Genomic DNA, 57,671 nt, shown 5'->3' on the forward strand with positions numbered 1-57,671 from the left:
GCCCGAAGACTGGGAGCGAAGCCAAAATGGCAATCGTCATGCGTGGTCCCGCCAGCGCGGCCGACGTCTGTGAGCGATGTGCCTGACGAGCCTGCAGATCACCCCGCGCGCAGTCCAGTAACCCGGCCAAACTCAGACCATGTTGCTGCGCCACCGTCCACATACGCCCAATCCGACGCAGTTGTTCCGAAGACTCTTCGGTCTCCCACGGGTCGGCGAAGTTCGCGCGGTGCGCCGCGTGCGCAAGATGATCGGCCAACACAGTCATGTCCTCTGCCCTACGCAATTCCGCTGCTGCCGCGTTGAGCGCTCTTGAGGCCGCCGCACCTGCGCGCAACTGCGCGGTCAAGGTTTCCAGCGCTACCGCAGCGCTGTCCGCTTCCCGACGTTCACAGCGCCTCTCCCCCACAGCGCGCACTACGGCCCCTGCGGTGCGGCCCAGCAATAGCCCGGCTATGACACCTGGAATCCCGGCGAGCCATAGCAACACAAGTGCCGGACCTGCAACGATGAGAATCGATAGCCCTGCAGCTCTATTCGCACTGCCAGTGCTTGCGGCGCTCGACCCCGCGGAACCAGCCCCAAGTCCAACCATGCGCTGCAACCACTTCAGTCCACAGGACACCTCACGGGCACGGCCTGCCAGCGCTCGCGAGCGCACCGCCGCCGAGCTGTCCGGCCAGATAGCGACTGCCGCAGCCGCGCCCCCAATGAGTACGGTCACGCTAAATCCCTCCCCCATAGCTGTTAATCTCCCCGTCTAATCCCCTGACTTTTCCCCCGGGTTATTCCACCGGTTATTCCACCGACTGTTCCCTGCCGACCAGCAATTTCTGCAACGTTTCCCACCCCGGCCCCGGCCCGTCCCGAGCAGTCCAAACCTCCACCACCTCCGGTGGGTTACCGCGCAGCAGCCCGATCTGCGCCAGCCGGCGAACATCAGCGCGTTCGACTACCAACACCACCTGCACCGCAGAGACCAACTGCGCATGCAGCCCGGCGCGACTAAGGCCACCGATCAACCCCAAAGCCTCAAAGCGCGCGACGACATCCCCAATCCGGTTGGCGTGAATTGTCCCTGCCCCACCGCGATGCCCCGTGTTCAACGCAGCCAGCAGATCCACCACTTCGGCGCCACGAATCTCACCGACGACAATGCGGTCGGGACGCATGCGCAACGCCTGCTTCAGCAACTCCTGCTGCCCAATCGCACCGGCCCCCTCCAAGTTGGCGGCTCTGGTCACCAGCTTCACCACATGGGGATGCTGCGGTTGCAACTCCGGAGTGTCCTCGATGCACACAATGCGCTGGTCAGGATTAACTTCTGAGAGCATCGCCGCCAATAGCGTCGTCTTTCCCGCACCCGTGCCTCCGGCGACAATAAACGACAGCTGTCCCGCCACGATTCCCCGCAACACCGGCAGAATCTCCGGTGGAAACAGCCCGATATCGCACAACTCCGCAAGCCCGCGACGAGCCGGACGAAGCACTCGCAGGCTAATCTGAGTGCCGGTCGCTGACGGTGGGGAAAGCACCGCATGAACTCGCACACCACAGCCGCCGACACCACCAGGAATATGGCCGTCGGCCCAAGGTTGCGCGTCGTCAAGCCTTCGTCCGCACCGCGACGCGAGCCGCACCGCATACGCGCGCACCTCGCCCTCGTCCGCGAAGGAAATCTCGGCCCGCTCCAGTCCGTTGCCGGCGTCGACCCAGACCTCGCCGGGCGCGGTGACCAGCACATCGCTGACACCCGGGCGGCGCAACAGCGCATCCAACACGCCCGCGCCCACTGTTTCCTCACGAATCGTGCGCAGAATCTCCAACACCTTCACATCGGAGACAACTCCCGCGGTCTCCGCGCGAATGATGTCGGCGACCTCGCTATGCGATGCCACCCCAGGCCGCTCCGCAAGCGCCGCCCGCACCGCCGCCAACAGCCTGACATCATCCATCGCCACCACCGCCGACAAGAGCAAACATCGCTTCCAATCCCCGCGTCAGCTTGCCGACGGCCCCAGCGAGCCCGCCCACATCTATCTCGTGAGCTACTTTCTTGCAGTACTCAATCTCACCAGCAATGGGCAGATTGAGCGCGTACTCAACCTCTTCGACACTGATATCGCGGTGCTGCTGGTGCCGAACCGCAAGACTTGGCGTGAATCCTGCCTGTGCACAGACGCTGGCCAGGTGTCCACCGGCTGCGATAGCTCGGACAGAGGTGGGCAGGATGATGACGGTGTCATCGGCAAGCGCGCCGATAGTGGTGACGTACTCCACTTGATTCGGGCAGTCCACGATGACCGTAATTCCGGCATGAATAAGGCAACTAATGGTGCTGGCAATGTGTCGAAGATCGTCGGGTCTGTCGGTTCTGCCGAGTCTGTCGGCACTGTCGAATTTGGTGGCCGCCGAGGCGTGGTTGTAAGCCGTCTCGGGCGTGCGACTGCGAGTCCACGTCAACACTTTCAGCGCGGGTGATCGCGGGCAGGATGGCAGTGCTTCGTAGAGTGCCGCCCCGTCGAGACGGCCATCAGCAGCCGAGAAGTCTTGCCACCTCAGTCCCGGTTCCGTTTCCATCCCGAGCACCAGATCAATACCTCCCGCCAGCGCATCTGCGTCCACCAAGCAGATGGGCCTTTCGCGGGAAAGAACCAATGCACTCGCTGCCGCCGTAATGGAAGCACCAGCACCGCCGACCGCAGGAACCAACATCAGGCACGTTGCCGTGGAATCGGTTGTAGTTGCTGGCACGTTCGGTGCGGGTTCTGTACCTGGTGCTGTAATCACGTCTGCGCTCGCAGGTGACGCTGGGGTGTGTTGGTGGTTCAGGAGGCTCGAGCTGTGTTGGAAATCGGAGAGCCTCGGACCATCCGGACGTACCTCGGCTCGGCCGAGCAGTTCGACAATATCGACGTTATCCGCGGGCAAACTAGCGCTGTAAACAGGAGCTAAAACCTTCGCCACCTGCGTATCTTCCGCCTCAGTATCACTGCGGACCAGAAAGATTGCTCCCTCACAATGAGGCCGCCCGGCTAATCTTCGGGCTGCCGACGCATCAACGAACACCGCTGGTGCCCGACGCCACAGGGCCGATGAAACTCCCGCTCCGGTCGATGCGGGCACTGACGCTGTGGCTGATACTGGTGGTGATGCTGGCGACGATGTCAATGCTTGTGCGGCCACTGGCGCTGCAGCCACAGGTGGCACGGTCTCTTGCACACAGTCACGACCGGTAGCAGCGACTATGAGTGCAACCTCTTCACGCAGCGCTTCATCATCGACAGCGTTGACTACTGGATTTGCTGGAGCCTCGGTTCGCTGAGCCATGGACAGTTTCTTGATTGCCATGGCCATAGCGTGCACTAAAAGGCGGATTCAATGATGCTCGCAAGGGGCCAAAACCTCGCTGTCTGTGGATAATTTTCAGACTGTGGATAACTGCCGAACGCTACGTTGCCCTGGTCTTATGACTGCTGCGCGGCCTGGCCAATGCAAGTTAGTGACTGCGTTGGGTTAAGTGACAAAAAATGTGTCTGACTTTCAGGATGTCTACTGATCACCACACATAAAACGGGCTTGAATAGGGTTCTAGATGTACGGACCGGAGACGTTGATCGATGGGACCGGCATCAGCCGACCATGTGCAGGGCGATTGATTCCTTGACCTGTTCGATGAACGCCCGAGACGCGGGGCTCGGATTGAAAGAGCCCCACGCGACGTACTCGGCTCGGCAGGGGCCATCGGCCACGGGAACTGCTCGCAGCGCTGGGTTAGCCGGCACACATTCGACGGGCAGCAGGCAGACGCCCAACCCACGTTCGACGAGGGCGAGCATGAACTCGGTCGACATCGCCTCGAAGCCCACGCGGCGCTGAAGGCCTGCGGCAGCGAATGCCCGATCGCCTTGGAGTCTGCCTGGTGACCCGGCCGGGAAGTCGATGAACGTCTCGTCGACCAAGTCAGCCAGGGCCAGGGTGCCCGTGTGCGCTAGCCGGTGTTGTGACGCCATGACGGCGACGAGACGCCCTCGGGCGATCTCGTGCGCGGTGAGTCCGGACGCTGGGGCGACGTCGGCGTCCACGCCGAGAAAGGCCACGTCGAGTCTCCCGCTGTCGAGGTCGCGCATGAACTCATTGCTTCCCCCGCCCCGCACGGTGAGGTCCACGTGGGGATGGCTGGCGTGGAAGGCCGCGATGATGTCGGGCACGCTGACGGCTGTGACCGTCGGGATGACACCTACCGATAGGCTTCCGCGGACCTGGCCCACGGCCTCGGCAGCGACCGCCACGGCACGGTCGGCGGCTGCGAGGCTGGCGCGTGCTTCCGTGAGGAAGGCTTCGCCGGCGGCGGTCAGCTCTACCCGACGGGATGAGCGCACGAACAGTGCCATGCCGAGTTCCTGTTCGAGGGCCTTGATCTGGTGGCTCAGTGCTGATTGCACGACGAAGCATTGTTCTGCTGCTCGCGTGAAGTTGCGCTCCTCGGCGATCGCCACGACGTACCTGAGCTGTTGGAGTTCCACTAAACCATGATTGTAGGTCATTGTTTGGATGAGAACAATGTGTTGGACTCACCGCTGGTGGGCGACTGACAATGGATTGGTGAATACTTCTTCCCATGGGGCCCGCAGTTCGTTGCTGTGGACCTGTCTGACGGCGCTGGCCCCCGCTACGTGGGGGACAACGTACATCGTGACCACCCACCTCCTCCCAGCCGGACACCCCTTGTTCGCCGCGTTCATGAGGACGCTGCCGGCAGGGATCATCGCGGTGGGCCTGTCGAGGCAGCTGCCGCGCGGCTCGTGGTGGTGGAAGAGCTTCGTGTTGGGTGGTCTGAACATGGCCGCGTTCTTCCCCCTGCTGTTCTTGTCGGCGCAGCGTCTTCCGGGCGGAGTCGCGGCCACGCTGGGTGCGGTGCAGCCCATCATCGTTGTCCTGCTGGCCGTGGCTGTCCTCCACGAGCAACTCTCCGGCTGGCGCCTGGGGTGGGGTGTCCTGGGTGTCGTGGGGGTGGCTCTCGTGGTCCTTGGGCCGAGCGCCGCCCTGGACCCGGTGGGTGTGGCTGCAGGACTCGGTGGCACAGGGGCCATGGCCACGGGCGTGGTCCTGACCAAGAAGTGGAAGCTCCCCCAAGGTGTCTCGCCCATCGCATTGGCCGGGTGGCAGCTGACGGCCGCCGGCCTTCTGCTGGCGATCCCGGCGTTGCTGGTGGAGGGGCCACCGGCAGTGATTTCCGGTCGTGGCTGGCTTGGGTACGCCTGGCTCGGCCTGGTCGGGGCACTGGTCTCTTACAGCCTCTGGTTCACCGGCATCCGACGCCTGCCCGTCACGTCCACAGCCCTCCTGGGACTTCTCTCGCCGTTGGTCGCCGCCCTGCTCGGCGTCCTGATCGCGCACGAACACCTCGGAGCCGAGCAGTACCTCGGCTTCGCGATCGCCCTGGCCGCCATGGTCTGTGGCCAGCTCCCCGCACCCACCCATCGTCGAAAGGACAATTCATGAACATCACGGTTCTCGGAGCCACCGGCATGGCCGGCGCAGCGATCGCGCAGGAGGCCACACGCCGCGGCCACCACGTCACTGCCGTATCGCGGAACCCACAGGAGACCAACGACCCGCATACCACCGTCACTCGTCTCGATCTGACAGACCTCGAGGCACCCCTGCAGCCCGTCCTGAACGACGCAGACGCCGTCGTGCTCGCCGTGCGCATGGCCCCCGGCGACGAAAGCCGTGTGGCTCCGCTGACCAGCCGTGTCCTCGACCACGCCGCCGTCGCGGGGGTCCGGGTCTTGGTCGTGGGAGGAGCAGCGCCCTTGCGCTCACCTCACGATCGAGAGATGCTCGTCCTGGACGACCCCGCCTTCGTGCCGACCCAGTGGCGTGACGTCGCGTCGGCCAGCCTCGACCAGTTCAACGCGTGTACCGAACATCCGAACCAGAACTGGATCTACCTGAGTCCGTCGGCAGTCTTCGAGCCCGGACAGGGAACCGGCGCCTATCGCCGTAGCGGTGACACGCTCCTCATCAACCACGATGGCACGTCGCGGATCACCCCTGCGGACCTGGCCCTAGCGGTGCTCGACGAGCTCGAGCAGCCCAGCGCCGTACATCACTTCACCGCCATCGAGCTGGCAAAGGGTCTGGCCTAGGGCCAGCGGTCCACAGAGGAATCCACGCTAACAACCGTGAGGGGGTCGAGCTATCGGCCCCCTCCGTCTATTCCAAGGGGACGCTCTTGCTCCACGCCAACGCAGCACTGACCCCGCGCCACCGCTTGATCGTCGGCCAGCTCGTGGTCGACCAGGGCTGGCCGATCAGCGAGGTCGCCGCCCGGTTCCAGGTTTCCTGGCCCACTGTGAAGCGCTGGGCCGACCGCTATCGCGCCGGCCAGTCGATGCAGGACCGCTCGTCACGGCCGCATCACTCGCCGAACAAGACCAACGCGAAGACGACGAAGCGCTGCATCCAGCTCCGTCTCCGTCTTCGAGAAGGACCCGTGCAGCTCGCTTGCCGGCTGGGGATCGCTCCGTCGACGGTTCACCGGATCCTCGTCGACGCGCACCTGAACCGGCTTTCGCATGTCGACCGGGCAACCGGAGAGCTGGTCCGCCGCTACGAGCACGACCACCCCGGGGCGATGCTGCACGTCGACGTGAAGAAGCTCGGCAACATCCCCGACGGCGGCGGCTGGCGCTACGTCGGCCGGCAGCAGGGCGAGAAGAACCGCGCCGCCACCCCGGGCAAGCCCAAGAACAAGTACAGCGACCCGTTGATGGGCAAGGCCTACGTCCACACCGTCATCGACGACCATTCCCGCGTCGCCTACGCCGAGATCCACGACGACGAAACCGCCCTCACCGCCACCGCGGTCCTCGTTCGGGCCGTCGAGTGGTTCAACGCACGCGGGGTGACCGTTGAGCGGGTCCTGTCCGACAACGGCGGCGCGTACCGCTCGCACCTGTGGCGAGACACCTGCCACGAGCTCGGCATCCGGCACAAGCGCACCAGGCCCTATCGGCCGCAGACCAACGGGAAGATCGAACGCTTCCACCGCACCCTGGCCGACGGCTGGGCCTACGCCCGCTGCTACACCTCCGAGGCCGAGCGCCGCGGTGAGCTCGACGGCTGGCTTCACTACTACAACCACCACCGCCCCCACACAGCCTGCGAGAACCAGCCACCCTTCTCACGATTGACCAACGTCCCCGGTCAGTACATCTAGACCTTATTCAAGCCCGTTTCTTGTTCAATCCACCGGAATGGCTCCTGCATGTGGTAGCAGGGTCTTGGTTGTCTTTCCGGGTGACTCATAACAGACCCCGATGCCCCGTATGCGCTGGGCAAATGAAGGAAAACGGCACCACAACCAAAAGGACAACCAGGTGGCGGTGTAAAACCCTGACTGCGGAACCTCCACCACACGCCACCGCCCCGATCAGACCCACACCCGGGATTTCAAAGCGTTTCACGCCTACGTCACCGGCACTGCTTCTTTAACCGACGTGGCCAACACCTTGAACGTCTCCCGGCGCACGCTCGACCGCCGGTTCACCTCGTTGTGGCTTATCGATGTGCCCAATACCCCAGACCCCAACCGCATCTACGACCAAATCTTCATCGACGGCACCTACACCGACGCCGGCAAAGCCATCTACGCCCTGGCTTTGAAACTGACTAAGATCACCACCTTGGACCAAGCACGCGACTGGACACTACGCCTGCACGACTTCGGAGTGGTCTACAAACGGTTCCTCAACGAAAAAACACCGCTGCCAAAACAACATCGCACACTCAATAAACAGTGGGAATGGCCCCACCTGCGAGTCCGTAAGGCATACCACTCACTGCTACACCTATCACGCAACAACTGGCTGTTTACCTACCTCCAACCCCCACCAGAAGCACTCGAACCAAAGCGCTGGACATCAACAACAAACAGTCTGGAAGGCGGCATCAACGCCGGGCTCAAACGCATCGCTGATGCCCACCGGGGCAGATCCGGGAAAGCCAACGCAGAATGCTCGAATGGTACCTGCACTCGAAAACGCAACTGCCTGACGCCCCATTAAAGATCGCCAGGCAGTGCAATTACGGACAAGATCAACTCGCCAAAATTCCAGACCTTGTCCCAGAAGACCACAACACAGCCGACCAAGAAACAGGACGACCAGCCTTCTACGACAACGCTATCCCAACCGAATACCAACACAACATAGGAATCCGGAAAGGACCGATGCAATAAAAAGGGCCCCAGCGACACGCCGAGCGGACACACTTTTTGCCTATTAACCCGGAAAACCCCACATGAGAGATTCATGCGGGGTTGAGAGGGGGGCTAGAAGAATAAACTACTTTCGAAAAACTCTGGTTACTGCTCCAATTACCAACAGGAGTAGCAAAACGACAGCAATAAAAGCGGCTACCGGAGGACCGAAAGCCAAGTCTAAGTTAATTCCAAAGACTTCACCATTAATCGAATAGGCAACTATAGCAATGGCGGCCAAAATCAAGGCTAAGACGTTAACAGCTACAGCGAATTTTGTGTACAACGTCCTTCCCCCTGACCGGTCGGAGAAGAACAAAAGCAGCCACACCACTTGAATAGCTAACGCTAAAGCGTAAGCGAGTATGATTCCGGTGCCCCGTTCTGGAGATGGAATTAGCGCAACGCAGGCAGCAGATCCGAGCAGTGCAAATGGGTAACCGACTTGGTATATGAGTTTTTTATTCGAATGCTCCATACTTAAGCCTTAGTTAAAGATTGGCGGCTTGGGGTCTCCGCTCTTTCCACCGTTTTGTTCAACGGCAAAGACGTATCCATCCGCAGTACGTCGACAATCGAGCGCGGAGTCAGGATCGGTAGCGTACTTCTCGTTGCAGTTGGCATACAAGTTGCTACGAAACTCCTCGTCACGGTTCATTTTGCCCTCACTTTTTACGGTAGGTACGGCATTTGGATTAGCGTCATAGCACATGTCGTGGCGGGCGCAGGGGCCTCTGAAATCCACACCAGGTTGGTCAGGAGATGAGGTACACCAGTCATGTCGCCCCTTGTACAGTTTTGCATCATCTCCAGGCTGCATATGATCCCCTTGGTGATCATAGACATATTCATCGGGCACAGTAGCAGGTCCGCCGCTAACTTCGCCTTCTTCAAGGCCGTTGAGCTGTACGGCGAATGCAGGTGATGCATTCACCGCCTGAACCTACCGGCCTGAAAGTGTCATAAACTCGCACAGTTTCACATTTGCAGCCCGCACTTTTACTACATGCCCCTCAACATTGGGCCAAAAAAGGGGCGACGCCCCGCGCCGGGGGGGGGATTGGCGCGAGGCGTCTTTAACCGGCTCGGGGGGGGGGATTGAGCCGGGGCGGCCTCGCAGTCTGTTTCTAAAAAGAACTAGAAGGGGCCAGCCACGTCCAAGTATTACATATCCCGAGGAATCTGCAAATACCTTTTAAAGGATTTAATACCCAATATGTTCGATGTCACGTCTCCCCGAGCCCGACATCCATGGGTAAGCTCAGAGTCTATGAACACCGGCGAGAACAAGGCTTCAACAACGCCGCAGCCGCACGTTTCTACGGACACACGCATCACGGAAGATGCCCCCGCCACCGCTAACTCTCGCGTCGCTGCGTTCTTTGACCTGGATAAAACCATTATTGCCAAGAGCTCGGCATATGCGTTCAACAAGCAATTCCTCGAGCGCGGCATCATTTCGCCGACGGACATGCTGCAAATGGCACTCAGTCACGCCCTGTACATGTCACAGGGACACGATGAGGCACAAATGGAGGCCACGCGCGAGCAGTTTTCCGCCCTTATCGCTGGTCACAGCGCCAGAGAACTGCGCCAGGTCGCGATCGAAACCCTAGAGCAGAACATCACGCCGTACATCTACGCCGAGGCCTTGGAGCTCATTCGTGAACACCGCGCACGGGGGCATCAGGTGTTCATTATCTCGGCATCGGCTCGGCAGATTGTTGAGCCCATTGCGCAGGCACTCGGTGTCTACAACGTGGTGGCCACCGAGCTGGAGGTCCGCGATGGGCTCTTCACGGGCGAAACGGAGTTCTTCTGCCGAGGCGAAAACAAGGCTGTGCAGATGCGTCGGATAGCGGAAAAGCGCCAGTTCAACCTGGCCGTATGCTTCGCATACTCGGATTCCATCACTGATGAGCCCATGCTGGCTGCAGTCGGCCATCCCGTTGTGGTCAATCCCGATCGCGCTCTGCGCAAGATTGCGGCGGAGCGTGAGTGGCCTGTGCGCCAATTCCGGAATCCCGTCCCGCTGTTTCGCGCGCCGTCGAAACGCAATGCTGCAATTCTTGCCGGCGTCACACTGGCGCTTGGCGCGGGTGCGACGCTGTTGGCACTGCGCAAAAATGATGACGCCCCAACGGCCGACTAACCCACCATCCAGCAGCCGGCCCGCCTACACCGCTTCGGCGATACCGCGCGCTTCCACGGCACCGGCCTTCAGTCCCTCCAGATGCAGGAGAATCCACGCACGCAGGCCATCGGCGCTTCCCGACGCGAATCCCTCTGCGGCCTCGAAATACTCCTGGCGGTGGCGGGTCCAGTAGACCTCGGGCACGGCCAAGCCACGCGGATCCAGGCCGGTTGCGACAGTCGTCAGCCGCGAGGCGGCGCGGGCGATGATGCCGTTGTGGTACTCAAAGGGGCGCAGAGTCAGCAGTTCACCGTGCACAATCGCCGAGAGCACACCAGCATGGATCTGGCTGCGGCCAGTGATGAAGTCACCGAGCACGTGCAGACGCTGCTCCTTCATCGCAGACGAGAGCTTGTCGTCACCGACTGGACGCCCGGCTTTCATCCGTGCCTCGGAACCGTCTTCAGTCTCACCTGCGGGCGATGCGTTCAACGCAAACTTGGCCAGCACCTGCTGCGGAGCGCGCTGCCACACGCGGGTGGTCTCACCAATTGACTCCGGGGAAATGGTGTCGGCAACCCGAAGGGCTGCTGCGAGTACGGGATCGGTGATGTTGCCGTCGTCGGGAAGCGATGGCTCGCCGCCTTCTAGCCACGCCGATGCCCGAGCGCCACGAAGGACCGACTCGGAGCCGGTGACGTTGTGCTTGCGCAGGTTGGCCTTGTGCCGGTGGACGGCCTGGATGGCCTTGGCCGAGACATCAGCGGCATGTGCAACGCCGTCGAGCTGCCACAGGGGCGCAAGGGGGTCCTTGGGGTCAAGCTGCGGGATAGCAGCGGCGGGAGCGCTGTCAGCTCCATCGGCACCCGACTCAGATGCCTTCGCCCGCGCTGCCTCACGCTCTGCGCGCTTCTTCGCCGACACGGAGGACACACCCAGGCTCATCCCAGCTAGGCCACCTTTTCCGACGCCCACACCATTGCCAGCACCGGCACCAATTCCATCGGCTCCACGCACGTTCTCAGGCTGATTGTTCATATCCCACACCCTAATTCTTCACCGCTAAGTAAGTGACAAACTTATATAGAAATGGTCAAAGATGAGAAAAACTTCAACGAGTTCTTGGCTTTTTCGCCCTTGTGGCGCGCTCTCCCCACAATGAGAGGTAGTATGGCAGTTTGTAACTGCAGTTTTAAAGTTTCAAACCATCTTTTCCAACCATCTGCGTAGGAGGAAGTACACGTGAGCAACGACGATACGAAGGGTCTCTTTACCGACGGCACCGAACCGCGTGTTACCGCTATCCCGCTGAGTGATGTGGATAGCAACGCTTCGGGCGATGCCAGCATCGGCCAGCTCGTGTCTAATGCTTCTACGCAGATTTCCGCTCTGGTTCGCTCTGAGATTGAGCTAGCCAAGGCTGAAATTGCTGGCGAGGCTAAGAAGGGTGCAGTTGGCGGTGGCTTCTTCGCGGTTGCCGGCGTCGTCGCGCTGTACTCCTCGTTCTTCTTTTTCTTCTTCCTCGGCTGGCTGCTGGACCTTTGGCTGCCGACCTGGGCTGCATTCCTCATCGTTTTCGTCCTGATGCTGGTCATCGCCGGTGTCGCGGCGCTGCTGGGGCTGAAGAAGGTCAAGTCGATCCGCAAGCCGGAGAAGACCATCGAGTCGATGCAGGAGCTGAAGGGGGTCGTGCCGTCGGGGTCGGCGAAGAAGTCTTCGCAGTCGAACGGTATGTACACCTAAAGGCTTAAAAAGAAATTGGGCGGGACTTGTTGGTCTCGCCCTTTTGTCTTATTCAGTCCCGGTTTAAGCCCTTCGGATAAGGTATTTCCTCTCATGACCTCCCTTAGCGATTCTCTCACTGGCCCCTGGCGTCATCGTCTCATTCACGTCCGCGGCCAGCGCCTACACATCGCCGAGTGCGGCCGCCCCTCCGATCCGCTCGTGTTGTTTATTCACGGCTCGACTGGCGGTTGGTTTGAATGGCGCGAGGTTTTGCCACTGCTTAACGACGACTCGGGCGCCCCCCTCCCCGTGCACGCTGTGGCTATTTCTATGCGTGGCTACGGTCAGTCCGACCGAACACCGCATGGCTACAATCCGTTTGAGGCGGCCCAGGACATCGCCTCGTCGATTCGCTCATTGGGGCACTCGACCGCGCTGCTGGTCTGTCAGGGGTTCGGCACGTGGGTGGCATGGACGCTGGCCTCGCGGCAGCCGAATCTTGTTGCCGAAGTTATTGGTTGTGGTGCTGCGCATCCGAAGGTGTGGCTCAACCAGTTGAAGAGCCCGTGGTCGGAGGACTTCCGCAATAGCCTTGCCCCACTGTTGCGCCGTTCGTGGTGGGACTCACGGCCACGGGTACCGCGGTTGCGCCGCAATAAGTTCAGCACACAGGCAGCTGAGGCTCGCCAGCAGCGGCTCATTGACCGCATCGTGCGCGAGTCCATGTCCACCGCCGGGGAGGGGTTCGCCGAGACCCCTGAGGGGAAACAGACCGCGGAACTCATGGCTGACAGCCTGGCCAGTGGCGCACTCCGCCCTGCACTGGCTCATATGAACTGGTGGACGCGACCGGCTCCGGTCGCTTTCCGCAAGTGGTTGGGTGCGATGGAGGGCTCGTCGAAAAGCGATGAGCACACGGTGCTGCTCGTCGGCGAGCAGGACACTCGTACCCCACCTGCGCTGGTGGAGCTCAGCTCCACCCACGTGCGCGTCATCCCGGGCTGTGGGCACTTCCTGCCGGTAGAAAAACCGCAGGCGGTGGTGCAGGCAATCAGAGATCACCTGCACTGGTTGCCGGAGGGATCTTAGGCTCCGGCACGGCTGAAGCTAGCCAGAACTCTCCTGCGGCTGGGGATGGGGGCTACCCTGCCCCACAGACACACAACTTGCCGCTTACCCCGCCACGCACTCTTGCGTGCTGATGGCCCCGTAGTGATTCATCGCCTCATCAATGTGTGGCTGGACCTCGGCGTGCGTCAGCGCGTAACCAGTCTGGTCATTGTTCACACCGGCACCGAAGACCAAACCCAGGATCTGACCCTGTGGCGTAATCAGTGGTCCGCCCGAGTTGCCGTGGCGCACATCTGCCTTCAGAACATAGGACTGGCGCTCGTGTCGAGTCGACGAATAAATATCCGGCCCTCGAATAATAATGTTCTCCGTCACGCGCGCAGGCGTGGCTTTAAAGGGGCCGGATTCGGGAAAGCCCAGCACTACCGCGTCATCGCCCGGACGAGCTTCCTGGTCCGCCCACTGCATGGGCTCCAGGGGTAGGTCGGTGGTCCGGAGCAAGGCGACGTCGTCAAGCGGATCGTAGTGCACGACGTTTGCGTCAGCCATGCCGACCACAGTTTCCAGCCGAACAGTGGTGGCGCCGGCGACCACGTGCGCGTTGGTGAGAATCAGATCCGGTGCGATGACAAAGCCCGTGCCCTGCAGCAAGCGTTCGCACTGCGGGGCCTCGCCCAAGACGCGGACGATGGACGGTCGAATACTGTCGACGACACCTTGTGAAATCACATTGGGGTCGGCGGGTTCATCGGGGACGTTCTGCTTGTAGCCGAATGGCGGAGCGATGGCGGGCATTCCATCATCGCGGAGCTGGCGGAGGATGCCACTGAAGCCGTCACTCCATTCGTCGGGCGCGACCTGGTCAATGAGGTTCATGCCCTTGGACTCACGCACCCAGTCGGCGAATTGTCCGGGCACGGCGGTGGCCAAGGGTACGGCGATCATCCATGTCACTACCAGCGCAGTCACCGACTGCACGATGGCGCCGAGACTCGAATCCAGGCCGACTGCCAACGGCGAGCGAATGGTATTCCGCAGCGACTGCCCCGCCACTGTTCCCACCGCGTGACCAATCAGGGCGAACAGGATCACCGTGCCGAGGCCCAGAAGAACCTTTCCCGACTGGTTCTCGACTTGTGCCATAGCTAGCGGCGCCAAGGGCACACCAATAACCAAGCCCAGGACAACGCCCAAAATGGCCATAATCGACGAGACGGCGCCCTGCTGCCAGCCGACGACAAGCGTAAAAATAAAAATCGCCAGCAGCGCAACGTCAAACACAGCGATTGCAGGCATCATCGTCGGCCTCCCTTCAGTACGGACAGTTTTTCACCATTAGCGGAACGCGCGAGCACCGGCAAAAGTTTCTGTACGTTGGTCTCGTCCCACGGTTCCGACCAGCCGGCCACATCCAGCAAGTAGGACAGCACGCCGCCGGTAAAGCCCCAAACGACGAAGTCACCAACCTTAAATGCCGGCCCTGTCCAGCCGTGATAGCCCAGCATCATGCGGTTGTCCGGATTCGTCAGGTGACTGATTGGCACATTGAGCACCGATTCCGTCTCTGCAGGGTCGACTACACGCAGCGGATGCGGTGCATGCCAATACGCCAACACCGGATTGACCGCGAAGCCAGTCCGCGAAATGTCAATCGAGTCCAGCACCCGCACCGGCGTCACCGTCTCTCGGTTCAGGCCGGTTTCTTCCTCGGCTTCACGCAGCGCGGTATCGATTTCATCCACGTCCTCGGGATCGACACGACCACCCGGAAAAGCCATCTGGCCTGCATGTTTACGCAGGGTTGTCGCCCTGTGCGTAAGTACCACGCTGGCATCCTCCGGCCGTTGGTGCGCCTCCGCATCACCGCTGATCAGCACCAACACCGCCGACCGCGCAGGATTCCGCAACGGTTCCTCCTGCGTCGAGGAGTCTCGCCGCAACTTCGCAAACGCGCGCTTCACGCTTGACGACGAAGCGGAGCGACCGGCCACCTGTTGCTCCGAGTGACCTGCCGCGTCTTGGCTGGTGCTGGTGTGGCCCGCCGCGTCATGATCAGCGCTGACTAGATGCGGCGGCAAACTATTGGTCAACCACTTCGGCAGATACAGCCCCGAGCTTGCGTCGCGATTCCACGACTGTCCCTTAGTCACTTCAACGCACCTCGCACGAGATCAGTAATCTGCTGCGCATCGATGAATTCACCGGGACGAATGGTCGCCACCGTGCCATCGGCCTTAAACACCACGGTAATGGGCACAACTCGCGGTAGATTCAACGCTGGTCCGACCACATCGACCGTGTCCGAGTAGGTCGGTAGATTCACTCCGATTTCCTGCAGGAGGGCCTGGCCACGCCCCGCCTCGCGAGCCGCATGCACCGTCACCACCTGCACATCTGGGTTGTCCTTGCCCCATTGCTCGATAAGCGGCAGCTCTTGGCGACACGGCGCACAGTTCCATGCCCAGACATTAAGCACGGTTGGCTTGCCCTCGACGACCTGGCCCATGTCTACCAGTTCCGCTTGGCCGACCTCGTTGCTCTGATCCGCTGAGTCTCCCGACTCTGCCAACAGCGGCAAGCGCACACCGGCCAGCGAGCCACTACCCGCTACCGCCGCGATCTCGTCCTTCGACATCGCTGGCGCCGCCGATGCGCTATCCACCTCATCATCACTGCCGGTGCCACCATTATCAGCACCATTCGCACCGGCACTCACACCAGCTCCAGTCCCACCACCGTCGGCCTCGTCATTGCCACCAGTGGTATTCACAATCGCGAAAACCACCAGCCCCACAATGCTAATCCCCGCGATGAGCAGCGTAATCAGCGATGCCGAACGGTTAACGTCCGCCTGCCAATCCCCAATGTGGCCACCATTGTGACTACGACCGCCCTGCTCATTCACGAAAAGTGCTCCTCGACTAGTCCTGTGCCGCTGTGGTGTTGTGCGCGCTATCCCCGTCGTCAAGCGCGGAAAGTTCCTCCCCACTGTAGCCGTCATTAAGACCGGCCAGGTAGAGAAGCCATTCCCTGTCGTCTGACTTAATCAACTTCTCCGCCGTCTCCGGCTCCGCCGGACCCGCGACGCCATACGACGGGCAATCCGCCGCCAAGAAGCACGCCCCGCACGCCGCCCGGCGCGAATGGCACACCCTCCGACCGTGGAAAATCAGCCGGTGCGAAAACCACGTCCACTCCGCGCGCGGCAGCACCTCCATCATCTCGTGCTCCACGCGCACCGGATCTTCCTGCTCCGTGAGGCCCATGCGCCGCACCAGACGCCCAAAATGCGTATCGACCGTCAACCCCGGCACTCCAAAAGCATTCCCCAGCACCACATTTGCTGTCTTTCGCCCTACGCCCGGCAGCTTCACCAGCTCCTCCAACGTGCCCGGGACCTCGCCGCCGTGCTGCTCCATCACGCCCTGGGCAAAGCCGATGATGTTCGCGGCCTTATTCCTATAAAAACCCGTCGGCCGAACGAGCTCCTCGACCTCCTCCTGATTCGCAACCGCCAAATCGGCCGGGCTGGGGAACTTAGCGAACAGCGCCGGCGTGGTCATATTCACCCGCGCATCCGTGCACTGCGCCGACAGAATCGTCGCCACCGCGAGCTCATACGGATTACGAAAGTCCAGCTCACAGTGCGCATTCGGGTACGCCACCGCCAGCGTGCGGTTAATCCGCCGCGCACGCCGCACCATGCCCAGACGCGTCTCTTTCCCCCGCGCCGCCGGATGCGCCCCCACCGCCCGACGCTTCTTCGACGTCAGGGATCCCTGCGGGTGTGTGGGTTGGAGTTTGCTCGTCGCCTGGTGCTTGCTTATCTGGTGCTTGCTTATCGACGATGCCCTGCCGGTCGTATCCATGGTCGTAGTGTATCGGCTACCCCGGATTGCAATTCGCGTGCGCACCTTTTCGTCATACCTTTCGCGGACGGGATCCTTAGGTTCACCAGAGATGCGGATGCAATCAGTTGAAGCTCGGGCGCAATCGGTCAGAAAAGTCGAAAAGGTCACGTCCAACCACAACTTAGAACACCGTTAGCTCATTGCTATTTAGAAATACACAGTTCAGCGGCTTTTCACCAGAATTCCCCACAGACGCAGTGGCTCTTTTGCTACAGTGGTGTTTATCACATCTTGGTGACGGCGTAGTTTTTGGGATGCATCTATAGAGGCGATTTTGTCGTGAAATTTGTCCAGGGATGAACCTGCCTTGAAAGCTGGCAGCGGCGTTACCGGGAAAGACCGAAAGTAGTGGGACGGGGCAGCTTCTCTTCCCGTTTGACCACTGCAATCTGTAGTCGAGTGTTAATTTGGTGGCCGCTGGCCTGTATTTACGGTGGTTAGTGGCCCAAGACAGGAGAATTTTACCGTGGATGACGTCAAGGAGATTCTCTCCCGGGCCGGTGTATTTCAGGGAGTCGACCAGGAGGCTGTGCAGGCCTTGCTCGGTGAGCTCGAGACGGTTCGCTTCCCGCGTGGAACCACCATCTTCAATGAGGGTGAGCCGGGCGATCGGCTCTACATCATTATTGATGGCAAGGTGAAGCTGGCTCGTCGCTCAGCTGACGGTCGTGAAAACCTGTTGACCATTATGGGCCCATCCGACATGTTCGGCGAGCTCTCCATCTTCGACCCGGGTCCACGCACCTCTTCGGCGGTCTGCGTCACCGAGGTTTCCGCCGCATCCATGAGCGCTGATCAGCTGCAGGAATGGGTCGGGTCACACCCGGATGTTCCGGCACAGCTGCTGCGCATGCTGGCCCGCCGCTTGCGTCGCACCAACAATTCGCTGGCTGATCTCATCTTCACCGACGTCCCAGGTCGCGTGGCTAAGTCCCTGCTTCAGCTGGCTAATCGCTTCGGTGTTCAGGAGGGTTCTGCTCTCCGTGTGAACCATGACCTGACCCAGGAGGAAATCGCACAGCTCGTCGGCGCCTCCCGAGAGACCGTTAACAAGGCTCTTGCAGAGTTCGCCCACCGCGGCTGGATTCGCCTTGAGGGCAAGTCCGTGCTCATCTCCGATACGGAGCGTTTGGCCCGACGCGCACGCTAACTTGTGGCGCTTGTGGCGTTTGCGGCGTTTGCGGAGCTGCCCAAACGACTCACATCCCGCAGCCTCTGCTTTTGGTTCCTCGGTTCCCGTAGGAGCACATAAAACGCATGAGGCTCGCGGGATTTTTGTTGTCTTCCCCGCTTGGCCTGGCATGCTGGCCTGGCATGCCAGCCCCACCCCACCGGCCGAATTATGGCCAATTTTGGCGCACTTATCGATGCTTCCCGTCGATGCTTCCCGCTTTTCTGCCACTCATCGACGCATTCCCGGCACCTATCGATGCACCATTCACCGATTTCTCCCCGCATCAATCACTTGTCGATGCGCTGTTCACTTATGCGTGCGCTATAGCTCATCGACAAGTGGATACCTCATCGATAAGTGATTGAGCTGACCCCCCCCCACAACGCACCCCAACCAGCACTAGCCCAAACAAAAAGCGCGCAACCTGCACAACTGCAGGTCACACGCCCTTTTTCAAGCGACAACCCAAGCCCAAGCTCTACCTAGGACCAACCCAAGCTCAACCTGGGACCACCCCAGCCCAGCAACCGGCCGAAGCCGAAGCCAAAGCCCAGCAACTACTCCCCGTGATCGCGCAGGTAGCGCAGGGTCACACGAGTCGACTGCTCAGCAGCATGACGCAGCACCGGATCGACATCGGTGTAAATCTCATCCACAATCTGGTCGACCGTAGCCTCGTCGCCCAGCTTGGCAACGGCGTCCTTCACCTGCTGCAGGCGCAGCTTACGACGCTCAATGTACTTCTGCGTCATTACAGTGATGTCCGGCAGGTCAGCACCATGACCGGGCAGCAGACGTACGCCCTTGCCGCGCGTATCCAGCATTTCCAGGGTTTCCATGTACTTACCCAGGTCGCCGTCGGTCTCAGAGATCATAGTCGTGTGGCGGCCAGCGATTGTGTCACCGGTAACGATACCTTCAACATCATCCTCGCCATCACCAGTGTGGATGAAGTAGCAGACAGAATCAGCGGTGTGACCAGGGGTTGCCACGACCTCAATCTGCGGAGTCACTCCGTCGAGGACGATACGTTCGCCGTCGACAAGCGGATCCTGACCTCCCGCACAGTACTGAGACTCCAGCTCTCGAATCGGCGCGCCGGTGAGCTGGCGGAAACGCGCGGCGCCATCAGCATGGTCGCCATGACGGTGCGTCAGCAGAATCAACGCGACGTCACCGGCATAACGCTGGAGGACGTTCAGGTGTCCCTCGTCCTCCGGACCCGGATCGATGACAATGCTGCGGCTATCCCCCTCAGCCTTAATAACGTAGGAGTTCGTACCTTCCAGCGAAGAGTAGCTGGGATTCGGGCACAGAACGACGCCCACAGACTGAGAAATCTGACGCAGTTGGCTATACGCAGGATGCTCCATGTCCTCTATCCTACGTGGTTGCGCAATCCGGGGAGCGCGCCACGTCCTCCAAATCGACTCATTTGGGTGTAAGCACGCTTCACGACGCCCCGGAGAACGCAACATCCTCGCTGCTTGCAGCAGCAAATACAGCAGCTACTGAGCTACTTCAACGATGATTTCTACTTCCACGGGAGCGTCCAGCGGAAGCTGATTTACACCCACTGCCGAGCGAGCGTGCTGGCCGCGCTCTCCGAAGACGTCGCCGAAGAGCTCCGAGGCTCCGTTGATAACGCCCGGCTGACCAGTGAATCCGGCGGCGGAATTGACGAAGCCGACGACCTTCACGATGCGGGTGACATTGTCGAGACCAACCTCGGCATCGACTGCGGCCAAAGCGTTAAGGGCGCAGGTGCGGGCGGCCTCCTTAGCCCCCTCAGCAGTGACCTCTGCGCCGACGTGGCCGACGTGGGTGAGCTCGCCGTTAACGAATGGGAGCTGACCGGAAGTGAAAACAAGGTTGCCCGTGCGCGTTGCGGGTACGTAGGCCGCAACTGGCGCGGCAACGGCAGGCAGGGTAAGCCCCAGGTCCCTGAGGGCCTGGGAAGGAGTGCGAGATTCAGAGTTACTCATTTAAGTTAAGCCTTTCCACGGCGACTAGGGCCGGACGAATAAAGTTAGTCAGCCTTTGGGCGCTTGAAGTAACCAACGTGGTTTTCGCCGGTCGGGCCGGGGAGAACGGTGACGAGTTCCCAGCCGTCCTCACCAAAGTTGTCCAGGATGGCCTTGGTGTTGTGAATGAGCAGCGGTGCGGTGAAGTATTCCCATTTAGTAGTCATGGGAGCTACTTTATCTGTCCCCCAGCCTCGCGCGCTGGGGGTTCAGTTTTACTTCGGTCTAAGTTGGGTTTTTACTTAGCCAGCTTTGCCTTGCGCTGAGCTGCGTACTGCTCAGCGTAGAAGTCGGCCCACGAAGTAATTTCCGGGTGCTCGCGCAGCATTGCGCGGCGCTGACGCTCGGTCAGACCACCCCAGACGCCGAACTCGACGCGGTTATCCAGAGCGTCGGCACGGCACTGCAGAACCACTGGGCAGTGGCGGCAGATAACGGCGGCTTCGCGCTGTGCGGCGCCGCGAACGAACAACTTATCCGGGTCAATATCGCGACACTTAGCGCGCGGGACCCACTCCTGGCGATCGCGGAAGCTCTCTACACCGAGCTCGTATTCTGGCGTAGTAGCAGTGCGGTTGCGATCTGGAATCGTGGCGGTCATTGTAGCCTCCTCGTGCCTGCGATTTTCGTTATTTCGAAATAGTTTCAACTAAATAGTGCTGAAATTTTGTTGTAAGTCTATTCACACCACCCAAATAATGTCGATTGGGTCACACTAGGAGGGTGGACGTGGCGCAGCTCTAAATATAACGATGCAGGTGGGGCAACTTTTTCCAACAAAAGCACGGGGGTGATTTGCGTCACTATGAAAATCTTTTTCCGGAAACTACTACACGACGAGTTGCGCGGTGTTGTAAAGGCATTCGTAGCGCCCCTCCCCGCTCGCCAGGCGTTTTACTGGACTCCCCGGGCATGTCACTAGGTGGATTTTCGAAAACCTACTTCGGCTCAATCCGCCCTACCTTGTAGTGTGATTGCTGTGAATAAAGGTTCGACGCTGTTCAAGCTCTCCGTTGCCACTGTGTTGGCAGCGTTGATTATGGCCAGCGCCCTCTTTCCTCTTGTGGGCGGCTCGGCCTACCTCGTTGCGCGCACGGCTGATGAATTCGCGTCGGCGTCGCGGTCGGTGATTTCTAAGGACGCACCAGGGGTCACCACTATTACGGATCGTAATGATCAGCCAATTGCGTGGCTCTATGATCAGAGGCGGGTTAATGTGCCGTCGGAACGCATCTCGCCAGCTATGAAGGACGCACTGGTCAGCGTGGAGGATAGGCGCTTTTATGAGCACTCTGGTGTGGACTGGAAGGGTACTGCTCGTGCGGCGGTAAAGAACTTCATGTCTCAGTCGGTGCAGGAAGGCGCCTCCACGATTGAGCAGCAGTTGATTAAGAACCACACGCTGCTCGTGGACGCGCAGTCGGAGTCGGAGCGCCGCGCTGCTACTGCCACGGATTATGGCCGCAAGATCCGCGAGATTCGCATCGCGTTGGATCTGGAAGATGAGCTGACGAAAGACGAGATTCTGACCAAGTATTTAAACTTGGTCCCCTTCGGCAATGGCGCTTTCGGCGTGGAAGCTGCAGCTCAGACCTACTTCGGCATTCCCGCGTCCGATCTGAATGTCCCGCAGGCCGCTCTGCTCGCGGGCATGGTTCAGCAGTCGTCCGGGCTCGATCCGTATACAAATCCGGAAGGTGCGCATGCACGGCGTAACGACGTGCTTGCGGCTATGGAATCCACGGGGGCAATTGGCCCGCAGGAGGCTCAGGACGCCAAGGCGGCTGATCTCGGTATTCTTCCGGAGCCTCAGCGCCTGCCGCAGGGTTGCATCGCGGCGGGCGATCGCGGTTTCTTCTGTGACTATGTGGTCTCCTACCTGGAGAACCACGGTATTGATGCCGAAAAGCTGAAGCGCGGTGGCTTCCATGTGAAGACCACACTGGACCCGCGTGTGCAGGACAGCGTGCAGGAGTCTCTGCGTCAGCAGGCGTCACCGACTGCGGATGGCGCAGCTGAGGTTATGAGTTTGCTTGAGCCTGGGGATGACTCCAGGAGGTTGCTCGCGATGGCGTCGTCACGCGTATACGGCCTCGATGCGGAGCAAATGCAGACCGTGCAGCCGCAGCCATTTACGCCGGTAGGCAATGGCGCGGGCTCGATTTTTAAGATTTTCGCGGCAACGTCGGCGGTGGAAAAGGGGCTGGGTATTGATACCCACTTCCCGGTGCCGCGTCGTTATGAGGCCTCCGGGCTGGGCACCGGTGGCGCAGAGGGCTGCCCGCCGGGCCTGTACTGCGTGGAGAACGTAGGCAGTTTCCCGCCGTCGATGTCACTGCGTGAGACGCTCGCGCGATCACCGAATACTCCTTTTATTCAGATTTCGGAGCTGGTCGGCGTTGATGGCGTGATGGACATGGCAGTACGCCTGGGCATGCGCTCATACACGGAGCCGGGCAGTTTTGATGGTGAGTCCTCGGTGGCGGACTATGTCTCGGAGCACAAGCTCGGCTCGTTCGTGCTGGGTCCAACGTCGGTGAATAACCTTGAGCTGTCCAATGTCGCTGCCACCCTGGCCAGCAATGGCCGCTGGTGCGAGCCCTCTCCAATTGAGTCCATCACGGACTCCAAGGGCAATGCGGTCAAGCTGAATGTGCCACCGTGCGAGCAGGCGGTGGAGCCGGGGGTTGCGCACGCAATCGCTAATGCGCTCAGCAATGATGCCACCGATGGCACTGCGAAGGATGCCGCGAAAGAGCTGAATTGGGACGGCCCAGTCGCGGCTAAGACCGGTACCACCGAGTCGAACCAGTCCGCGGCATTCCTGGGCTTCACCGGCGGTCTGGCCGGATCGGTGTACGCCTACAACGACACCCCGACTGTCACGGAGCTGTGCACGTCACCGCTGCGGCAGTGCCCAAGCGGCAACCTCTTTGGTGGTCGTGAGCCCGCGCGGACATGGTTTGGTGCAGTCGGCCCGGTTATCGAGGACTATGGCGGAAAGAACCTTCCCCCATTGGATTCGGACTACGGCCTGGGCACCTCTATCACCCAAATGCCGAATGTGGTGGGCATGCAGAAGGCCGAGGCTCGGGAGACCCTTAAGAAGGCTGGCTACAAGGTAGAGGAACGCACGGTGTCCCGCACGGGTGAGTCGCGCGGAATCGTGGTCGGGCTGGATCAGCCGCCACTACTTCTTAAGGGTGGCACCGTCACAATCCGCGTGGCCGATGGCACCCGTCGTCCGACCCCGCCACCAGCGCCGTCGCCGCGACCGGAGTCGACGACGCCCCGGCCGGATCCACTACCGCAGTTCCCTCGCCCGAACACTCCACCGGCGCCGAGCTTGCGGGATTTGATTCCGCTGCTGCCGTTCTAAAAGCTGCCGTTATCGAAGCTACGGTTCTAGAAGCTGCCGGTTTAAAAAAAATGGCCGCGGCAACTTGCTAAAAGTCACCGCGGCACTGAAACACTGAAGGAACCCCGAGAGGTCGCGCTAGCCCTGCAGGGCAGCCTTAACGGCCTCGGAGAGCCGCTTGCCATCGACCTGGCCAGCGGCCTTTTCCTTTGCCACCTTCATAACCTGCCCCATAATCTTCATGCTCGGCGCGTCATCGCCAGCAACCTCGGCCACGGATTCTGCGACGAGGTTCTTCACAGCGTCGTCGTCAAGCTGTTCCGGCTGGTAGCGGGCGAAAACCTCTGCTTCGGCGAGCTCGGCGTCGGCAAGTTCCTGGCGGCCGTTCTCGGCGTACATCTCAGCGGACTCGCGACGCTTCTTGACCTCCCGCTCAATCACACGCAGCACTTCTTCATCGGTGAGCTCGTGCTTGGAGCCGGAGACCTCCTCGGTCTGGATGGCGGCCTTCAGCATGCGCAGCGCCGCAACGGTTTCCTTGTCGCGGGCCTTCATTGCGGCGGTCATATCGGAGACAATTGTGTTCTTCAGTTCACTCATACGCCCTAGATTACCGCTGTAGTTGATAGTGTCTCTGTCATGACATCGCGCGCTTTTTCCAACCGAATTCTGCGGTCTGCCGCAGCTATCGCCACGCTCGGCTTGACGACGTTCATCTACGCGAACCAAATCGAATTGCGCGCATTTAAACTCCACCGCGTTCAAGTTCCCGTGCTGGCACCCGGCACGCTCGCCCGGGCGGGAAAGCGCGAGGGCGAGTCTTTCCGGATTCTGCATGTCTCCGACTTCCACATGCTCCCCGACCAGAAGTTGAAGCAGAAGTGGGTTGCCAGCCTCGATGCTCTGAACCCTGACCTGGTGATTAATACCGGCGACAACCTGGGCAGCGACAAGGCCGTTCCCAGTGTCCTCGCAGCGCTCGGCCCCCTACTGAACCGTCCGGGCGCCTTCGTGTTTGGCACCAATGACTACTTCGCGCCGCGGCCCGTAAATCCGCTGAAGTACCTGACGGGCAAGAAGCGCAAGCCCTCACGTGTCGAACTACCGTGGCGCGGTATGCGCGCTGCGTTTATCGAGCATGGCTGGCAGGATGCCACCCATGCCCGGCTGGAGTTTGTCGCGGGCGGAGTGAAGGTGGCACTGTCCGGTGTGGATGACCCTCATCACGAGTTGGAGGATTATTCGCAGATCGCCGGTGCCCCGAATGCGGATGCCGACATCGCTATCGGCCTGTCGCACTCGCCGGAGCCCCACGTGTTGGATGCTTTTGCGGACGATGGCTACGACCTGGTGCTTTCTGGTCATACCCACGGTGGCCAGGTGTGCCTGCCCGGAGGGAAGGCCATTGTGACCAACTGCGGTATCGACCGCTCGCGGGCCTCGGGATTGTCGCGCTGGACCGAGAAGACGTGGCTGCACGTCTCCAATGGCCTTGGCACTTCCCCCTACGCCCCGGTGCGCCTGTTCTGCCGCCCATCCGCGACCTTGATTGAGATTGTGGAGCGGGATTCGTAGTTTCCAGTTCGTAGTTCGTAGTTCGTACGGGTCCGGTTCGTAGTTCGTAGTCCGTAGTCCGTAGTTCGTCGGGTGCGACAGAGACCGCGACTTGGCCCCGCAGCCTGTTAAGCAGGCGTTTTGCATTCTGGCTCAGCGTCGGGCTAAAGTAAGTCCTCGCAAGCACAGCACTGAGACATATGTTCCCAGTTCGTGTCTGTGGCCTCGGGGTATGGCGCAGCTTGGTAGCGCGCTTCGTTCGGGACGAAGAGGCCGTGGGTTCAAATCCCGCTACCCCGACCAAGTAAAAACCCTCTCTCACCTGGAATTATCCAAGTGAGGGAGGGTTTTGTTATTGGCCACTTTTCGCTGCCATTCAGGGACGCTAGACAAAAAGCGTGCCTGGTTCTCAAGGTAGTGACTGGTCAGCCCCCACTGCGGCAACACCACAGCCCGGGATTACGTGGGAAAACTGACAGCCCGAAAACTCCGAGGCTGCAAATGTGAAACTGTGTGAGTTTATGACACTTTCAGGCCATTTTTCGGGCCATTTTTGACATAAACGCAATCAGTAACTCGGATCGACTCAACGCCACCTGACATAAACGCAGTCAGTAACTCGGATTGGGCGTAAGTAGCGAAGATGCCCACCCGCCGACGCACCGTTCATCAATCGTTCCACTATTTTTTCGCTACCGGGTCCACAGAGCCTTACCCCACTCCCCCAAATGCCCCTTTCACCCCGCGTAGAGCAATTTCGTGGCTGTTAGTCTGTAGAAGTACGAACTTTTTTTAACAGCAATGTGAAAGTAGCCCCCAAGTGACGCACCTGGCAGCAGCTCTGGCATCAGCCAGCTCCTTTACAGCCAGTCCGCCGTCGGCGACCGCACCACCAGACCAGACATTGGCTTCTGAGTTTGCGTCCGGCGGCGTATCGGCAACATTGAATTCTTTAGATTCCGTGCTTTCTGCCCCGGCAACTATTACCGCCCAAGCAAGCAGCTCCGCAGAGCACGCGACAACGCTCGCAGCCCAAGCAGCTCAAGCCACCCAAGCCTCCACCGACAGCCTGACCCTCCTTTCGGTCCCGCTGTTGGTCGCGGTTGCCCTGGCGCTGACCCCGCTGTTTGTGAAGCTCCTTGGTCGTCACGCAGGCTGGCCCATCGTCGCGTTTTTTCTCGCGTCGGTGGTCCAGCTTTCGCGTGTAACGGGCGATATCCTCGACGGCACCACCTTCACCTGGTCCCGCGTCTGGTCCCCGGAGCTAAACGCGGCGTTTGCGCTGAAGCTCGATCCTCTCTCCATGGTGTTCAGTTTCTTGGCGCTGTTGGTGGGCTCGATAGTCTTCATCTACTCCACCGCGTATTTGCCGCCTAAGAAGTCCGCGATGAGCTTCTACGTCCTGATGACGGCGTTCATGCTGGCGGTTTTGCTCCTCGTGCTTGCCGACGACATAATGCTCCTCTTCATTGGGTGGGAGCTGGTCTCGATGGCGTCGTTCCTGCTCATTGCAAGGTCGGGCTCGTCGGGCGAGTTGGGCTCGTTGCGCACACTCCTGCTGACCTTCACCGGCGGCCTGCTGCTTCTGGCCGCCCTCGGCGGTGCTGTGTGGCTGACCGGTTCCACGAACCTCACCGAGGTTTTGGCTTCGCCTGAGTGGGAGGCCAACCCGGCAGCACGCAGTCTCATTGCCGCGCTGGTGGCCCTGGGTGCTTTCACGAAGGCAGCTCAGTTCCCTTTCCACGCCTGGCTTCCAGAGGCCATGGCGGCAGCAACTCCCGTCTCGGCTTTCTTGCACGCAGCGGCCGTCGTCAAGGCGGGCGTTTACCTGCTGATGCGTTTTTCCACGGTCTTCGCGGACGTGCGCGTGTGGCAGTTGCTGCTGATTGTCATGGGTATGTGGACGGCTGTTGCCACGGCCTACTTTGCGTTGCAGCAGACTGACTTGAAGAAGCTGATTGCGTACTCGACGGTCTCGCAGTTGGGTTGGATTGTCGCCACGATTGGTGTGGGCACGAAGTTCGCCATTATGGCTGCGGTTGTGCACACCATTGCGCATGCGATGTTTAAGTCTTCGCTGTTCATGATGGCTGGCGTGGTTGATCACCAGGCGGGCACGCGCGACATTCGTCGCTTGGGTCCGCTGTGGAAGCAGATGCCGTGGAGCTTTGGCTCGATGATTTTCGGTGCGGCATCGATGGCGGCAATTCCGCCGTTTTTCGGCTTCATGTCGAAGGAGGGCATGCTGACCGCATTCGAGGGCGCACCTTTGACCAACACCGGCGTGGTCATCCTGCTGACAGTGGCGGCAATTGGTGCGATTGGTACTTTCGCGTACTCGGCACGTTTGGTGTTCGGTGCGTTCGTGGATGGTCCGCGCAACGTTGACCACATCACTGAGGCCCCGATTTCGCTGTGGCTTCCGGCCGCCATCCCTGGCGTGCTGAGCCTGCCTGCAGCCTTCGCTGCCGGCGCTATTTTGAACCGTCCGTTGGACCGCGTGGCGGATACGGTCGGTCAGCTTCCGGCTAGCACGACTCAGGAATCGCACTTGAGCCTGTGGCACGGAATAAATGTGCCGCTGATTATCTCTGTGATTGTGCTGGCTGTCGGCGTGGGCTTCATCTTCACTCGCGCTCGCGTAGGCGCTGTCATGGCCGACCGCAAGCTCTTCCCGTTCACTGGCGTGGAGGCAATCAATGCGTCGCTGAGCGTCTCGCAGCGCGTGGGTCGCGTGCTGGCGAAGATGGCGCGTTCGCATCAGCCGTCGCGTCACCTGTTGCCGCTGCTTGGTCTGCTCGCGGTGTACGCCCTGGTCATTGCAATCGCTCCGGGTGTCGGCGGTGCTCCGGTGCTACCGAAGATCGACGACATCGACCACCTGACCGATCTGATTCCGCTGGTCGTTGTCCTGATTGGTGTGTGGGCCACGCTTCGGGCAAAGAACCGTCTACAGGCGGCTGTGCTGCTCAGCGTCACCGGTGTTGGTGTCACGTTGCAGATTCTCCTGCTGGGCGCACCAGATGTGGCATTGACGCAGTTCATGGTGGAAATCCTGACTGTCGTGCTGATGATGCTGGTGCTGCGCTTCCAGCCTCGCGCGTTCTCTGAGACCTCAAAGAACCGCCAGGCTTCCGCCGCGGTCGTGGCAGCTGCCGTAGGCTTGGCTACGTTCGGCGCGGTGTGGTTCCTCACTGGCCGTCGTCAGTTGCCTGAGGTTGCGCAGTGGTACATCGACAACACTGAGAAGGTCACGGGCGAAACCAATATTGTCAACGTGATCCTGGTTGAGTTCCGTGCTTTCGATACCATGGGTGAGCTGGCGGTTCTCGGTATGGCGGGCGTCGCGATGGCAGCGGTTGTCACGTCGATGCCTCGCTTCCCGCACCTGCTCGATCAGCCCTCCCCGCTTGCGGAGCCCGCTCTGAACTCCATCATGATGCGCTGGCTGGTCCGCTGGCTGTCGCCGGTTCTGTTCGCCCTGTCTGCCGTGGTTCTCTACCGCGGCGGTACCGCCCCGGGTGGCGGCTTCAACGCGGCGCTGATTGGTGCCGCCGCCGTGATGCTGGTTTACCTGTCCAAGGACCGCGACGAGCTGGTCTTCGGCAAGAAGACCCCGGTGGCGCTCAGCGCTGCGGGTGTCATAACAGCAATCGTCACGGGCTTCATCGGATTCGCCAAGGGGTCGTTCTTGGCACCGCTGTACGGCGAGTTCCTGGGCCAGCACCTCACCACGGCATTGCTTTTCGACGTCGGCGTGTACCTGGCCGTCATCGGCATTGTGGCGACCGCACTGAATCTCCTGGGCGGCCCGAACCGTCCTGGGGTGACCGGGTCGGACGATGTGATGCAGGATCTCTACTCAGACCGCTCTAGCTTGCGGGTGCCGCCGGAGATGGGCGTGTTCGCCTCAGAAGCGGAAAGTGCTCCCGCCCCAGCTCATGCCACCGTTGAGGAGGCCAAGAAGTGATTATCGCCATCATGGCTGCCGTCCTCGCTGGCGGTGGCACGTACCTGGTGCTACAGCGCGGCATGCTGCGCACCATTATCGGTATGACTCTGATTTCCCATGCCGCTAACCTGATTATTTTGTCCACGGGTGTCGGCGCCTGGCGCGGCGAGCCGCTGCTGGGCAACGAAGCCACTGCGGGCGCTGGCGCTGCCGAGCAGATGGCTGACCCGTTGCCGCAGGCATTCGTGCTGACGGCCATCGTGATCACCATGGCTGTGACCGCGTTCATGCTGGCACTGGCTGGTTTGGGCCGTGATGACGACACTCGTATCCATGAGGATCGCGAGGCTATGCGACAGCTGTCGACGGCTGGTCGTCGTGCGGGTAAGAATGTTCCGGCGGACTCGGACTCCACGGTCACCGGTACCCCAGGGGTCTCTTCGGCTCCGAACAAGTTCCCGCGCGAGACTCCTTTCGGCGGTGACGAGAAATGGTAGAAGCCTCTGCAATGACCTCTGCAATGTCCCCTTCAACTTTGTCTTCGCTACTGCCACTGTTTGCGGCACTGCCGCTGATTTTGTCGGCAGTCACAGCCATCCTGCCGAAGCTGTGGATGCGCGCGACGATGGGCATCGCCGTTCCGGCCCTATCGTCGCTGGCTGCATTTTGGGTGATGTTCTACGTCACTGAAAACGGCCCGGTCGGCCACGGCGTGGGCGCGTTCCCCGGTGGTATCTCGATTCCTTTCCTGGCGGACACGTTCTCCATGCTGATGCTGGGTGTGGCTGCCGCTGTGGTTGCCATCGGTAACTGGTTCGCCCACGTCGCGGGTGAAAACACCTCTCGTTTCTTCCCTTCCCTGACGCTGATGATGCTGTCCGGCATGTCGGGTGCTTTCCTGACTGCCGACCTGTTCAACTTCTTCGTGTTCATGGAGGTCATGCTGCTGCCCTCCTACGGCCTGATTGCGGTCACCGGTACCTGGCACCGCCTGGCTGCTGGCCGTAACTTCGTGCTGGTCAACCTCTTGACCTCCACGGTGTTGCTGATTGGTGTCGCGCTGATCTACGGCTCGGCGGGCAATGTGAACATCGCAATGCTGGCCGACATGGCCAGCAAGGGCGGCCCTGGCGGCACGGGTGTGGTCGCGTTGGGCATTGTCATCATCGCACTGTGTGTGAAGGCTGGTTTGGTTCCGGCGCACACGTGGTTGCCTAGGACGTACCCGTCGACAAGCCCTGCGGTGATGGCGCTGTTCTCTGCGGTGCATACGAAGGTGGCGGTGTACATGCTCTTCCGCATCTACGTCGTGATTGTGGGCATGAACCCCTCCTGGCACTGGCCGATCATTATCATCATGGCGATCTCGATGCTGGTTGGCGCGTTTGCTGGTCTCGCCGAGAACACCATGCGTGAGGTGCTCGCCTACCAGATGGTCACGGGTATGCCGTTCATTCTGATTGTGCTGGCGTTCACGGATGCTAACGACGGCCAGGGCGCCAAGGCAGCACTGGCTGCGGGTATTTTCTACGCGATCCACCACATGGTGACTGTCGGTGCCCTCATCCTGGGCTCCGGTGCGGTGGAAGAGACCTACGGTACGGGTACGCTCTCCAGGCTTTCTGGGCTTGCCCGCCGCGACCAAGCAGTCGCTTGGGTGATGGCGGCGATGAGCTTCTCCATTGTTGGTTTCCCGCCATTTTCCGGTGTGTGGGGCAAGGTGGGCATTGTCTTTGCCTCTGCCGCTACTGGCGATGCCCGTTCGATTATTGCAATCACCGCAATCATCGTGGCCTCGCTGGGCTCGCTGCTGGCCATGATTCGGCTGTGGCGCGCGGTCTTCTGGGGCCGCCCCATGCAGGGTGTGGACGATTCCGTTCGCGTTCCGGGCGCGCTGGTTGCGCCGTCCGCCATGCTGGCAATTGTTTCTGTGGCAATGTTTGTCGCGGTCGGTGCCGTCACTTGGGCGACTACCGGTGCGGCTGATGCGCTGCTGAATATTGATGGCTACCGCGAGGCCACTCTCGGCGGGGTTGAAAACGCCATCGGAGGTATTTACTGATGAAGTTCCTGCATGTTATCCGCTATTCCCTCTGGCTGGTCTGGCAGGTTGTTGTGGCTGCGACGGACGTGGTGCGCGATACGCTGCGCTCGCACCAGAAGCAGCAGCCGGTGCTCATTGGGCTGCCGCTGCGTGTGACGTCTGACCTTGAGGTCACTCTCTTTGCCGAGTCCATCACCATGACTCCTGGCACGCTAGTCTGCGGTGTCCGTGAGACCGATGTGGGACGGTTGTTCATCATCCACGCAATCTTCGGTGCCGACCTGGACGCGCTGTACGACTCCCTCTACGACATGGAGGAGCACCTCGTTCCCAGCCTCCGCGATGTCCCCCGCCCGAAGGCTTTCGTCTTCGAGGAGTACAGCGCGGGCAAGTTCATTGACCCGGATGCAGTCGTCGGCGTTGCCGCTGAGGTCGACCATGGTCTGCCGCTGCCGGATGGCATTGCCTCCAAAGGCGAAGACAAAGGAGCACGCTCATGAATGACACATTGATCGATCCCACCGCAGTACAGGTAATCAGCGGCATTGGCATTGCTCTATGTTCAGTGGCGCTGCTTGTGGGCGTGGTGCTGATCTTCCGGGTCAAGGGCAATGTCTCACGCGCAGTGCTTTCCGACGCTGCCTTCTACCCCATGGTGGGAGTGTTCCTCACAACTGCCATGCTGCGGACTACGGCCATCACTTTCGATATTGCAATGCTGGCGGGTCTGCTTGGCATTCTGTCGACCGTGGGCCTGGCCCGAGTTATTTCCCGTGGCCGCCGCTAAGACCGATTAAGGACGAATCGCAATATGAGTATCGCTTCAATTCTTGTAACTATATTGTTTGCCGTGCTGGTCATTGGCGGATCTTTGTACCTGCTCCTGGCGGGCGTGGCCATGTGGCGCTCTAAAGATGCCTTGAGCCGGTTGAACCAGCTTTCAGCCGGAATCATGGTGGGCATCCCCGCACTGGTGATTGCCAACTTGGTCCTAGAGGCCGACCAGGGCGATTTGACGTGGGGCAAAACCCTCACCGCCATTCTGGCCATTGTTGCTGTCCTGGTCGTCGCCACTGTCGCATCCGAGGTACTTGGACGCGCGGTGCTGGGTGCCCGTGATGGCTCCGCTGAGGACTACGTGCCGGAGCGGTAGCTAGCGGCACGGGAAGCGTCCCGCATACGCTGCTTCCGGCCGGTTTCAGAGCAGCCTCTCAGTGCTCTCCAAGACCCCCTTTGGGCCACCCACCCTACCCAAAAGGGGGTATGTTTCCCCACACTTTTGGCCTCCCACAATGTGATGTACCTCTCATAGGATATGGGTCGCTCGTTAACCTCGTTTATGCCCCTAAATTGAGTGGCAGTTTTTGCCGTTAACTAACCTTTGGTTTCCCTTAGTTAGGGAACCCTTGGTTATCATTTTTGATGAATTCGCCGTTTGCCTGCACCTTTGTGACACCAAGAACAAAACAATCAATGCAATCCCGGTAAAGATTAGGAAAACAACACTTTTGTCATCCGATATTCAGGCAGAGGCCGGGGTCGTCCCGACCGACTCATAACCGCCCTCTTTCCAATATTTTTAGATGGATTTGAGCGAGCTTCAGGGGACACAACCAACTGGAGGCGGACCGAGCCACCTATTTTTTCATTGCAGCCCCTTGGCCCATCGGTTAACTTAATTTCTGTGAGATCGCCAAGAGCGACTCAAAATCTTTACCCCCGAGAACCTAAGGATTTTCTCATGTCCTGCTCTGCAGAAGATATCGCAACCATCCTCGAAGCCCTTCCGGCCGTCACCGTCGAGAGCCCGCTGCCGGCTTTCGAGCAGCTGGCTGGCGGCGACATCAACTTCGCTAACGTTGGTGGCGACCTGAACCTGCCGTTCGGTAACGACTTCCTGGACATCACCTCCAACGATGACTACTCCACCACCGACTCCCACGACACCGAGGTTTCCGACTTCCTGAACCCGGAGACCCACGTCGACCAGTCCAAGGACTTCGACTTCCTGAACCCGACCATTTCTGGCATCGGCAAGTAAGCTCCCGGGCTTCATGGCAGGACAATAACTCTGCCAATCCTTGACACAATAAACCGCGAGTCTCTAAAAAAGACTGCGGTTTATTGTTCAGTTAAAACCGATATTTTTCATTTCGTTACTGTCTAAAGGAACACCAAAAATGGACGTCACTCCTATCGTTGAGGTTCTGGAAGCAATGCCTTCCGGCCCGACCGTCAACGTCACCTTCGAGATTAACCCGACCATCGATGGTGATCTGACCCTCCTGGAAACCGGCGACTGGAACGCTCCGTTCGGCCGCGACTTCATGGACATCAACATCACGAACGATCAGTCCACACACAATGACAACTCCACCCACGTCAGTGGTGTTGAGGCTGATAGTGTCTCCGACGCTGCCGAACAGGGCCGAGAGGTGTCCGAGTCCGCCGAAGAGGCTGACGAGGCTGACGAGGCCGCAGCTGCTCCGAAGTCGATTTTCAACGGCTCCCCGAGCATGCCGGGCATCGGTGCCTAAAACAGCTCACACTTAGGGTTGTTCCTTAGCCGCCCCAAACGGGTCGGCGTGCAGGCAACCACAAAGCCCGTGGCTGTCATGCACAGACAGAATTTTTAAATAAAGCGTTAGCCCTGCAGCTGGTCAAACCACCTGCAGGGCTAACGCTTTTCGTACTTACTTCGTTGCCTTGAAGCGCTTTTCCACCTCAGCACCGAGCCAGGAATCAACGTTGGTCCAGTACTGGTAGACACGCTGCTCCACCTCTGGGGAAACGCCCTGCATGGCACCGACGATGTTGTTTGCCAAGCGATCGCGCTCGGCATCGTCCATCACATTGCGGACAAGATCGCCTGCCTGCGAGAAGTCATCATCCTCAGGGTGCTGCACGTAGGCGCCGGCGTAGAACTCTTCGCCCACGCTTTCCCACTGGCCAAAAGTGCCAGCGTCAACCTGCCCCGCGTGACCGGAGTGGACTGGGCAGCCAGCGGCCTTGGCCGCAGCCGCGGTATCGGCCTCCGGGCCGCGTCCGGCGGCGTTGGAGCCATGAACCGGCAGATTCGGGTCAGCGTAGTGGTAGGTGCCGTAGCCGTCCTGCGAGAAGGAATTCACTGGGCAGCGCGGCTGGTTCACCGGCAGCTGGTCATGGTTGACACCAAGACGGTAGCGGTGCGCATCAGCGTAGGAGAACACACGAGCCAGCAGCATCTTATCCGGGGAGAAGCCGACACCCGGCACGGTATTCGACGGCGCGAATGCGGCCTGCTCAATCTCGGCGAAGAAGTTGCCCGGATTGCGGTTCAGGGTGAAGTGACCGACCGGAATCAGCGGGTAGTCCTTCTGCGACCAGGTCTTGGTCAGGTCGAACGGGTTCACCTTGTAGCCGGCAGCCTCGTCGTAAGGCATAATCTGCACCTTGACGTCCCAGGTTGGGTAGTCGCCGCGCTCAATTGCCTCGAAGAGATCCTGGCGAGCGTGATCCGTGTTTTCGCCTACCAGCTCAGCGGCCTCATCATCCGTCAGGAAGTCCCAGCCCTGGCGAGTCTTAAAGTGGTACTTAACCCAGAAGCGCTCACCTTCAGCGTTAATCCACTGGTAGGTGTGGGAACCGAAGCCGTCCATATGACGGAAGTCCTTCGGAATACCACGGTCACCCATCAAGTAGGTGACCTGGTGAGCGGACTCCGGAGAGGCAGTCCAGAAATCCCACTGCATATTGGCATCGCGCAGACCCGTATCCGGCAGGCGCTTCTGAGAGTGGATGAAGTCCGGGAACTTAATGCCATCGCGGATAAAGAACACCGGCGTGTTGTTGCCCACGATGTCGAGGTTGCCCTCTTCGGTGTAGAACTTCAGCGAAAAACCGCGCACGTCACGCCAGCCATCCGGGGAGCCCTGCTCACCAGCGACAGTGGAGAATCGCGCCAGCATCGGAGTGACAGTGTTCGGCTGGAAGACGGCAGCCTTGGTGTACTTGGAGACATCCTCGGTGATGGTCAGCTCACCGAAAGCACCTGCGCCCTTAGCGTGAACAACGCGCTCCGGGATGCGCTCACGGTTGAAGTGTGCGAGTTTTTCCAGCAAGTGGATGTCGTGGAGGTTGATACCTCCCTGCGGGCCGTTTGTTAGCGAATGCTGCTCTGTAGGAACCGGCGCGCCGTTAAGACGAGTGGTCGGACCATTGGAGCCTTCATAGAGATTCGACATGGGGTTTCCTCCTAAAGACGAGGGCTAGATGTCAGTCGCAACATGCCCTGACGTTTTCCACCCTACACGAAGTTTCATATTTTGCCTATCAGTCCTCCGGGATTGATATATGGACTTAATTATTAGTCCGATTAGGTTCGCTATATCGGCGACGAACACTCGACCCAAAAAAGGCAGATTTTTCTCGAAGAAAACCGCACACAATGACCGTCGAAAAGCACTTACTGCGCTTTCATGCAATACCTATCAGCACTGAATAAAAGGTATAGCCAGCACTACCGCTGCCCGCGCGGGTTACGGGTAGGATTTGTCGCGTACCACGCTGTCAATTTGGATTCTGATCGGATACTTCTGCAGACATGAAAAAACAAGGGAGGGGCGCAAAAGCGCTCACAGTCTTCAAGTACACGCTGGCGTTGCTGGCGACCATTGCGCTTCTCAAGATCGCATTCTTCCCCGCTAACGACGAGGGCTATGCGCAAGCAACCGGTGATTTCTCCCAACCCACCACGGAGCTATCCCCTCAGCGGATCAATAACACGCAGAAACTGTCTGCCACCATCGTCCCGGATGAGCCCACCGTGATCCGTGCCAACGCGTCTGGTGAAATCACTGACGCCTTTGTCAACAGCGGTGGCAACGCCGTAGAGGGCCAAAACCTGCTTCAGGTGAAGAAAACCTCGGTGTCCGAGAATGCCAGCACCTCCGGCAGCGCGGATTCCGATGATGAAAGCGCCGCAGCTGCCGCGCCCGAAACTACCGTGACCTGGGGAAACATCACCGCTAAGGCTTCTGGCACTGTGCAGTGGGATATCGTCATTGGCCAGACGGTCGAGATTGGCCAGGAAATTGGCACCATTTCGCCGAATAGCTTCCACGCCGTAGCACCTATTAAGCCGAGCCAGCTGTACACGCTGGGAGACTCGATTAACAATGGCCGCCTCGCTATCACCGATGGCCCGGCACCATTTTTGTGTGATTCGGTGAAGACTGTCACGGGAAGTGGCACGGGCTCGCAGAACACCGGCGCCGGAGAGGGTGCTGGCATGGGTGCCGCCGCTGCGGGGAGTTCCTCGGGCGGCCCACAGCTGCGCTGCGATATTCCCGCAGATCAGACCGTCTACGAAGGTGTTCCCGCAACGCTGATTCTTGGCAGCGGCACGACCTCGGAGGTTCCAGCACTGCCAGTGACCGCCGTGGAGGGACGCTTCCGCGAAGGTGTTGTCTACGCTCCAGCTAAGGATGGCGGCAAGCCCACCAAGATCAAGGTCGAGCTGGGCGCCAACGATGGCACTTTCATTGAAATCAAGCGTGGCCTGAAGGAAGGCCAGCAGGTTTTGGAGTATGTGCCTTCCTACAGGAACGAGTTCGCTGGCGACGGCAGCGGCACTGGCACCGGCACTGGTGAAGGCAGTGACACTGGCTTCGACGAGTCCGGCGATGACGCTGGCTCTGAAAAGTAGGCCCGCGCCATGCTTAGTTTGACCGCAGTCACTCGAACAGTGACGCTCCCCAACGGCGAGGAGCTGCCTATTTTGAAAGGCATCGACCTCGAAGTGCCACGCGGTGAGCACCTCAGCATTGTCGGCCAGTCCGGTTCGGGTAAGTCAACGCTGCTGAACATCATTGGCATGCTCGATTTGCCGGATTCTGGCACGTACACGTTCGACGGCACTGATATTTCCACCTTGTCGGATAGGAAACGCGCTGCGCTCCGGGGCGATAATTTAGGATTTGTCTTCCAGCAGTTCAACCTCTTCCCCTCCCGCACCACTCTGGAAAACGTTGAGGTTCCGCTGATGTACGACCGAGGCGAGAAGTTCTGGAATCGCACCGAGCTCGCCGCCGCGATGCTGGAGCGCGTCGGTCTGGGAGACCGCCTAGAGGCCACGCCTTCGCAGCTTTCCGGTGGTGAACAGCAGCGTGTGGCAATTGCCCGTGCGCTCGTGCGCCAACCGCAGCTCATTCTTGCCGATGAGCCCACTGGTGCGCTCGATGTCGACACCGGCAAGATCGTCATGGATCTGCTCGAAGAAGTCGCCACGGAAAACAATGCTGCGCTGATTGTGATTACGCACGATTTAGAGGTCGCCGAGCGCGGCGATCGGGCACTTGAGCTTCGCGACGGTCAGTTGCACGCCGACTCCGTCCTGCTATCTGCCGCCAACGCTATGCACGGCTTCGAGGAGGTTGCTGATGACGACGAATAAAGAAACAGAATCGAAGTCACGGCCTTCCTTCCTCTATGCAGCAACGCCTTATCTCGGCGCTCTGCTGGAAGCGTGGCATGAGCTGCGCATTAACCGTGGCCGCATCATGCTGTCGCTGGTCAGTGTGGCCGCCGCAGTGTGGGCGATGACCACAGTCATTGCGCTTGGCAATATTCTCACCAGCTCTCAGGATGCGGTAACCGCGCAGAGCACGGGTGTCGCCGGCACGGTCACGTTGACTGCCGGAGCGGGTAGTTCCGGTTCTGAGGATAGTGGAGACTTCGGCGATGGCGGCTTCGGTGACAGCAGCGCCGGCACAATGGCCGATAGCTTCGGCAGCTTCGGCGGCGCGGGCGTCGGCGGAAACGGACCGGACGATTTGAGCGTCATCAATCCGGACGGGTCCATCAACGACGCTTTTTCCGCTGCCACGCATCGCCTGGTAGAGACCACCCATGCCAACTTGTGGTCGCGGGTTCGCATGCAGCCAGCCACACCTGAGCACAATATGGATGACTGCGCACCGGATGATTACGAGTGCTTTTCGCCAGGTACTCCGGAGCTGATCGCCGCTGACCCGGGCTGGTTCGACATCTACGCCCGCACCATCGTGCAGGGACGCCGCTTGGAAGATGCCGATGGCCAGCGCTTGATGAACCCCGTGGTGGTCAACGACCAGTTCTACGAGAGCCTGGGAAACCCAGCGCTAGCCGACCACCCAACCTTCACCTTGAAGGAAACCGGCAACACCACTTTCACCGTGGTGGGAGTGTATAAGTCCCTCGGATCGTGGGACGCCCCGAGCGTTGTCACGCACTACGATTCCTTCCTCAATGCCGGCTACGAGGGTCCGGTGGGTGAGCCGCAACTGCTCGTCGCAACGCCTGAGGAGTCCGCGAAGGAGAACCAGAAGGCGCTGCACAATATTTTCCAGGCGGAGCTCGGCCCCAGCTGGAAGGTGAATACCTCCCTGTCGGAGAAGGACACGGAGATTTCCCAGGAGATGAATAACACCATCACTACGGCGCTGGGCATTATCGGTGGCATTGTGATCGCGCTTGGCGCGTTGGGCCTGCTCACGGTCTCGATTGTCACCATCGGCCACCGTGTCCGTGAGATTGGTATTCGTCGCGCAATGGGCGCGTCGGCAGGCCGGATTTTTATCTCTGTGTTCTTGGAGTCGATTGTCGCCACGACGGTGGCGGGCGTGGTTGGCGTGATTGCCTCGATCATCACGGTCAAGCAGCTGCCGCTGGATAAGATGTTGGCGTTGCCGCTGGAGACCGGTGCCGTGGCCTACCCCGTCACGGCCGCTGTAATCGGCGTGTTGGTCGCGACATTCGTGGGCGCGCTGGCGGGTATTATCCCGGCCACCATCGCAGTCCGCGTCAAGCCCATCGACGCCATCCGCTTCTAACACTTCAGCCCCTAGTTCGCCTGGCTGCGTCGCCGCCTGCTTTTTGCAGGTGAGACCACGTGCAGCCAGGCGAATTATCTTTAGGTTTTAAGTTGCTAAGCTATTGCCATGACTCCTGCACGCCTCGTCTCTAATGACGAATACATCACGCAGCTGGCGCTGAAAGCCGGTCGCGGTGATCAGGCTGCGCTGACGGAGTTCGTGCGGCTGACGCAGAAGGACGTGTGGCGTTTGGTCGCACATCTGGGCGGCGTTGATGCTGCGGATGATTTAACGCAGGAGACGTATCTGCGTGTCATGGGGGCACTTCCCCGTTTTGCGGCGCGTTCTTCTGCCCGCACCTGGCTGTTGTCGCTGGCCCGGCGCGTGTGGGTGGATTCGGTCCGCCATGATTCGGCGCGCCCGAAGAAGTCTGCGGTGGAAGTGGAAAACGCTGCCGAGCAGTTTACGACTGGCGAGTCGTGGTCAGAGCTCGCCGACGCCCGCGTGCTGCTGGAGCAGCTGCCGGAAGAACGCCGCGAGGCGCTCATTCTGACGCAGGTGCTGGGTTACTCCTACGCGGAGGCCGCGGAAATCGCAGGTTGTCGCGTGGGCACTATTCGCTCACGCGTCGCCCGTGCGCGCCGCGATTTGGTTGCCGCACTTGGCGACGGCGACAGTGTCAACGGCGACTCTACAGCTGTTTAGGCCCGTTCCAGCCAGAGGACGTAGCTAGCCGTTGTAGGTTGTCTCTCCCGCGAGGCTAACTAACGGTCCAGTTCGATTTTGTAGGTCGAGGCGATATCCGCATGGCCGAGGGCATCACGCATTTCACGCTCCGCGTTTTTCAGGGCAGCTACAACGGCGGGGAGGCTCGCCTGCGGCGGCATCGCCACAGTCACTTCTAACGTCGGGATTCCATTATCCCGGTAGACCCGTGAATCCGCCTGGTTGATGTGGGCGTTGCGCTCTAGATCGGTGCACACCGCATCGGCAACATCGGCGACCGGCAGCGAAATCTCTCCTAACTTTTCCTGTGATTCGGATGCGGAAACCGTGCTGAACCGGTGTGATCGCAGATTAGCGACCACCAAGCTGCAGCCGACCACCGCTAGAATCGCTGTAATTACACCGAGGACGGGAACATACCAGCTTTGCTCAGGTATTTTTCCCCAGGATTCCATCCGCCCGGTGTCATGAAGCCACTGTGCAGGAGCGACATCGAAGTAGCTAGCAATCGCCCATGTTGCTACCAGTAGTAACAGCGCTGAGAAGAGGAACAACACAATTCGGTCGAATACGCTTACTGATGTTTTCACTTGTCATCACCTTCGTATCCACCGTGAGTTCCGGAAGCAAGTGCCGTGCCATTCTGGATTTCTTGGTAGTCAGACTCATGCATCCACACTGGCAGGTTGCCATCGTCATCGACGCGTACATACCGGCGCGGGACGGGAAGAAACACCGCGATGAGCTGTCCCAGCCCATAGATTGCAGCGAGGATTCCGACGAGGAGCAACACCCATGACGCGGCTGAGCCCTGTGGGTTGCTGAACCAGTCGAATACCGGTTGTAACCATGAGGTGTCACCTGAGCTATTGGCACTGATGATTGCTTCTCTACCTGCAACTACGGCCACTGCGATCATCAACAGACCGGCGAAAACTCCCAGCCCGCGGACCTTTGGTGATTGACGCGGGTCACGTCCATGGCGAGTTTCGACTGACTCGTCCGAGACCACCGCGGCCGATGACCTCTCAGTCGGCGTCATAGGGTGTCACCTCAATCTTTTTCAGTGGGCGCGGCTCTGGCGTGCTTACCACCACGGTACGTGGTTGTGGCACGGATACCGGGCGCAGCTGCTCCTGTCGCGGTGCGCGAACTTGTTTCAACCGGGTTGGACGCGGCACTTTAACCGGCCGCAGTAGCGCTGGTCGTGGCACCTTAACACTAATTGTGCGTGGCGACGGCACTCGTACCGGACGCAGCTTTGGTTGCCGGGGGACACTCACCTGCACCAAGGACGTCGGCTTTGGTGCTGTGACCTTTCGCAGCTGTATTGGCCGTGGAGTTGGTGTGCGACGCACCTGTACCGGCTTCGGTGCCGAGGTGCGAGCCACCGGTAACGGCCGTGGCGCAACAACGCGACGGGCCGGTTGCGGCTTCGGCGCCTTAATAGCCACAGCTGGTTGCGGCTTCGGCGGCGTGATGAAGCGCACCGGTTGTGGAGTAGGTGCTGGGACACTGCGTACTCGTTCCGGACGCGGCGGAGTAATGCTGCGTACCGGCTGCGGTGTCACCGGCTGAATGCTACGCACTGACTGTGGCTGCGGTACTGAAATACTGCGCACTGGCTGCGGCGTCGGCACGGCGATGGACCGCACTTCTGGGACCCGCCGCACCTGCGGTGCGGTCACTACCTGCTGGTTCACCCGGACAGGTGTCAACTGCGGGTGATCTGAAAAGTACGCTAAGTCCTGTCGGGTGACACGCACGTGCCCGGGTTCGACGCTGTCGATGTCAACATCGACGGTGACATTTTCAAGGCCGGCCATATCAGCGAGCCAGGCGGCGACGCTTGAACGAATGCGCACCGCAATTTCCGCTGTCGGCGCCGGCCATGATGCAACGGCGCGAACTGCGACTCGAACTGCACTAACGGCATTGGTCGTGGCAGAACTAGGGGCAATCTCACTATCGATAGAGACAATTGGATAGTCGCGCCCTAGCACACGGGATTGGTCGAGGGTGCCGGGAACCGCGCGCACGGCCATCTCTACGATGCGACGGATTGCCTTCTCGCTTACGACGGTGGTGCCACGCGTTGCTGGAACGTGGATAGTCACCGTCGGCGGCCTCCTCGGTTGAACTTACGGTTGAGTTCGGGCGCATCGATTTTGCCATCGAGTACCGCACCGGCTGCACCGGCCAGACCTCCGAAGGCAATAACCGCAAGAAAACCCGTGAAACCACCAATCATTGCGGCGAAGCACAGGACAACGGCAATCGTCGCGAAGGTCTTTGTGTAATTATCGAACATGAAATTCCCCTTTATACGGGCTTAACTGCCCATCTTGCCCGGCCTCGACGCGCAATAGTTGTTAACTACTGAACGCGTGGCTGCTCCTTGGGCTCGTTAGCAGCCGCGATGGCCTTGCGCTGCTCTTCGCGCTGCTTAGCGGCCTCTTCTTCGCGCTCCTGCGGGGTCTGGTAGTCGGTGTGAACATCGGAAACATCAACATTGACTTCAGTGACCTCGAGGCCAGTCATACGCTCAACGGAGCTAATGACGTTCTGACGGATAGCCTCTGCCAGCTCATGGATGGCAACGCCGTACTCAGCAATGATGGTGACGTCCACTGCAGCCTGGCGCTCGCCGACCTCAACGGCAATTCCCTGGGACACGTTGGCGCTGCCGCCGGAGACAAACTCACGGACGGAACCAGCGAAGCGATCCATGCCACCACCAAGGTCATAGACACCGGAGACCTCGCGGGTAGCGATGCCTGCAATCTTGGAGACGACACTGTCGTCGATAGAAGTGTGGCCGTGGCCGGTTCCCTTATTCGCGGAGTCCGAGCCAGCCTGAGTCGCCTGGGTGCTCTTAGCAGTGTTCTTTGTGTTGTCAGCCATGATGTGCCGTTCCTGTTCTCAGTGTTGTAGACGAAATGTCTGGACAATGCCGATGCTATAGCCGCCACAGGCAACCTGCAGCGTGGCTAGGAGTACATGACTGCGAGAGAGCCCCTCCAGCAGGGATTTCGTTATGAAAGTCTCTTAGAAAAACTGGATTACAGACTTGATGTGCTTTTCTTCCCCGGCATCACGGAGAGCTCTGTAATTTCTAGATTATCCCTGCTTGACAGCAGGATATGACCTCTCATTTTCCCGTTCTGACATCACGAACGAACCCCACGTGCCAGCCGTTTGCTAACAAATTCGACAACTTTGTATAACGAGTGGCAACTTACAGCGAGATTCCACGTTTCAGCGGTGTGTTAATGCCGACTACGATCAGAACTCGCGTGAGCTGCGATCTCGTTGCCGCGCTTGACGACGGCGACAGTGCCAGCGGCAACTCTGCTGCTGGTTAGTGCAGCTGTTTAGCCATGCTCCCCCGATAGGCGTTGACCTTTCTTCTACCCCATTTTTAGAACGCTATCGCGCATGATTGCTCAGTTCGGCGTAGGTTTTGCCTTAACTGATAGTTTTATACATTTCCTTATATTCGCGATACGAAACGGGTATATAAACTGCCCAGCACGCATAAGTTCCATCTTTTTCGACGAGATTAGCTTCGTTTTTACGCATCTTTAAGATGATTGGACGCTCACCATGCGCGTTCGTATTCGCCCTCTAGGAAACCCAACCAGAGGAAATGCTTTTCAATGTGCGGCCTGAAAACGCCACAACCAGTTTTTGGGCCGCCACCGACCAACTCACTGAGGAGCAGATTTCCCCATGAATAGACCTTCATGGATTTTCACTGTCACTGCCATTATCACGGCTACAACCGGACTACCGGCCTACGCGGCCACCATCAACCAAGGCGATCCAGTTGTCATCATTCACGCTGATGGACCGCAAGCTAGTGTCTGTACAGCCGGCTATGTCGACAAGACCAACTCTCAGATCTACACAGCAGGTCATTGTGGGCAAGAAGGAGACACGGTGACGGATGGGACCTTTCAGAAAATTGGAGTATTCCAACCGTCTCCCACCTATGACCATTCACTAGATACAGGGAACGACATTGGAGTTGTCTCGCTTGACGACCCCGCTACTGCCGGTGAGAATTCGTATTCGGGCGATTCGACTCTATCCCCCACAGATGTTCAAACTGGCGAGACGGTCTGCATTTACGGAAACACTACGGGGAGAGTTTCCTGCGGTTTAGCCGCTGATCGAGAGGCATACCAAATCGAGGACAACGCTCTACAGGTTCAGAACGTACACGCTCAACGCGGCGATTCCGGTGGCCCTGTATGGGTTCCGGAAAAAGGTGCTGTTGGCGTTGTATCGACTAATTGGAACATCATCGATGGGAACGGGCAGCAGCTTGGCTCCTATATCACCGCTAATTCACCCTGGTAAGAGGGCTTTGTTTGCGTAGGGCTTCCTGATGGGTGGGACGCGAGTCTTGTTCTTTGTGCTGCCCAATGGGTTCTGTGCAGGCGACTGCACAGAACCCATTCTTGTTATTAGGACTGCTGGCGACGAGTCCAGAACCAACCGCAGCTTGCGATTACCGCACCAAACAGTGTCCAGAGAAGAACTCCGTTTCCGCCGGTCTTTGGCAGCTTACCGGTCTTGGTGTCGGTCACCTGCATGATCATGAGTTCGCCGGAGCCTTCGGCCTTGATAAGCGGGCTGCTGCCACCTACCACTGAGACGGTGTACTCCTTGGTCTCCTGGTCAATTGAGATTTCAAAAGCTACTGGCTCTGGCAGCAGGCTAAGTCCTGCCGGTGCCATCGTTTCTACAAGGTAGAAAGTGCCAGTCTCAGTGATTTCAATCGACTTCTGATCAGGCGTGATGGTGTAGACCGGTCCTCCACTGTGGTCTGGCTGACCACCTGCCGAGGGGTAGATATCGAAGGTCGCACCACCAAGTCCCGGTAGAATCTTGACTCCCTCACCATCGACGTACTCTGCCTTTTCCAAGGTCAGCTTGCCCGGCTTGGTGTCCGGTGCTTCGTAGTTATCGACGACACAGGAAATGGAAGACAGGACCTTATTGGATTCCGACATCTTTACGCGGAAACCGAACTCGCCCACATTCTCCACCTTGAGAGGTGAGGTTTTCCCGTCGCGGGTTTGAGTACATACGGCGTTGAAGTCACCGGTGGAATCCAAGGTGTCACCGCGGCGGAACAAAGTGAAGCCCTGCTTCTGTGTTTCAGCCAGAACCAGCGACTGCTCACGCTCGCTTTCAATGTTCCACGATGCAGTACCCTTATCGGATTCAGATCCGGAGGTTACCTTCATCGACTGATGAACCAACGGGCCATTACCAGAACTGATGACATTGTTCTTCGCAGAAAGAGTGAACTCCCAACCTGGGGCGCCGTCTTCGAGGACCTTGCCGTTTTCATCGACAATCCGCTTCTTTACCTTCACGACACCGTTGCATCGTGTGATTACGTCTTGAGCGATTGTTTTCATCTGTTCGGCAAGCTTGCTGTAGTTAGACACCCGCACCGTGTCACCAGCGCCCGAGATATCCTCGCCCATGGTCTTGACGTCACGCGTCCCGTAGGTCCACCTCGATTGATTGCGAGTGACCGTCTCTTGCCCCCCATTGGGCAGGCGCTCAAACACCTGCAGGGTCTGGCTGCCGGCCGCGTCGTACGCCATTTTCAAGTTCACCAAAGTATCGGTGCCGATGTAATTGGCGTGTCTAGCCTGCGGGTGGTCACTTCGAATTTTGTAGTACAAACCTGGATCTTGTCCCGGATCTGCTGTCCAGGCAATGCGCTTGGCGTCTTTGAGCACCAGATCATTCGTTACAACGGGGCGTTGGCTGCTTCGCCCGCCAAGAGTCAGGTCGACCATGAGCGGCACAACACGGGTACCGGCAGCTTTGAGTTCGTTGGCTGCTTTGATTGCGTCGTTGAGAGCACTAGCCTGAACGAATTCACCACCGATGCCCTTGCTCTTGATTGTCGAGGAGGTCGTGGGCATACCATCAGTGATGAAGTACACCACGTCGTAGTCGTTATCCTTGACCTGCTTCAGGCCCGCTTCCCAGTTCGTAGCACTGTTATTTGCGTTATAGCTCCAGTTCTTAACTACGTCCTTTGCTCGCTGGACGCCCTGCTCCGACAGCATTGAAATATATGGTGGGTTCTGACCGTGTGTCGTTCCAGCCTGATTAGCCGGACCGCCACTTGCGAAGTTATAGATGCCGAGCTCGGCTGGGGTGCCCTGCAGGGAATCGATAAATGCATTCGCGGCCTTTTTAGATGCTTCGAAACCATCAGTATCTGCGTAACGGAGCGATGTCGAAAGGTCTGCTACTACAGCAATGCGCAGGCCACAACGCTGCGGCATCGGGGGGTTAGGGACTCGCCCCTGCACCCACTTAGCTCCATCTGGTGGGGAGATGACTTCGGGTGGTTTTGGTGTGTCCTTTTTCTCTCCGTAGACATCAAGAGTGACCTTCAAATTCTTGTTCTGCGAGAGATTATTGGTAAAGGTGAATACCGCATCCTTCGGCACAACGGCAGAATCAACCGGCTTGCCATCCTTCACCGGAACAACGTCCATAGTGATGAAGCCGTTGCCAATATTGACGTTTCGTTTCTGCAAAGTCACACCAGGCTCGATCTGGTCCAGGGTGAGGTTGTACTTCTGTGGATCCAAGAAAGTCGCGTCAGTCTCGATACGCACCGTTGCGTACTTCATGTGAGATTCCTCAGTCACCTTAGCCGTAAAGGCGTTGGGCTTCTTCGGATCTACTGGGTCAGCTTTAACTGCAAACTCGTGGCCGATGGCATCAAAGTGGCGCCCTTCGACAGCCGGTGGCTTGGGGTCTTCAGAAGAATCTGAGCAGTCTTTTACCTCGCCGCTTAGGTTGAAGGTCCACTCGGTACGCGCGTTCGGGGCAAGCTTAAACCCTGGCTGCGCTACTGCAGTGACCTTGACCGTACCCGGCTTGTTCTGCTCGTAGACATGGGGGCCAGCTGGTGCCTTTTTTGCGTTGAGGTAGTAATCAACACCCTTGGTGTCCGGGATATTGATGTAAGCCTTCTCCACGCACTCCGGCGCAGTAGCAGGGTCGACAAGAGTCGGTTCTGCTGGAGTTATCGTTCCCGGCTCCGGATCCTCCGGCTCGGTGGGCTCGGTGGGCTCAGTTGGCTCTGTCGGCTGGGTAGGCTCCGTCGGGTCAGTTGACGGGTCGGTTGGCTGACTTGGTTCGGTGGGCTCAGTCGAACCTGCGGTAGTGCCGCGAAGAGTCAGAGATACGCTGCCCGTTGCTACCCTATTATTGATCCATAACTCTAAGTTAATTTTATCGCCCGCTTTCACCGTTTGATTTAACCCACTGTGCACAACTTCCACTGGTGCCCGTCGCGCGTCACTAGTCGGTAGATTCTGGTCGAACTGGGCTGGAATCATCCTGCCATTAATGCTCAATCGATAAGTTTGAATCGACTCTGAGCCACCGACATTGAGCTGAAGGCTGTCAATCGTCGCGTCAGTATCAATAGTGAACTCGAATTTTGCATCGCCCGGTTTCGGAGTCACCTTGATCTTCTTAAACTCATACTTTGGCGGAGACGTCGGAATGACCTCCGTCTGCGCCTGTGCCTGTGGCGCGTTGGGCGCAAAAGCCTGACCGCTGACAACGAGAGCTACCGCCAGCAAAGCGGCCAAGAACATGCGAAGCGCAGTTCGCATTGAATCCGGCAAGCGGAATGTTGTCGAAAACATTAGTTCTTCCCACTTTCTGAGTTCTTCTTGCTAGCGGCGATAATGACGAATCCTCCACCGATTAGTGCTGCAGCGGCAGCTACCAGCCCTGCTACCTGCACACCGGTGAGCGCCAAGGAGCCGGATTCTCCGCTACTTCCCGAGCTTGAGGATGAACCCGAAGAGCCCGAAGGCGTCGAGGTACCAGGTTCATCAGGTGGCGTGGAGGTAGTCGAAGTGGTCGTCGAAGTTCCCGGTTCCCCCGGAGTGGTCGGCGGAGTCTTCGGCGGCGTCGATGTCCCCGGAGTTGTCGGCGGTGTTGCCGGCGGCGTCGTTGGCGGAGTCTTCGGCGGGGTTGTCGGAGGTGTCGACGGTGGTGGCGTCTCCCCCGGCTTATGCGACTTCGCCACAATGACTCCCTCTACCGGAGTGGAGTCATAATCCAGCCCATAGAACGGCACCGATACTAGGAAGGGATTAATTTCCCGGTAGCTGTCGTTCGGCGCAGTCGAGGTAACGAGGTAGATACCCTGCGGCAGATCGCTGAACTTCACGGAGCCGTTTTCATCAGTGACCTGGCTAAAGTGAAGGTCTTTCGGCCACGCCGCAAGCTCAGCGGCAGTGGCCTTTTCAACCTTCTCGCGGTCCTGCGGACTAGACGGCGAGACTCCCTTGAGGCGCTCCAGATGGACGGTCACACCAGAAATAGAACCCGAAGCTGGCGAATTATCATCGTCCGGGTTTCCTGGGCTCAAGGTAATTCGCACAATGTCCGTGCCGCTCTTTGCTAAAACGCCCGGGGCATCCTGATGCCCAACAATTCTGGCCGCGTTGGCGTCATTCGCGCCAACTGCACCCATTACTGAAACCAGAGCGCAGGCAGCTAAGAACGCAGCTATCCGGTTCCAGGGGGATGTCAAAGATTTATTCATTGTCGTTTTCCCACCACGAAGTGTTGTTATTATCCTCGGACGCTGATTCGCTGCCGTCAGCGAGTCCATCGCTGTCTGCGTCGCCATCAGCAGTCTCGACGTCCGCGTTCTCGGCGTCGTCGTCAAGCTCTTCGTCGGCGTCGAGGCGCTGGCGCCAGAGCCACCACGCAAAGCCCGTACCAAGCACAAGTACCGCTACAAGCAGGGCGTACATCCACCACTGCCATCCAGCTCCGTGCGTTTGGTCGAAGATTTTGCTTTCCGACGGATCCATCGGCACTTGGTGCCCACGCACTAGCAAACGATGCGTGTTAATTCCGTAAGGAGTGCAAGTGATGAGGGTGATGTAGTCCTGGCCTTCAACGGGACGAAGATCATCGGTCTCATGCGGAAGTACAACCTTGATTTGATCAATCTCGTACTTCAGCTTGTGACCAGCGACCTGGATATAGAAGGCGTCTCCCTCTTTTGCTTTCCGCAGGTTATCGAAGAGCGTTACGTTAGTAAGTCCGGTGTGACCGGTAATGATGGAGTGGGTTCCAACACCGCCGACTGGAAGATCGGACCCGTATAGGTGTCCGAGCCCCTTGGCGAGCACCTCATCGCTGGTGCCGTGGTAAATCGGCAGATCGGCCTGAATCTCTGGGAAGATCAAACGCGCCATCACATCCGTAGCGTTTAGCTGATCGAGATAAGCGGCGTACTCGGGGTTGTGGTCATTAACTTCGTTAAGCCACGGGTCCAGAATCGGGCCGGTGGTCTGGCGCTCATTGTAAGAATGAGCGCGTTCCCACTGTTCATCTTTAACTTCTTGGGGTACGGACTTTTCCAACTTGGCGAACTCTTTAGCCGCCTTAGAGGTGCCGTAGTTGTTCAATGCCGTGGAGACAACCGGGTACAGCATCACAAGCAAACCCACAATCACCAGAATTGCGGGGAGAACCATACTGTTCTTCTTCGCCTGCTCAGGCTGATCAGGCTGGTCAGCTGATGCGTCCCGCGTCAGCGTCGACGCAGAGTGTTTACCCACGGAGGAACTCCCAAGAAGTCAATCAAAAAGGGATGTGGCCTTTCTCTTTCTCACCGGCATGGGGTTGCCTGCTGTTGAAAAAGAGCACATCGAAAGGCCGCAACAGTAATTTCAGTGATGCGCAAACTACAGGAATGGCGTGCGCTGTTGAACGCACGCTATTCCCGCAACACTGGAGCTACAGCGCTCCAGTGACCGAGCCTTTACTCGGGTTTAGTTCTTGGAACCGCGGCGGGCGAACCATGCACCAGCTGCGACGATAGCTGCACCGATAGCAGCCAGGATGCCAACACCGGCGCCACCGGTCATCGGCAGGTTCGGGGTGGTGTCGTCGGAGTTAACAACCTCACCCTCGTTAGCGCCGACCTGGACGGAAGCCAGCTTGTAGACGCGCTCCGGGGAAGTCTCGGTAGCAACCAGCTTGAACTCGAGTGCCTCCGGCAGCAGCTCCTTGCCCTTCGGAGCCTTGGTCTCAATCAGGCAGTAGTGAGACTGCTTGTCGTTGTCAACCACGGCGTTGTCTTCGAAGTCATTGACGTGGAGACCGGTGATCTTGACGGTACCGTCCTGGTCGGAGACGAAGGTGGTCTTAACCTCGCCACCCTGCTGACCGTTTACCGGAGTCCAGGAGTCCTTCTTCTTGGTGTCAATCTCGGAGCACTGCTTGCCAGCCTCCTGACGGACAATCTGGAACTCAGCGCCTTCCAGACCCTTGCGGTCGCCATCGACCTTCTTGAACTGCAGGCCGCCCCAGTAGGTCTTGACCTCCGGAGTCTCCTTCGGAGTGTCGTTCTCGGTACCGTCTGGGTTGTTCTGGAAGACCAAACCGGTGTTCGGTGCGATGTCGGTAGCGTTCTCGAACTGCGGCTTCAGCTTGGTGGTGATGGTAACGACGACCTTGTCACCAGCATTGAGAGTCTTTGCAATTTCTGGTTTCAGGTCGACGTCGACCTTGTTGCCCTCGAAGAACTTCCCATCAACATCCTGCGTCGGCTGGATCTCCTGGCCAGCGACTGTCACCTTCACGTCGGTGATTTCCAGCTTCGGGTCAATCTGGTCAGTGATCTGGAACTGGGTGCGCTCCGTGTTCGGCTTCAGCTGGCGAGCAGTACCTGTGACGGTGTAGACCAGGTTTTCATCACCAGCGTTCTGGTCCTTGTCCTTGACGGTCTTGTCCGGCTCTTCGTCCTTGTAGTTCTTCGGGAATGCGTGAACGTCGTAGTTCCAGGTGGTGCCCTGAGTCTCTTCGCCAACCTTGCCATTGCTGGTCATCGGAACGAAAGCGATGAACGGAACAGCCGGGTCGTAGCCTTCCTTCGGGGAAGTCTCAACAACCAGGTAAGCACCGAGAGGCAAATCCGTGCCAACGTTCCACTTGCCGTCTGGGCCGGTCACACCGGATCCAACCTCCGACAGGACACCCGTAGGCAGGTCACCCTTAAGAGCTGCGCCCTGAGAGAAGTCAGATGCCTTCAGCTTCGAAGCAGCCAGCAGGCCCTCGTTAGTGGTGACATCGATGTCGGTAGTGCCATCCGCAGTCTTGTTGATCTTGTAAACGGTGAAGCCGACACCTTCAAGCTTCTGGCCACCGTTTTTCTGAACATCCTCGACGTCAGCTTCGGTACCAGACGGCTGGCCTTCGCTGGTCGGGTTACCGAACTTGTGGATGGTGAGCGAGCCCTTGGCGCCCTTATTCACCAGTGGGGAGTCGCCGGCAGCCTAGTTGACGGCAGTGTCCTGAGCGATTGCAGCCGGGGCGGAGACGCCCATCGACAGACCCACGATGGCAGCGAAGGTTACCGAACGAGCGGTACGAGAGAACTTATTCACGAAAACAGGTCCTTTACAGAAGTCCAAAATGAAGCGACACGCTTCAATACGTCTCGCGATTCACTTCAGACGGCGACATCGATATTCCCCGACCGCACAAAACTGAGAGTTCCCTTAAAGGAAAGACCAGTCCGCCTAACCTTCTAAGCTTAAGCATCATGAACTTTTATGTTTATATTTATAAACATTCCAGCTCAGGCCCATTGCTCGTTCGGTTAACAACGCTCAGTGAACCGCTTATAAATAACTTAACCTGTTCAGCGCTTAGCCAACACTCGACGCAAACACGCCGCCAAGCCGGAACGCACGGAAAACTTATACAAAAGTAAGAATTATCGAAGATTGGTATCGCTTTTATAGAGGTCACAACGACTTTTTCCAATCAGCCCAAAACATTCTCGAATCCCCACAGAATCCACCCACCCCCACAACCGGGGGCAGCCAAATGACCCATGTCGATTACCTCTATGGGAAACCGTCATCTCCCCAGTACATCCCAGGAAAATGGGGACTTATCAACCTTCTCGAATTTGTTGCCACGACAACGTCGTCAAGCGAAAGCAAAAGCCGTTTGCAGCAAACCGCCCCGCGACGCACCGCCCTGTGCTAGGACCTGTAAAAGCACAAAGGAAGTGAGCGACACGGGGCGCCCTACCGCGTCACTTAAGACGTTTAGAGAACCGCCCAGTAATGAACATCGTTGTAGCCGTTGAGCTTGAGGACATCACCGATCTGATCGACCTTCTTCTTGCCCTCGGGAGTCATACCATCCGGCATGATCTGCACGTCAGCGCTGTGATCACCCGTGAAGGTGATGTTGACGTAGTCCTTGCCATCGCGATGCTCAAGCTCGAAGACGTAGCGGTTGACGGCCAGCTTGCCCGAGTGGAGGAATCCGCCCTTGCCCGGAGCGACAACTGCAGTGTCAGCGGAGGTTGCAGGTGCAGCTACCGCCTGTGCGGCAGTAGCAACCGGAGCGGCAAGCACAAGCGCGCCCACACCCCAGACACCGATTTTCTTCAACATGTTCATAAGCACTTCCTTATCTTCAGTGTTTCTGCAGGATTTCTGCAGATTTGTTCTGTGGTTATCTGTGTTTTCTGTGGTTAGCGGCACCGCCGTTGTTCGACGGCGCCAAACAACCACAGCCAATGGAATTGGTCAATGAATTGAGAGCCGCGCCCTAGCGCACTAGATTAGCGCACCGGGGTGGCCTCGACGATGATGTTGTCTGCGTATCCCAACGTGCCGCCGACGAACTCGCCTCCGCAGGTAATGAGAACCAAGCGGTTCTCACCAACTGCATCGTTGACGGCCTCGGGCATCCGAGCGCCCTTGACCACCTGAATCGGATCGTGGCTGACGGTGAAGTCGCGGCTTTCGCCATCCACCTTCACCGTGACAGTGTCTCCAGCCCTCAGGTCAGCGAAACGTGCAGCGTAGCCATCACCCTGGTCCACCTCATTGACGTGGCCGGTAATGACGGACGAACCAGCAGCACCTTCCTCACCGGGAATCGCGGAAGCTGAGTACCAGCCAAGGCGTGAAACATCCGTCGGCGGAATCAGAGATCCCTGATCAGTCAGCTGAACGAAATCAATCGGAGCCGACTTACCATCAATGAGCATCTCCATCTCGTGCACAGCTCCCCGAGAACCCTGTGCTGGAGTGGGCAGATTCTCCTGCGCACCTTCGAGCGCCGAATCATTGCGGTTCAGTTGGCCAATAACCAGCAGAGCGATAACGCCGATTAATGCGATAGCGGCGATATACATCCTTGGCTGCTTCCACCACGGCACGTCCTGCAGGTCTTCGACATGGCCGTCGGCCTGGTCTTCGTCCTGGTCAAACGCATCAACGTGGTCGAGTGCGCCGGTATCGGTTTCCGGTTCGATGCCCGGTTCGTAACCTGGTGCGTTTCCAGGTTCCTGTCCGGCCTCGTCCGAGCCAAACTGATCAGTCATGGAATCTCCTTAGTTCGTAGCTACCGTCGGCAGAGCGTGAGTAGCCAAACCGGTCGGGCCAGACGGAACCGAACTAATTGCACGTCGTTCCGAGTTCGGAGCCAACGGCTTTCCATGGTTCTTCTGCTTGTCCTGGCCAGTGCCACCAATGACAGTGACGTTGGTGTTGTACTGCTCCGAATGCTGATTAATCACAGTGTTCGGGGTGGCAGCATCGCTGGTGGGTGCGGAGGAATCGTCGTTAGGCGTATTCTGCTCGCCCTCACCCTTGGGCTGCTCAGCAGGCGTGTTCTCTGGGGTCTTGCCATTCGTGACAGTCTGCTCCGCAGAGTTGATGTCCTTGTGAACAGCAACTTCCTTGCCATTAGCATCGGTCAGAGTCTCGAATGCAACCTGAGAAGCGCAATCGGCGTCAGTGATGATGATCGGAACATCAACCGTGCCTGCGGATGCCGTCGGCACAAAGTGCAGGCGGCTCCTAGCACCAGTGGACTTGCCCGTCTCCTTGCACATCAACTCACCGGTCAGGGTGTACTTCGTGCCCGGCTTCAGGCCAGTGAAGTGCACGGTGTCGATGACGACAGCACCCTTTTCAATCAGACCCTTGCCAGCAATACCGGCAGTAGTCGTGATAGCCGGGTTGTCCTCAGACTGCGCTGGGGTGCTCGGGTGGCTTGGCTTGGACGGCTTGCTCGGCTTCTCTGGCTGGGCAGGCTTGGACGGCTTGCTCGGCTTCTCTGGCTGGGCAGGCTTGGACGGCTTGCTCGGCTTCTCTGGCTGAGCAGGCTTAGTCGGCTTGCTTGGCTTTTCCGGCTGGGCAGGCTTCGTCGGCTTAGTCGGCTTGCTCGGCTTCTCCGGCTGGGCAGGCTTAGTCGGCTTGCTCGGCTTCTCCGGCTGGGCAGGCTTAGTCGGCTTGCTCGGCTTCTCCGGGTGAGCCGGCTTGGACGGCTTCTCGGACTCAGACTTAGACGGAGTTGTCGTCTCAGACGGCTCTTCCGGCTGTGTCGTCTCTGGCTGCTCGGAAGGCTCATCCTCGCTCGGAGTTACCGGAACGGTGGACGTGGTCGGCTCAGTCGAGCTGGTTTCCGGTGTGGTCGTTTCCTCGGACGGAGTTTCGCTTTCCTCAGTCGGGGTGTCTTCCGGCTTCTCCGGAACCTCGCCAGTCACGGTCTGGTTTGCGTCGTTGATATCTGCGTGGTCAGCGATCTCATTGACCTGACCAGCGCTTTCTTTACCAGTCGAGTCAACCTCATCAGAGGTCAGGTGCTCGAATACGACAGCCTCAGCAACAGGAGTCTTAACAGAGTCAGACACCTCGAGAGTGACAGTCACCGTACCGCTTGCGGAAGTCGGCTTGAACGTCGCCTCGCCATGACCAATCACAGAGCCATCAGCCTTGTTAACCAGTTCACCGGACAGGGTGTAATTCTTACCAGGCACCAGACCCTCGAAATGTACGGTGTCGATGACCTTGGCATTGGCCTCAATGCGGTTGCCCTGAAGCTCGGCTACCGTGCGCAGCTCCGGCTCCAGCGGTGTATCAGCGGGCTCGCTCGGCTTAGACGGTTCGGTGGCCTCAGTCGGCTCGGTCGGCTCCGTGGTCTGCGACTCAGTGCTGTCAGTCGGCTCGGTCGACTCCGTCGGGGCAGCCGGCTTCGTGGACTCGGAGGCGTTAGGAGTAGTCGTCGAAGAGCTCGGCTGCTCTTCGCTTTCCGACGTCGTCGGAGCCTCAGATTCGCTGGTCTCAGAGGTAGCGGTCTCGCTGGACGACGGCTCCGTTGTCTCCTCGGTTGTCTCCTCGCTCGTCGGAGTCTCTTCGGAGGTCGACGGCTGCTCTGGCTTTTCGCCGTGAACGGTCTGAGCTGCGTCGTTAATGTCCTCGTGGGAAGCGATTTCTACCGGCTGACCATCAGTGTTGTCCTGGCCATCGGCGGTGACCTCTGTCGAAGTCAGCTTTTCAAATGCAACAGCAGCGGAAACCGGCTCATCCACATCATCGGAGACGGTCATCATGACAGCCTGCTCACCCGAAGAGGTCTCCGGAGTGAACTCGACGCTGCCGGTGCCCAGAATGCGGTCAGCATTGGTCTTGTCCACCAGGGTGGCGTCCAGGCGGTAGTTCTTACCCGGCACCAGGTCGGTGAACCTCACGATGTCCTTAACCACAGCGCCCGCAACGATCTTGTTGCCGTTCAGGCGAGCCTGAGTGGAAATCGACGGCTTTAGCGTGGTCGGCTTCTCCGGCTCAGACGGCTTGGTCGACTCGGACGGAGTCGTGGTCTCAGCAGGCGTGGTCGGAGTAGTCGGCTTCTCTGGCTCGGTTGGCTTTTCTGGCTCAGATGGCTTCGTCGGCTCAGCTGGAACCTCACCGGAAGACGGAGTGACATTGTCAATCACAATGATGTCTTGCTTCTCACCATTGTTGAAAATGTAGCCAGTGCGGTTCGTACCGTCGACGGTGCCCTGACCGACGTTAGCCGGACCAGTCAGGTAGTCGTAGACAGCCTTCGTCGATGGGTTGTGAATGCCCTGGGAGAAGTCAATGTCATCGGAGAAGTGCCACAGAGCGAACTGAGTTGCGTTATTGGCATCCAGCACATTCAGGCGTCCTTTAACTCCAGCTGCCTTCCCCAGTTCATCCAAACCAACAGCTGGCGAACCGTGGTGCGCAATCCAGTTGAGCTTCCGGTATCGGTCAAAGTCGTTCCGCAGCTTGTTATTGGTATCTGTACTGCGCGAAAACTGACTGAAGTTCTGCACACGACCGGTGTCATAAAGATCACCGCCGACGCTGGCCTCAATGCAGTAACCCATTTTGTGGCTACCATATGGAGTTGCGGCCTCGTCAAATGCCGCGATGAGTGGCCCAAAATTACGGACATTTCCATTGGCTTCAACACCCGCAACGGTTCCAGGAACACTCAAAATCTTCTGAATCGTCAGGGTTTCGCCAGTGTCTTCTGCCTCCTGCGCATGCGCAATTATTGGAGATTTAGCGAAGAAAAGAGCGAGCACAGCCATGAAGCTAAAAAGCGCCAACCAGCGCTTCTCGTTTGTAAAACGACCGAACATGAGCCCTCCCCCTTCCTTCGATTTCAGTGCGTTATACACCTTTCGCTACCTTTCCAGCCTTCAATTAACAATCAATGACCACGCATAAGCGTCTCCAGCCCCCATCACAGGTAGCCCAGTTGACATCGCCTTCTAATTCTCATTTATAGCGTTGGCCGTCCCCGAATATAACAAATACATTTTATGTTTGTTGAGTCATTTAATTGGCACCCTTATTATCTTTTATTTCAATGCCAATAATTGTTGTTTGCACATTTTTTCAGGGGTAGCCATTTGGATACTACACGCATGCCGAAGTTCCACTTTCCTCCATGACACCTAGCCATTCAACCCATAAAATCACCATTAACCTGCGCATAGGAAGATTTTTCAATAATTCCCCACGCATTAATTCGGGTTAGAATGTCTCTCATGTCACGATTTTCATAATTGTGAGTTACGGCACAGCCAACACTCCACCCCCACCTAATGAAAATGCAAGCCAATAAATCTCTAAGAGCAAAAATGACGTCTCAAGACTATTTGCAAAAGAATCCCCGGACATCATTTAATAAGCCACATAATTGTGCGCTAATTGCGGCTGCATAAATAATCGCCTCTCGTCCCCAACCTCGCCATCCGCGGTTAACAGACAAAAGTGGGTCTGATTCAAGGCACTCCAACAGATCACGTTATGTAAAACGCGACTGAATAGGGGACTGCAAATGTGAAACTGTAGGAGTTTATGGCACTTTCAGGCCATTTTTCGGGCCATTTTTGCCATAAACCTAGTCAGTAACTCGCATTGGCCCGGGGTTGCCGAACATAAACGCAAAAAGCGCCTCCCCACTCCACAAGGAGTGAGAAGGCGCTCGTACGCTTGCGTATTAACAACCGCAATAACCACAAACCGCAAACCGCAGTAGTCGCGCTAACCGCGCAAGGCAGTTATCGAGCCAGCTTAGATGGCTTTAGTTAGACGGCCTTAGACGGTTTTAGATAGCCTTTGCGCCAGTCAGGTCCAGGTCAACTGGCAGGTTGTCACCCGCACCGTCCTCGGCCAGCAGACCACCCTGGTTGTTGCCGCCGGTCTGGGCACCCTGCTCCTGGCCACCAGTCTGGAGGCCGCCCTGGTTCTTACCACCGGTCTGGAGGCCCTGCTCCTGACCACCAGTCTGGAGACCGTTCTGGTTCTTACCACCAGTCTGCAGACCCTGCTCCTGACCACCGTTCTGGAGGCCCTGGTCGCCACCGACGTTCTGCAGGCTCTGGTCCTGGCCGCCGGTCTGGAAACCGGACTGACGCTCACCAATCTGGCCCTTGTCGTTAACCTGGTCGCCGCCGACCTTGTCGCCCTTGTCCAGCTTGTCGCCACCAATCTGGTCGCCACCGTTCAGCTGGTCGC

52 protein-coding genes, 1 tRNA gene and 1 pseudogene (2 of these 54 cut by a window edge) are annotated in these 57,671 nt (G+C 58.7%); 24 read left to right on the forward strand and 30 right to left on the reverse strand.

All coding sequences use genetic code 11. From position 1 onward, the window contains the following. The 4 genes from I6J19_RS01825 to I6J19_RS01840 all read right to left on the reverse strand — a co-directional run. Positions 1-724, reverse strand: the 5' portion of a protein-coding gene (locus I6J19_RS01825; RefSeq protein ID WP_224784286.1) for a type II secretion system F family protein. 149 nt of this gene lie to the left of the window's left edge; only the first 724 of its 873 coding nucleotides appear in the window; it begins with the start codon at positions 722-724; the stop codon falls past the left edge of the window. 73 nt (positions 725-797) lie between these two features. Next, positions 798-1,955, reverse strand: coding sequence for a TadA family conjugal transfer-associated ATPase (locus I6J19_RS01830; protein ID WP_081913995.1), 1,158 nt, complete (start codon positions 1,953-1,955; stop codon positions 798-800). After that, positions 1,948-3,351, reverse strand: a complete 1,404-nt coding sequence (locus tag I6J19_RS01835; RefSeq protein WP_235191226.1) for a CpaE-like family protein — start codon at positions 3,349-3,351, stop codon at positions 1,948-1,950. The genes I6J19_RS01830 and I6J19_RS01835 overlap by 8 nt, the downstream gene beginning before the upstream one ends. A 281-nt stretch (positions 3,352-3,632) precedes the next feature. Continuing rightward, the gene (locus I6J19_RS01840) at positions 3,633-4,547 is read right to left on the reverse strand and encodes a LysR family transcriptional regulator (protein ID WP_038627446.1); all 915 of its coding nucleotides are present in this window, start codon (positions 4,545-4,547) and stop codon (positions 3,633-3,635) included. 7 nt (positions 4,548-4,554) lie between these two features. Here I6J19_RS01840 and I6J19_RS01845 point away from each other — a divergent pair, with 7 nt between their 5' ends. The 4 genes and pseudogenes from I6J19_RS01845 to I6J19_RS01860 all read left to right on the forward strand — a co-directional run bounded on the left by I6J19_RS01845 (position 4,555) and on the right by I6J19_RS01860 (position 8,248). Next, positions 4,555-5,505: an EamA family transporter gene (locus I6J19_RS01845; RefSeq protein ID WP_371199664.1), complete on the forward strand. Its 951-nt coding sequence runs from the start codon at positions 4,555-4,557 to the stop codon at positions 5,503-5,505. Next, positions 5,502-6,155 (forward strand): NAD(P)-dependent oxidoreductase, encoded by a 654-nt coding sequence (locus I6J19_RS01850; RefSeq protein ID WP_038627442.1) that lies wholly within the window; start codon positions 5,502-5,504, stop codon positions 6,153-6,155. Before I6J19_RS01845 ends, I6J19_RS01850 begins: the two co-directional genes overlap by 4 nt. 86 nt (positions 6,156-6,241) lie before the next feature. Next, complete coding sequence (locus I6J19_RS01855) at positions 6,242-7,228, forward strand: IS481 family transposase (protein WP_038627440.1); 987 nt, start codon at positions 6,242-6,244, stop codon at positions 7,226-7,228. A gap of 80 nt (positions 7,229-7,308) precedes the next feature. Further along, positions 7,309-8,248: pseudogene (locus I6J19_RS01860) on the forward strand (hypothetical protein). A 106-nt stretch (positions 8,249-8,354) separates the two neighbouring features. Here I6J19_RS01860 and I6J19_RS01865 read toward each other — a convergent pair. Both I6J19_RS01865 and I6J19_RS01870 read right to left on the reverse strand, forming a co-directional pair. Next, positions 8,355-8,747 (reverse strand): hypothetical protein, encoded by a 393-nt coding sequence (locus I6J19_RS01865; protein WP_038627438.1) that lies wholly within the window; start codon positions 8,745-8,747, stop codon positions 8,355-8,357. Positions 8,748-8,756: 9 nt separating this feature from the next. Beyond that, on the reverse strand, positions 8,757-9,203 hold the full coding sequence (locus I6J19_RS01870; protein WP_144242507.1) for a phospholipase A2: 447 nt from the start codon (positions 9,201-9,203) through the stop codon (positions 8,757-8,759). A 336-nt stretch (positions 9,204-9,539) separates the two neighbouring features. Between I6J19_RS01870 and I6J19_RS01875 the strand changes: the two genes are divergently transcribed. Then, entirely contained in the window at positions 9,540-10,421 is an 882-nt protein-coding gene (locus tag I6J19_RS01875; RefSeq protein ID WP_038627434.1) for an HAD family hydrolase, read from the forward strand. Positions 10,422-10,445: 24 nt separating this feature from the next. Here I6J19_RS01875 and I6J19_RS01880 read toward each other — a convergent pair whose 3' ends face one another. Next, on the reverse strand, positions 10,446-11,441 hold the full coding sequence (locus I6J19_RS01880) for a Fic family protein (RefSeq protein ID WP_081913991.1): 996 nt from the start codon (positions 11,439-11,441) through the stop codon (positions 10,446-10,448). A gap of 204 nt (positions 11,442-11,645) precedes the next feature. Between I6J19_RS01880 and I6J19_RS01885 the strand changes: the two genes are divergently transcribed. Both I6J19_RS01885 and I6J19_RS01890 read left to right on the forward strand, forming a co-directional pair. Then, positions 11,646-12,146 (forward strand): phage holin family protein, encoded by a 501-nt coding sequence (locus tag I6J19_RS01885; RefSeq protein ID WP_038627432.1) that lies wholly within the window; start codon positions 11,646-11,648, stop codon positions 12,144-12,146. Between the two features lie 93 nt (positions 12,147-12,239). Beyond that, positions 12,240-13,217 carry an alpha/beta fold hydrolase gene (locus I6J19_RS01890; RefSeq protein ID WP_038627430.1) on the forward strand — a complete coding sequence of 326 codons (978 nt, stop codon included), beginning with the start codon at positions 12,240-12,242 and terminating at the stop codon, positions 13,215-13,217. Between the two features lie 84 nt (positions 13,218-13,301). On the opposite strand, the gene I6J19_RS01895 is transcribed toward I6J19_RS01890, so the two are convergent. From I6J19_RS01895 to nth, 4 genes are read right to left on the reverse strand one after another with little or no spacing between them, the layout of a single operon-like run. Next, a complete protein-coding gene (locus I6J19_RS01895) occupies positions 13,302-14,498 on the reverse strand; it encodes a MarP family serine protease (protein ID WP_038627428.1) in 1,197 nt (398 codons plus the stop codon). Then, positions 14,495-15,349 carry an NUDIX hydrolase gene (locus tag I6J19_RS01900; protein WP_038627426.1) on the reverse strand — a complete coding sequence of 285 codons (855 nt, stop codon included), beginning with the start codon at positions 15,347-15,349 and terminating at the stop codon, positions 14,495-14,497. The genes I6J19_RS01895 and I6J19_RS01900 overlap by 4 nt, the downstream gene beginning before the upstream one ends. Beyond that, positions 15,346-16,104, reverse strand: a complete 759-nt coding sequence (locus I6J19_RS01905; protein ID WP_038627424.1) for a redoxin domain-containing protein — start codon at positions 16,102-16,104, stop codon at positions 15,346-15,348. The genes I6J19_RS01900 and I6J19_RS01905 overlap by 4 nt, the downstream gene beginning before the upstream one ends. A gap of 16 nt (positions 16,105-16,120) precedes the next feature. Continuing rightward, the gene (nth, locus tag I6J19_RS01910) at positions 16,121-16,948 is read right to left on the reverse strand and encodes an endonuclease III (RefSeq protein WP_370643276.1); all 828 of its coding nucleotides are present in this window, start codon (positions 16,946-16,948) and stop codon (positions 16,121-16,123) included. 628 nt (positions 16,949-17,576) lie between these two features. Here nth and glxR point away from each other — a divergent pair. Continuing rightward, on the forward strand, positions 17,577-18,260 hold the full coding sequence (glxR, locus tag I6J19_RS01915) for a CRP-like cAMP-activated global transcriptional regulator GlxR (protein WP_005511668.1): 684 nt from the start codon (positions 17,577-17,579) through the stop codon (positions 18,258-18,260). 581 nt (positions 18,261-18,841) lie between these two features. Here glxR and I6J19_RS01920 read toward each other — a convergent pair. The 4 genes from I6J19_RS01920 to I6J19_RS01935 all read right to left on the reverse strand — a co-directional run bounded on the left by I6J19_RS01920 (position 18,842) and on the right by I6J19_RS01935 (position 20,909). After that, entirely contained in the window at positions 18,842-19,657 is an 816-nt protein-coding gene (locus I6J19_RS01920) for an MBL fold metallo-hydrolase (protein WP_038627422.1), read from the reverse strand. Between the two features lie 135 nt (positions 19,658-19,792). Then, positions 19,793-20,269, reverse strand: a complete 477-nt coding sequence (locus I6J19_RS01925; protein ID WP_038627420.1) for a RidA family protein — start codon at positions 20,267-20,269, stop codon at positions 19,793-19,795. Positions 20,270-20,313: 44 nt separating this feature from the next. Continuing rightward, positions 20,314-20,475: a Sp36 family protein gene (locus I6J19_RS01930; protein ID WP_005511670.1), complete on the reverse strand. Its 162-nt coding sequence runs from the start codon at positions 20,473-20,475 to the stop codon at positions 20,314-20,316. Positions 20,476-20,546: 71 nt separating this feature from the next. Further along, positions 20,547-20,909: a WhiB family transcriptional regulator gene (locus tag I6J19_RS01935; RefSeq protein ID WP_038627417.1), complete on the reverse strand. Its 363-nt coding sequence runs from the start codon at positions 20,907-20,909 to the stop codon at positions 20,547-20,549. 369 nt (positions 20,910-21,278) lie between these two features. On the opposite strand from I6J19_RS01935, the gene I6J19_RS01940 reads away from it, so the two are divergent. After that, on the forward strand, positions 21,279-23,687 hold the full coding sequence (locus I6J19_RS01940) for a transglycosylase domain-containing protein (protein ID WP_038627416.1): 2,409 nt from the start codon (positions 21,279-21,281) through the stop codon (positions 23,685-23,687). A gap of 117 nt (positions 23,688-23,804) precedes the next feature. Here I6J19_RS01940 and I6J19_RS01945 read toward each other — a convergent pair whose 3' ends face one another. Next, a complete protein-coding gene (locus tag I6J19_RS01945) occupies positions 23,805-24,266 on the reverse strand; it encodes a GatB/YqeY domain-containing protein (protein ID WP_005511696.1) in 462 nt (153 codons plus the stop codon). Positions 24,267-24,305: 39 nt separating this feature from the next. On the opposite strand from I6J19_RS01945, the gene I6J19_RS01950 reads away from it, so the two are divergent. The 10 genes from I6J19_RS01950 to I6J19_RS01995 all read left to right on the forward strand — a co-directional run bounded on the left by I6J19_RS01950 (position 24,306) and on the right by I6J19_RS01995 (position 33,753). Next, positions 24,306-25,241 (forward strand): metallophosphoesterase, encoded by a 936-nt coding sequence (locus I6J19_RS01950; RefSeq protein WP_038627414.1) that lies wholly within the window; start codon positions 24,306-24,308, stop codon positions 25,239-25,241. Between the two features lie 205 nt (positions 25,242-25,446). Beyond that, positions 25,447-25,523 (forward strand) — tRNA-Pro (locus tag I6J19_RS01955). Positions 25,524-26,040: 517 nt separating this feature from the next. Then, the gene (locus I6J19_RS01960) at positions 26,041-29,190 is read left to right on the forward strand and encodes a DUF4040 family protein (protein ID WP_081913989.1); all 3,150 of its coding nucleotides are present in this window, start codon (positions 26,041-26,043) and stop codon (positions 29,188-29,190) included. After that, a complete protein-coding gene (locus I6J19_RS01965; RefSeq protein ID WP_038627412.1) occupies positions 29,187-29,669 on the forward strand; it encodes a sodium:proton antiporter in 483 nt (160 codons plus the stop codon). Before I6J19_RS01960 ends, I6J19_RS01965 begins: the two co-directional genes overlap by 4 nt. A gap of 23 nt (positions 29,670-29,692) precedes the next feature. Continuing rightward, the gene (locus I6J19_RS01970) at positions 29,693-31,234 is read left to right on the forward strand and encodes a monovalent cation/H+ antiporter subunit D family protein (RefSeq protein ID WP_235191224.1); all 1,542 of its coding nucleotides are present in this window, start codon (positions 29,693-29,695) and stop codon (positions 31,232-31,234) included. After that, the gene (locus tag I6J19_RS01975; protein WP_038627409.1) at positions 31,234-31,716 is read left to right on the forward strand and encodes a Na+/H+ antiporter subunit E; all 483 of its coding nucleotides are present in this window, start codon (positions 31,234-31,236) and stop codon (positions 31,714-31,716) included. The genes I6J19_RS01970 and I6J19_RS01975 overlap by 1 nt, the downstream gene beginning before the upstream one ends. Further along, on the forward strand, positions 31,713-32,003 hold the full coding sequence (locus I6J19_RS01980; RefSeq protein ID WP_005511667.1) for a monovalent cation/H+ antiporter complex subunit F: 291 nt from the start codon (positions 31,713-31,715) through the stop codon (positions 32,001-32,003). Before I6J19_RS01975 ends, I6J19_RS01980 begins: the two co-directional genes overlap by 4 nt. A 24-nt stretch (positions 32,004-32,027) precedes the next feature. Next, positions 32,028-32,369, forward strand: a complete 342-nt coding sequence (locus I6J19_RS01985) for a monovalent cation/H(+) antiporter subunit G (protein ID WP_016421914.1) — start codon at positions 32,028-32,030, stop codon at positions 32,367-32,369. Between the two features lie 588 nt (positions 32,370-32,957). After that, the gene (locus I6J19_RS01990; protein ID WP_038627407.1) at positions 32,958-33,257 is read left to right on the forward strand and encodes a hypothetical protein; all 300 of its coding nucleotides are present in this window, start codon (positions 32,958-32,960) and stop codon (positions 33,255-33,257) included. A 139-nt stretch (positions 33,258-33,396) separates the two neighbouring features. After that, positions 33,397-33,753: a hypothetical protein gene (locus I6J19_RS01995; RefSeq protein WP_038627405.1), complete on the forward strand. Its 357-nt coding sequence runs from the start codon at positions 33,397-33,399 to the stop codon at positions 33,751-33,753. Between the two features lie 156 nt (positions 33,754-33,909). On the opposite strand, the gene I6J19_RS02000 is transcribed toward I6J19_RS01995, so the two are convergent. After that, on the reverse strand, positions 33,910-35,439 hold the full coding sequence (locus I6J19_RS02000) for a catalase (protein ID WP_038627403.1): 1,530 nt from the start codon (positions 35,437-35,439) through the stop codon (positions 33,910-33,912). A 359-nt stretch (positions 35,440-35,798) separates the two neighbouring features. On the opposite strand from I6J19_RS02000, the gene I6J19_RS02005 reads away from it, so the two are divergent. The 4 genes from I6J19_RS02005 (at position 35,799) to I6J19_RS02020 (ending at position 39,753) form a co-directional block, all read left to right on the forward strand. Then, positions 35,799-36,902 (forward strand): efflux RND transporter periplasmic adaptor subunit, encoded by a 1,104-nt coding sequence (locus tag I6J19_RS02005; RefSeq protein ID WP_038627401.1) that lies wholly within the window; start codon positions 35,799-35,801, stop codon positions 36,900-36,902. A 9-nt stretch (positions 36,903-36,911) separates the two neighbouring features. Further along, positions 36,912-37,649 (forward strand): ABC transporter ATP-binding protein, encoded by a 738-nt coding sequence (locus tag I6J19_RS02010; protein ID WP_038627399.1) that lies wholly within the window; start codon positions 36,912-36,914, stop codon positions 37,647-37,649. Beyond that, positions 37,636-39,066: an ABC transporter permease gene (locus I6J19_RS02015; RefSeq protein ID WP_038627397.1), complete on the forward strand. Its 1,431-nt coding sequence runs from the start codon at positions 37,636-37,638 to the stop codon at positions 39,064-39,066. The genes I6J19_RS02010 and I6J19_RS02015 overlap by 14 nt, the downstream gene beginning before the upstream one ends. A gap of 108 nt (positions 39,067-39,174) precedes the next feature. Further along, on the forward strand, positions 39,175-39,753 hold the full coding sequence (locus tag I6J19_RS02020) for an RNA polymerase sigma factor (RefSeq protein WP_038627395.1): 579 nt from the start codon (positions 39,175-39,177) through the stop codon (positions 39,751-39,753). A 59-nt stretch (positions 39,754-39,812) separates the two neighbouring features. On the opposite strand, the gene I6J19_RS02025 is transcribed toward I6J19_RS02020, so the two are convergent. The 5 genes from I6J19_RS02025 to I6J19_RS02045 all read right to left on the reverse strand — a co-directional run bounded on the left by I6J19_RS02025 (position 39,813) and on the right by I6J19_RS02045 (position 42,678). Continuing rightward, on the reverse strand, positions 39,813-40,364 hold the full coding sequence (locus tag I6J19_RS02025) for a hypothetical protein (RefSeq protein WP_038627393.1): 552 nt from the start codon (positions 40,362-40,364) through the stop codon (positions 39,813-39,815). Continuing rightward, the gene (locus I6J19_RS02030; protein WP_038627391.1) at positions 40,361-40,816 is read right to left on the reverse strand and encodes a hypothetical protein; all 456 of its coding nucleotides are present in this window, start codon (positions 40,814-40,816) and stop codon (positions 40,361-40,363) included. Before I6J19_RS02030 ends, I6J19_RS02025 begins: the two co-directional genes overlap by 4 nt. Next, positions 40,803-41,891 carry an Asp23/Gls24 family envelope stress response protein gene (locus I6J19_RS02035; RefSeq protein WP_038627389.1) on the reverse strand — a complete coding sequence of 363 codons (1,089 nt, stop codon included), beginning with the start codon at positions 41,889-41,891 and terminating at the stop codon, positions 40,803-40,805. The genes I6J19_RS02030 and I6J19_RS02035 overlap by 14 nt, the downstream gene beginning before the upstream one ends. Continuing rightward, entirely contained in the window at positions 41,888-42,085 is a 198-nt protein-coding gene (locus tag I6J19_RS02040) for a hypothetical protein (protein ID WP_005511694.1), read from the reverse strand. The genes I6J19_RS02035 and I6J19_RS02040 overlap by 4 nt, the downstream gene beginning before the upstream one ends. A 65-nt stretch (positions 42,086-42,150) precedes the next feature. Next, positions 42,151-42,678, reverse strand: coding sequence for an Asp23/Gls24 family envelope stress response protein (locus I6J19_RS02045; RefSeq protein ID WP_038627386.1), 528 nt, complete (start codon positions 42,676-42,678; stop codon positions 42,151-42,153). Positions 42,679-43,506: 828 nt separating this feature from the next. Here I6J19_RS02045 and I6J19_RS02050 point away from each other — a divergent pair. Continuing rightward, positions 43,507-44,139 (forward strand): trypsin-like serine protease, encoded by a 633-nt coding sequence (locus I6J19_RS02050; protein WP_038627385.1) that lies wholly within the window; start codon positions 43,507-43,509, stop codon positions 44,137-44,139. A gap of 107 nt (positions 44,140-44,246) precedes the next feature. Here the strand turns inward: I6J19_RS02050 and I6J19_RS02055 are convergent, their stop codons facing one another. The 8 genes from I6J19_RS02055 to I6J19_RS02090 form a co-directional block, all read right to left on the reverse strand. Next, the gene (locus I6J19_RS02055) at positions 44,247-47,480 is read right to left on the reverse strand and encodes an LPXTG cell wall anchor domain-containing protein (protein WP_187402544.1); all 3,234 of its coding nucleotides are present in this window, start codon (positions 47,478-47,480) and stop codon (positions 44,247-44,249) included. After that, positions 47,480-48,391 carry an isopeptide-forming domain-containing protein gene (locus I6J19_RS02060; protein ID WP_038627382.1) on the reverse strand — a complete coding sequence of 304 codons (912 nt, stop codon included), beginning with the start codon at positions 48,389-48,391 and terminating at the stop codon, positions 47,480-47,482. The genes I6J19_RS02055 and I6J19_RS02060 overlap by 1 nt, the downstream gene beginning before the upstream one ends. After that, positions 48,384-49,397 (reverse strand): class C sortase, encoded by a 1,014-nt coding sequence (locus tag I6J19_RS02065; protein ID WP_222867139.1) that lies wholly within the window; start codon positions 49,395-49,397, stop codon positions 48,384-48,386. The genes I6J19_RS02060 and I6J19_RS02065 overlap by 8 nt, the downstream gene beginning before the upstream one ends. Before the next feature lie 237 nt (positions 49,398-49,634). Further along, a complete protein-coding gene (locus I6J19_RS02070) occupies positions 49,635-51,119 on the reverse strand; it encodes a SpaH/EbpB family LPXTG-anchored major pilin (RefSeq protein ID WP_420839087.1) in 1,485 nt (494 codons plus the stop codon). An 804-nt stretch (positions 51,120-51,923) separates the two neighbouring features. Then, on the reverse strand, positions 51,924-52,283 hold the full coding sequence (locus I6J19_RS02075) for a hypothetical protein (RefSeq protein ID WP_038627378.1): 360 nt from the start codon (positions 52,281-52,283) through the stop codon (positions 51,924-51,926). A gap of 164 nt (positions 52,284-52,447) precedes the next feature. Continuing rightward, positions 52,448-53,215: a class F sortase gene (locus I6J19_RS02080; protein ID WP_038627376.1), complete on the reverse strand. Its 768-nt coding sequence runs from the start codon at positions 53,213-53,215 to the stop codon at positions 52,448-52,450. Positions 53,216-53,224: 9 nt separating this feature from the next. After that, a complete protein-coding gene (locus tag I6J19_RS02085) occupies positions 53,225-56,287 on the reverse strand; it encodes a VaFE repeat-containing surface-anchored protein (protein WP_187402543.1) in 3,063 nt (1,020 codons plus the stop codon). Positions 56,288-57,261: 974 nt separating this feature from the next. Beyond that, positions 57,262-57,671: the 3' portion of a hypothetical protein gene (locus I6J19_RS02090; RefSeq protein ID WP_038627374.1), read on the reverse strand. Its footprint extends 238 nt past the window's final position; the window shows 410 of its 648 coding nt (coding positions 239-648); its start codon lies beyond the right edge, outside the window; it ends in the stop codon at positions 57,262-57,264.

It is taken from the genome of Corynebacterium amycolatum (genome assembly GCF_016889425.1).
Classification (GTDB): domain Bacteria; phylum Actinomycetota; class Actinomycetes; order Mycobacteriales; family Mycobacteriaceae; genus Corynebacterium; species Corynebacterium amycolatum.

Bases quoted from the DNA above. Each gene is read 5' to 3' on its own strand.
- I6J19_RS02075 (WP_038627378.1), bottom strand. From the start codon at position 52,283: ATGAACATGTTGAAGAAAATCGGTGTCTGGGGTGTGGGCGCGCTTGTG.
- I6J19_RS02010 (WP_038627399.1), top strand. From the start codon at position 36,912: ATGCTTAGTTTGACCGCAGTCACTCGAACAGTGACGCTCCCCAACGGC.
- I6J19_RS02080 (WP_038627376.1), bottom strand. From the start codon at position 53,215: ATGACTGATCAGTTTGGCTCGGACGAGGCCGGACAGGAACCTGGAAAC.
- I6J19_RS01950 (WP_038627414.1), top strand. From the start codon at position 24,306: ATGACATCGCGCGCTTTTTCCAACCGAATTCTGCGGTCTGCCGCAGCT.
- I6J19_RS02015 (WP_038627397.1), top strand. From the start codon at position 37,636: ATGACGACGAATAAAGAAACAGAATCGAAGTCACGGCCTTCCTTCCTC.
- I6J19_RS01880 (WP_081913991.1), bottom strand. From the start codon at position 11,441: ATGAACAATCAGCCTGAGAACGTGCGTGGAGCCGATGGAATTGGTGCC.
- I6J19_RS01830 (WP_081913995.1), bottom strand. From the start codon at position 1,955: ATGGATGATGTCAGGCTGTTGGCGGCGGTGCGGGCGGCGCTTGCGGAG.
- I6J19_RS02055 (WP_187402544.1), bottom strand. From the start codon at position 47,480: ATGTTTTCGACAACATTCCGCTTGCCGGATTCAATGCGAACTGCGCTT.
- I6J19_RS02020 (WP_038627395.1), top strand. From the start codon at position 39,175: ATGACTCCTGCACGCCTCGTCTCTAATGACGAATACATCACGCAGCTG.
- I6J19_RS02045 (WP_038627386.1), bottom strand. From the start codon at position 42,678: ATGGCTGACAACACAAAGAACACTGCTAAGAGCACCCAGGCGACTCAG.
- I6J19_RS01990 (WP_038627407.1), top strand. From the start codon at position 32,958: ATGTCCTGCTCTGCAGAAGATATCGCAACCATCCTCGAAGCCCTTCCG.
- I6J19_RS02030 (WP_038627391.1), bottom strand. From the start codon at position 40,816: ATGACGCCGACTGAGAGGTCATCGGCCGCGGTGGTCTCGGACGAGTCA.
- I6J19_RS01890 (WP_038627430.1), top strand. From the start codon at position 12,240: ATGACCTCCCTTAGCGATTCTCTCACTGGCCCCTGGCGTCATCGTCTC.
- I6J19_RS01980 (WP_005511667.1), top strand. From the start codon at position 31,713: ATGAATGACACATTGATCGATCCCACCGCAGTACAGGTAATCAGCGGC.
- I6J19_RS01865 (WP_038627438.1), bottom strand. From the start codon at position 8,747: ATGGAGCATTCGAATAAAAAACTCATATACCAAGTCGGTTACCCATTT.
- I6J19_RS01930 (WP_005511670.1), bottom strand. From the start codon at position 20,475: ATGACTACTAAATGGGAATACTTCACCGCACCGCTGCTCATTCACAAC.
- I6J19_RS01970 (WP_235191224.1), top strand. From the start codon at position 29,693: ATGTCCCCTTCAACTTTGTCTTCGCTACTGCCACTGTTTGCGGCACTG.
- I6J19_RS01875 (WP_038627434.1), top strand. From the start codon at position 9,540: ATGAACACCGGCGAGAACAAGGCTTCAACAACGCCGCAGCCGCACGTT.
- I6J19_RS01895 (WP_038627428.1), bottom strand. From the start codon at position 14,498: ATGATGCCTGCAATCGCTGTGTTTGACGTTGCGCTGCTGGCGATTTTT.
- I6J19_RS02005 (WP_038627401.1), top strand. From the start codon at position 35,799: ATGAAAAAACAAGGGAGGGGCGCAAAAGCGCTCACAGTCTTCAAGTAC.
- I6J19_RS02040 (WP_005511694.1), bottom strand. From the start codon at position 42,085: ATGTTCGATAATTACACAAAGACCTTCGCGACGATTGCCGTTGTCCTG.
- I6J19_RS01945 (WP_005511696.1), bottom strand. From the start codon at position 24,266: ATGAGTGAACTGAAGAACACAATTGTCTCCGATATGACCGCCGCAATG.
- I6J19_RS02000 (WP_038627403.1), bottom strand. From the start codon at position 35,439: ATGTCGAATCTCTATGAAGGCTCCAATGGTCCGACCACTCGTCTTAAC.
- I6J19_RS01975 (WP_038627409.1), top strand. From the start codon at position 31,234: ATGAAGTTCCTGCATGTTATCCGCTATTCCCTCTGGCTGGTCTGGCAG.
- I6J19_RS01840 (WP_038627446.1), bottom strand. From the start codon at position 4,547: ATGACCTACAATCATGGTTTAGTGGAACTCCAACAGCTCAGGTACGTC.
- I6J19_RS01935 (WP_038627417.1), bottom strand. From the start codon at position 20,909: ATGACCGCCACGATTCCAGATCGCAACCGCACTGCTACTACGCCAGAA.
- I6J19_RS02050 (WP_038627385.1), top strand. From the start codon at position 43,507: ATGAATAGACCTTCATGGATTTTCACTGTCACTGCCATTATCACGGCT.
- I6J19_RS01995 (WP_038627405.1), top strand. From the start codon at position 33,397: ATGGACGTCACTCCTATCGTTGAGGTTCTGGAAGCAATGCCTTCCGGC.
- I6J19_RS02060 (WP_038627382.1), bottom strand. From the start codon at position 48,391: ATGAATAAATCTTTGACATCCCCCTGGAACCGGATAGCTGCGTTCTTA.
- I6J19_RS01835 (WP_235191226.1), bottom strand. From the start codon at position 3,351: ATGGCAATCAAGAAACTGTCCATGGCTCAGCGAACCGAGGCTCCAGCA.
- I6J19_RS01850 (WP_038627442.1), top strand. From the start codon at position 5,502: ATGAACATCACGGTTCTCGGAGCCACCGGCATGGCCGGCGCAGCGATC.
- I6J19_RS02085 (WP_187402543.1), bottom strand. From the start codon at position 56,287: ATGTTCGGTCGTTTTACAAACGAGAAGCGCTGGTTGGCGCTTTTTAGC.
- I6J19_RS01925 (WP_038627420.1), bottom strand. From the start codon at position 20,269: ATGAGTAACTCTGAATCTCGCACTCCTTCCCAGGCCCTCAGGGACCTG.
- I6J19_RS01985 (WP_016421914.1), top strand. From the start codon at position 32,028: ATGAGTATCGCTTCAATTCTTGTAACTATATTGTTTGCCGTGCTGGTC.
- I6J19_RS01920 (WP_038627422.1), bottom strand. From the start codon at position 19,657: ATGGAGCATCCTGCGTATAGCCAACTGCGTCAGATTTCTCAGTCTGTG.
- I6J19_RS01845 (WP_371199664.1), top strand. From the start codon at position 4,555: ATGAGAACAATGTGTTGGACTCACCGCTGGTGGGCGACTGACAATGGA.